This is a genomic window from Burkholderia sp. BCC1988, assembly GCF_905339895.1.
Lineage (GTDB): Bacteria > Pseudomonadota > Gammaproteobacteria > Burkholderiales > Burkholderiaceae > Burkholderia.
This window is the reverse complement of the sequence record NZ_CAJPHA010000018.1, coordinates 55,269-112,939: the sequence shown is the minus strand read 5'-3', so window position 1 is coordinate 112,939 and position 57,671 is coordinate 55,269. Positions and strand designations below refer to the sequence as shown.

The 57,671-nt window shown below is 66.4% G+C and carries 48 protein-coding genes (2 of these 48 cut by a window edge); 9 read left to right on the top strand and 39 right to left on the bottom strand.

What is annotated here, in order from left to right:
• Positions 1–1,127: the 5' portion of a pyridoxal phosphate-dependent aminotransferase gene (locus U4012_RS24700; RefSeq protein ID WP_124667288.1), read on the bottom strand. Its footprint begins 28 nt before the window's first position; only the first 1,127 of its 1,155 coding nucleotides appear in the window; the start codon lies at positions 1,125–1,127; its stop codon lies off the left edge, out of view.
• Positions 1,128–1,353: 226 nt separating this feature from the next.
• Positions 1,354–2,022: a TetR/AcrR family transcriptional regulator gene (locus tag U4012_RS24695; RefSeq protein WP_321802043.1), complete on the bottom strand. Its 669-nt coding sequence runs from the start codon at positions 2,020–2,022 to the stop codon at positions 1,354–1,356.
• 73 nt (positions 2,023–2,095) lie between these two features.
• On the opposite strand from U4012_RS24695, the gene U4012_RS24690 reads away from it, so the two are divergent.
• Together U4012_RS24690 and U4012_RS24685 are read left to right on the top strand one after the other, a co-directional pair.
• The gene (locus U4012_RS24690; RefSeq protein WP_321802042.1) at positions 2,096–3,748 is read left to right on the top strand and encodes an acyl-CoA dehydrogenase family protein; all 1,653 of its coding nucleotides are present in this window, start codon (positions 2,096–2,098) and stop codon (positions 3,746–3,748) included.
• 33 nt (positions 3,749–3,781) lie between these two features.
• Positions 3,782–5,296 carry a class I adenylate-forming enzyme family protein gene (locus tag U4012_RS24685; protein ID WP_321802082.1) on the top strand — a complete coding sequence of 505 codons (1,515 nt, stop codon included), beginning with the start codon at positions 3,782–3,784 and terminating at the stop codon, positions 5,294–5,296.
• A 105-nt stretch (positions 5,297–5,401) separates the two neighbouring features.
• Here U4012_RS24685 and U4012_RS24680 read toward each other — a convergent pair whose 3' ends face one another.
• The 4 genes from U4012_RS24680 to hemE all read right to left on the bottom strand — a co-directional run bounded on the left by U4012_RS24680 (position 5,402) and on the right by hemE (position 14,830).
• The gene (locus tag U4012_RS24680; protein WP_321802041.1) at positions 5,402–6,541 is read right to left on the bottom strand and encodes a branched-chain amino acid ABC transporter substrate-binding protein; all 1,140 of its coding nucleotides are present in this window, start codon (positions 6,539–6,541) and stop codon (positions 5,402–5,404) included.
• 84 nt (positions 6,542–6,625) lie between these two features.
• Positions 6,626–10,558, bottom strand: a complete 3,933-nt coding sequence (gene putA / locus U4012_RS24675) for a trifunctional transcriptional regulator/proline dehydrogenase/L-glutamate gamma-semialdehyde dehydrogenase (RefSeq protein WP_321802040.1) — start codon at positions 10,556–10,558, stop codon at positions 6,626–6,628.
• A 470-nt stretch (positions 10,559–11,028) separates the two neighbouring features.
• A complete protein-coding gene (locus U4012_RS24670; protein ID WP_321802039.1) occupies positions 11,029–13,290 on the bottom strand; it encodes a primosomal protein N' in 2,262 nt (753 codons plus the stop codon).
• 445 nt (positions 13,291–13,735) lie between these two features.
• Positions 13,736–14,830, bottom strand: coding sequence for a uroporphyrinogen decarboxylase (gene hemE, locus U4012_RS24665; RefSeq protein WP_311766328.1), 1,095 nt, complete (start codon positions 14,828–14,830; stop codon positions 13,736–13,738).
• Between the two features lie 149 nt (positions 14,831–14,979).
• On the opposite strand from hemE, the gene U4012_RS24660 reads away from it, so the two are divergent.
• Positions 14,980–15,792, top strand: a complete 813-nt coding sequence (locus U4012_RS24660) for a transporter substrate-binding domain-containing protein (protein WP_321802038.1) — start codon at positions 14,980–14,982, stop codon at positions 15,790–15,792.
• A 728-nt stretch (positions 15,793–16,520) separates the two neighbouring features.
• On the opposite strand, the gene U4012_RS24655 is transcribed toward U4012_RS24660, so the two are convergent.
• From U4012_RS24655 to U4012_RS24530, 26 genes are all read right to left on the bottom strand, one after another.
• Entirely contained in the window at positions 16,521–18,248 is a 1,728-nt protein-coding gene (locus tag U4012_RS24655; protein ID WP_321802037.1) for an AMP-binding protein, read from the bottom strand.
• Between the two features lie 258 nt (positions 18,249–18,506).
• Positions 18,507–18,932 (bottom strand): F0F1 ATP synthase subunit epsilon, encoded by a 426-nt coding sequence (locus tag U4012_RS24650; protein ID WP_006477288.1) that lies wholly within the window; start codon positions 18,930–18,932, stop codon positions 18,507–18,509.
• 153 nt (positions 18,933–19,085) lie between these two features.
• A complete protein-coding gene (atpD, locus tag U4012_RS24645) occupies positions 19,086–20,480 on the bottom strand; it encodes a F0F1 ATP synthase subunit beta (RefSeq protein ID WP_321802036.1) in 1,395 nt (464 codons plus the stop codon).
• A 66-nt stretch (positions 20,481–20,546) separates the two neighbouring features.
• Positions 20,547–21,422, bottom strand: a complete 876-nt coding sequence (atpG, locus tag U4012_RS24640; protein WP_034209645.1) for a F0F1 ATP synthase subunit gamma — start codon at positions 21,420–21,422, stop codon at positions 20,547–20,549.
• A gap of 69 nt (positions 21,423–21,491) precedes the next feature.
• Positions 21,492–23,033, bottom strand: a complete 1,542-nt coding sequence (gene atpA, locus U4012_RS24635; RefSeq protein ID WP_014895499.1) for a F0F1 ATP synthase subunit alpha — start codon at positions 23,031–23,033, stop codon at positions 21,492–21,494.
• 44 nt (positions 23,034–23,077) lie between these two features.
• Complete coding sequence (locus U4012_RS24630; RefSeq protein WP_014895498.1) at positions 23,078–23,617, bottom strand: F0F1 ATP synthase subunit delta; 540 nt, start codon at positions 23,615–23,617, stop codon at positions 23,078–23,080.
• A 2-nt stretch (positions 23,618–23,619) separates the two neighbouring features.
• Positions 23,620–24,090, bottom strand: a complete 471-nt coding sequence (locus U4012_RS24625) for a F0F1 ATP synthase subunit B (protein WP_006477283.1) — start codon at positions 24,088–24,090, stop codon at positions 23,620–23,622.
• Positions 24,091–24,219: 129 nt separating this feature from the next.
• Positions 24,220–24,492, bottom strand: a complete 273-nt coding sequence (gene atpE / locus U4012_RS24620) for a F0F1 ATP synthase subunit C (protein ID WP_021160442.1) — start codon at positions 24,490–24,492, stop codon at positions 24,220–24,222.
• A gap of 75 nt (positions 24,493–24,567) precedes the next feature.
• A complete protein-coding gene (gene atpB / locus U4012_RS24615) occupies positions 24,568–25,419 on the bottom strand; it encodes a F0F1 ATP synthase subunit A (RefSeq protein WP_039351439.1) in 852 nt (283 codons plus the stop codon).
• A 119-nt stretch (positions 25,420–25,538) separates the two neighbouring features.
• Positions 25,539–26,066 carry an ATP synthase subunit I gene (locus tag U4012_RS24610; protein ID WP_044845236.1) on the bottom strand — a complete coding sequence of 176 codons (528 nt, stop codon included), beginning with the start codon at positions 26,064–26,066 and terminating at the stop codon, positions 25,539–25,541.
• 324 nt (positions 26,067–26,390) lie between these two features.
• Positions 26,391–26,516 carry a hypothetical protein gene (locus tag U4012_RS24605; protein ID WP_321802035.1) on the bottom strand — a complete coding sequence of 42 codons (126 nt, stop codon included), beginning with the start codon at positions 26,514–26,516 and terminating at the stop codon, positions 26,391–26,393.
• 121 nt (positions 26,517–26,637) lie between these two features.
• On the bottom strand, positions 26,638–27,759 hold the full coding sequence (locus tag U4012_RS24600) for an SLC13 family permease (protein ID WP_321802081.1): 1,122 nt from the start codon (positions 27,757–27,759) through the stop codon (positions 26,638–26,640).
• A 22-nt stretch (positions 27,760–27,781) separates the two neighbouring features.
• A complete protein-coding gene (locus U4012_RS24595) occupies positions 27,782–28,675 on the bottom strand; it encodes a ParB/RepB/Spo0J family partition protein (RefSeq protein WP_006482728.1) in 894 nt (297 codons plus the stop codon).
• Positions 28,676–28,706: 31 nt separating this feature from the next.
• A complete protein-coding gene (locus U4012_RS24590; RefSeq protein WP_044845234.1) occupies positions 28,707–29,486 on the bottom strand; it encodes a ParA family protein in 780 nt (259 codons plus the stop codon).
• A gap of 51 nt (positions 29,487–29,537) precedes the next feature.
• On the bottom strand, positions 29,538–30,224 hold the full coding sequence (gene rsmG, locus U4012_RS24585) for a 16S rRNA (guanine(527)-N(7))-methyltransferase RsmG (protein ID WP_124486820.1): 687 nt from the start codon (positions 30,222–30,224) through the stop codon (positions 29,538–29,540).
• Positions 30,221–32,191 (bottom strand): tRNA uridine-5-carboxymethylaminomethyl(34) synthesis enzyme MnmG, encoded by a 1,971-nt coding sequence (gene mnmG / locus U4012_RS24580; RefSeq protein WP_044845232.1) that lies wholly within the window; start codon positions 32,189–32,191, stop codon positions 30,221–30,223. The genes rsmG and mnmG overlap by 4 nt, the downstream gene beginning before the upstream one ends.
• Before the next feature lie 512 nt (positions 32,192–32,703).
• On the bottom strand, positions 32,704–33,459 hold the full coding sequence (locus U4012_RS24575) for an ABC transporter ATP-binding protein (RefSeq protein WP_044845231.1): 756 nt from the start codon (positions 33,457–33,459) through the stop codon (positions 32,704–32,706).
• Positions 33,459–35,243 (bottom strand): branched-chain amino acid ABC transporter ATP-binding protein/permease, encoded by a 1,785-nt coding sequence (locus tag U4012_RS24570; protein ID WP_321802034.1) that lies wholly within the window; start codon positions 35,241–35,243, stop codon positions 33,459–33,461. Before U4012_RS24570 ends, U4012_RS24575 begins: the two co-directional genes overlap by 1 nt.
• Before the next feature lie 4 nt (positions 35,244–35,247).
• Positions 35,248–36,303, bottom strand: coding sequence for a branched-chain amino acid ABC transporter permease (locus U4012_RS24565; RefSeq protein ID WP_321802033.1), 1,056 nt, complete (start codon positions 36,301–36,303; stop codon positions 35,248–35,250).
• A 189-nt stretch (positions 36,304–36,492) separates the two neighbouring features.
• The gene (locus U4012_RS24560; RefSeq protein WP_044845229.1) at positions 36,493–37,650 is read right to left on the bottom strand and encodes an ABC transporter substrate-binding protein; all 1,158 of its coding nucleotides are present in this window, start codon (positions 37,648–37,650) and stop codon (positions 36,493–36,495) included.
• 1,142 nt (positions 37,651–38,792) lie between these two features.
• A complete protein-coding gene (locus U4012_RS24555; protein WP_321802032.1) occupies positions 38,793–39,767 on the bottom strand; it encodes a branched-chain amino acid ABC transporter permease in 975 nt (324 codons plus the stop codon).
• Positions 39,767–40,651, bottom strand: a complete 885-nt coding sequence (locus U4012_RS24550) for a branched-chain amino acid ABC transporter permease (protein ID WP_044845228.1) — start codon at positions 40,649–40,651, stop codon at positions 39,767–39,769. Before U4012_RS24550 ends, U4012_RS24555 begins: the two co-directional genes overlap by 1 nt.
• Before the next feature lie 99 nt (positions 40,652–40,750).
• Positions 40,751–41,950: an ABC transporter substrate-binding protein gene (locus tag U4012_RS24545; protein WP_044845227.1), complete on the bottom strand. Its 1,200-nt coding sequence runs from the start codon at positions 41,948–41,950 to the stop codon at positions 40,751–40,753.
• Between the two features lie 77 nt (positions 41,951–42,027).
• Positions 42,028–42,783, bottom strand: a complete 756-nt coding sequence (locus U4012_RS24540) for an ABC transporter ATP-binding protein (protein ID WP_044845226.1) — start codon at positions 42,781–42,783, stop codon at positions 42,028–42,030.
• Entirely contained in the window at positions 42,780–43,559 is a 780-nt protein-coding gene (locus U4012_RS24535) for an ABC transporter ATP-binding protein (protein WP_040142748.1), read from the bottom strand. Before U4012_RS24535 ends, U4012_RS24540 begins: the two co-directional genes overlap by 4 nt.
• A 499-nt stretch (positions 43,560–44,058) precedes the next feature.
• A complete protein-coding gene (locus U4012_RS24530; protein WP_321802031.1) occupies positions 44,059–45,744 on the bottom strand; it encodes a GMC family oxidoreductase in 1,686 nt (561 codons plus the stop codon).
• A gap of 402 nt (positions 45,745–46,146) precedes the next feature.
• Between U4012_RS24530 and U4012_RS24525 the strand changes: the two genes are divergently transcribed.
• Both U4012_RS24525 and U4012_RS24520 read left to right on the top strand, forming a co-directional pair.
• Positions 46,147–47,046 carry a LysR family transcriptional regulator gene (locus U4012_RS24525; RefSeq protein ID WP_044845224.1) on the top strand — a complete coding sequence of 300 codons (900 nt, stop codon included), beginning with the start codon at positions 46,147–46,149 and terminating at the stop codon, positions 47,044–47,046.
• Between the two features lie 494 nt (positions 47,047–47,540).
• Complete coding sequence (locus U4012_RS24520; RefSeq protein ID WP_321802030.1) at positions 47,541–48,074, top strand: class IV adenylate cyclase; 534 nt, start codon at positions 47,541–47,543, stop codon at positions 48,072–48,074.
• A 54-nt stretch (positions 48,075–48,128) separates the two neighbouring features.
• On the opposite strand, the gene U4012_RS24515 is transcribed toward U4012_RS24520, so the two are convergent.
• Positions 48,129–48,614, bottom strand: a complete 486-nt coding sequence (locus tag U4012_RS24515; RefSeq protein ID WP_006408082.1) for an Lrp/AsnC family transcriptional regulator — start codon at positions 48,612–48,614, stop codon at positions 48,129–48,131.
• A 138-nt stretch (positions 48,615–48,752) separates the two neighbouring features.
• On the opposite strand from U4012_RS24515, the gene phhA reads away from it, so the two are divergent.
• Both phhA and U4012_RS24505 read left to right on the top strand, forming a co-directional pair.
• Positions 48,753–49,646, top strand: a complete 894-nt coding sequence (gene phhA, locus U4012_RS24510) for a phenylalanine 4-monooxygenase (RefSeq protein ID WP_321802029.1) — start codon at positions 48,753–48,755, stop codon at positions 49,644–49,646.
• Positions 49,647–49,802: 156 nt separating this feature from the next.
• Complete coding sequence (locus tag U4012_RS24505; RefSeq protein WP_415750401.1) at positions 49,803–50,111, top strand: 4a-hydroxytetrahydrobiopterin dehydratase; 309 nt, start codon at positions 49,803–49,805, stop codon at positions 50,109–50,111.
• Positions 50,112–50,203: 92 nt separating this feature from the next.
• On the opposite strand, the gene U4012_RS24500 is transcribed toward U4012_RS24505, so the two are convergent.
• A complete protein-coding gene (locus tag U4012_RS24500) occupies positions 50,204–50,434 on the bottom strand; it encodes a DUF3717 domain-containing protein (protein WP_044845220.1) in 231 nt (76 codons plus the stop codon).
• A 122-nt stretch (positions 50,435–50,556) separates the two neighbouring features.
• On the opposite strand from U4012_RS24500, the gene U4012_RS24495 reads away from it, so the two are divergent.
• Together U4012_RS24495 and U4012_RS24490 are read left to right on the top strand one after the other, a co-directional pair.
• Complete coding sequence (locus tag U4012_RS24495) at positions 50,557–51,249, top strand: response regulator transcription factor (RefSeq protein WP_006401494.1); 693 nt, start codon at positions 50,557–50,559, stop codon at positions 51,247–51,249.
• A 116-nt stretch (positions 51,250–51,365) separates the two neighbouring features.
• On the top strand, positions 51,366–52,850 hold the full coding sequence (locus tag U4012_RS24490; protein WP_044845219.1) for a sensor histidine kinase: 1,485 nt from the start codon (positions 51,366–51,368) through the stop codon (positions 52,848–52,850).
• Positions 52,851–52,960: 110 nt separating this feature from the next.
• Here U4012_RS24490 and U4012_RS24485 read toward each other — a convergent pair whose 3' ends face one another.
• From U4012_RS24485 to U4012_RS24465, 5 genes are all read right to left on the bottom strand, one after another.
• Complete coding sequence (locus U4012_RS24485) at positions 52,961–53,491, bottom strand: SET domain-containing protein (protein WP_124486811.1); 531 nt, start codon at positions 53,489–53,491, stop codon at positions 52,961–52,963.
• Between the two features lie 188 nt (positions 53,492–53,679).
• A complete protein-coding gene (locus U4012_RS24480; protein ID WP_321802027.1) occupies positions 53,680–54,792 on the bottom strand; it encodes an NADH:flavin oxidoreductase/NADH oxidase in 1,113 nt (370 codons plus the stop codon).
• Between the two features lie 203 nt (positions 54,793–54,995).
• Entirely contained in the window at positions 54,996–55,706 is a 711-nt protein-coding gene (locus U4012_RS24475) for a glutamine amidotransferase (RefSeq protein ID WP_321802026.1), read from the bottom strand.
• A 28-nt stretch (positions 55,707–55,734) separates the two neighbouring features.
• Positions 55,735–56,373 carry a MarR family winged helix-turn-helix transcriptional regulator gene (locus tag U4012_RS24470; protein ID WP_175723697.1) on the bottom strand — a complete coding sequence of 213 codons (639 nt, stop codon included), beginning with the start codon at positions 56,371–56,373 and terminating at the stop codon, positions 55,735–55,737.
• A 505-nt stretch (positions 56,374–56,878) separates the two neighbouring features.
• On the bottom strand, positions 56,879–57,671 hold the 3' portion of the coding sequence (locus U4012_RS24465) for a YbdK family carboxylate-amine ligase (protein WP_006490006.1). 323 nt of this gene lie beyond the right edge of the window; 793 of the gene's 1,116 nt are visible here — the last part of the coding sequence; its start codon lies off the right edge, out of view; it ends in the stop codon at positions 56,879–56,881.

The following is a 57,671-nucleotide window of genomic DNA, read 5'->3' as shown; positions in this document are numbered from 1 at the left end:
TCGATCAGCGTCGCGTCGTCCTTCGAGAAACTGAGGCGGATCACGCCCGCGTCGGTGCCGTCGGTGTAGAACGCCGACAGCGGAATCGTCGCGACGCGCGCATCGCGGATCAGGCGCAGCACGAAGTCGCTGTCGCGCTCGTCCGAGAAGTGGCGGAACCGCGCGAGCATGAAGAACGAGCCTTCGCTCGGCAGCAGCTCGAAGCGCGACCCGGCCAGCTCGCGCGCCAGCAGGTCGCGCTTGGCCTGGTAGAACGCCGACAGGCCGAGATAGCTTTCCGGCCGCGCGAGGATCTCCGCGAACGCGACCTGCATCGGCGTATCGGCCGAAAACACCATGAACTGGTGCACCTTGCGGATCTCGTCCATCAGTTCGGCCGGCGCGACGCAATGCCCGACCCGCCAGCCCGTCACGTTGAACGACTTGCCGAACGACGACACGATCACGCTGCGCTCGGCCAGCTCGCGGTGACGCGCGACGCTCTGGTGCTGCGCACCGTCGAACACGACGTGCTCGTAGACCTCGTCCGACAGCACCACGATGCCGGTATCGCGCGTGAGCTGCGCGAGCCGTTCGAGATCGTCGGCGGAGAACACGGTCGCGGTCGGGTTGTGCGGCGTATTGACGACGATCATCCGCGTGCGCGGCGTGATCGCGGCGGCCACTTCGTCCCAGTTCACGCGGAAATGTTCGGGCGACAGCTTGATCGCGACCGGCGTCGCGCCCTGCATCCGCACGATCGGCGCATAGCTGTCGAACGACGGCTCGAAATAGATCACTTCGTCGCCCGGATGCACGAGCGCGCTGATCGCCGCGTAGAGCCCCTCGCTCGCGCTCGCGATCACCGTGATCTCGGTGCCCGGGTCGTAGCGCGTGCCGTACAGCGCCTCGGTCTTCTCCGCGAGCCGTTCGCGCAGCGACGCGAGGCCGGCCATCGGCGCGTACTGGTTGTGGCCGTCGCGCATCGCGCGCGCGACGCCGTCGACGAGCGCCGGATCCGGCGCGAAATTCGGCGCGCCCTGCGACAGGTTCAGCGCATCGTGCTGTGCGGCAAGCTGGCCGATCACCGTGAAGATCGTCGTCCCGACGTCCGGCAGTTTCGAACGGGGCCTGGTGGCGCTTCGCATGAGTTCTCCTTCTGATGTCCTTCGGGCCGGCCCGTGCGATGCGCGCGGCCGGTCTCATCGGGAATGATTTAGCCCGAGCCAATATCGGCGGACAACCGAAAGTTCGTCATGGCGGCCATGCGTTTTTCTCATGAGCGGCCATACGCTTGGTCGACGCCAAGGCCGAATGAGCAGCAATGCATGCGAATCCGGCATTTCCCCTGGACGCGCGCGGCCACGCCGCGCGTTACGCGCCCGCGGCCGCCAGATAGGCGCTCAGCACGGCGTGCAACTCGCCGCGCAACGCTTCGAGGTCCAGTGCCGGCCCGAGCGTGAGCAGCGCCTGGGACACGCCGCCGTAGCAGACCGCATGCGCCATCCGGGCGATCCCGTCGAGCCGCGCGGCCGGCGGCGGATCGGCGGCCTGCGCGAGCGCGTCGCGCCACAGCGCGACAAAGGCGTCGTAATGCCGCCGGTACGCGGCGAGCGGCGACACCTGCCGCTCCAGTGCGAAGAACGCGCTCCACAACGCGGCGTCGGCGCCGATCGCGTCGACCTGCAGGTCGGCGAGCGCGGCCGCGAGCTCGGCGCGCGGCGCGCCGCGCAGCCCATGCGCCGCATCGCGCAGCCGGTCGGCCAGCGCCAGCACGCGCCGGTGGATGCACAGCGCGGCGAGGCTCTGCTTGTCGCCGAAGTATTCGTAGAAGGTGCCGACGCTCACGCCCGCGACGGCCGCGATCTCGCGAATCGTCGCCTTCGCGTAGCCGCGCTCGAGCAAAAGCTGAACGAAGGCCTGCTGGAGCGCGTCGGACGTGGCCTGCGCGCGCGACTGGCGCGGCCGGCGACGCAGCGCGGGCGCGGGTTGCGCCGCCGGCTGGCCGGGCGGCGCCGGAACCTGAACATGTCGCGGCGGCATATTTGCTACTCTGAAATTCAGCGGAAACGCGTTTGACCGGCAGACCGCGACGCACGAGACCGGAGACAGCCCGATGACCGAATCGACCCGAGACGTCACGAACCAGTTCGACGAACTGGTCGACTATAACCTCTTCGCCACCGACGTCGCGCTGCGCGACGCACTCGCCCGCGCGGGCGCCGACTGGGCCGTGCCGCGGCTCGACGCGTACGGCGCGCGACTCGGCAGCGCCGACACCGCACAGCTCGCCGACGAAGCGAACCGCCACGCGCCGGAACTGAACGCGTTCGACCGGCGCGGCCGGCGCATCGACCGCGTCGACTTCCATCCGGCCTGGCACACGCTGCTCGGCATGTACCGCAACGAAGGCTTCGTGTCGCTCGCATTCCGCGACACGCGCCCCGGCCGCTGGGCCGCGACCGCGGCCGGCTTCTACCTGCACGGCCAGATCGAGGCCGGCACGCTGTGCCCGGCGACGATGACGCAAGCCGCGATTCCGGTGCTGCAGAAGGAGCCGGCGCTGTGGGGCCTGCTGCGCGACAGGCTGTACAGCGACGACTACGATCCGCGCGACGTGCCGGTCGCCGACAAGCGCTCGATCTGGTTCGGCATGGGGATGACCGAGAAACAGGGCGGCTCCGACGTGCGCGCGAACACGACGCTGGCGACCCCGGTCGGCGCGGGCGGGCGCGGCGGCGAATACCGGCTGCGCGGCCACAAGTGGTTCTTTTCCGCGCCGATGTGCGACGCGCACCTGGTCGTCGCGCGCACCGAAGCGGGCAGCCCGTCGTGCTTCTACGTGCCGCGCTGGCGGCCCGACGGCACGAAGAACGCGGTCGAGATCCAGCGGCTGAAGAACAAGATCGGCAACCGCAGCAATTCGAGCAGCGAAATCGAGCTGAACGACGCATGGGGGATCATGCTCGGCGACGAAGGCCGCGGCATTCCGACCATCATCGAGATGGCCACCTACACGCGGCTGAACTGCGTGCTCGGCAGCGCGGCGATGCTGCGCCAGGGCGTCGTGCAGGCGATCGCGTACACGCGGCGGCGCCACGCGTTCGGCCGCGCGCTCGCCGAGCAGCCGCTGATGCGCACCGTGCTCGCCGATCTCGCGCTCGAAAGCGAGGCCGCGCTCGTGCTCGCGATGCGCCTCGCCGACGCGTTCGAGCGCGACGACGCGCCGCGCGAACGCGCGTGGAAGCGGATCGTCACGCCCGCCGCGAAATTCTGGGTCTGCAAGCGCGCGGTCGAGCTGACCGGCGAGGTGATGGAGGTGTTCGGCGGCAACGGCTACGTCGACGACGGCCCGATCGCGCGCCTGTTCCGCGAAGCGCCGGTCAACTCGATCTGGGAAGGCTCCGGCAACGTGATGTGCCTCGACGTGCTGCGCGCGGTGTCGCGCGAGCCCGACGCGGCCGCGGCGCTGCTCGCCGAACTGGCCGACCTCGGCGCTGGCGAACCGCGCATCCGCGCGGCGCTCGATACGCTGCGCGCGATGCTCGCGGCGCCGGCCGACACGCTCGAGGCGTCGGCCCGGGTGTTCGCGCAACGGCTCGCGCTGGTCGCGCAGGCGTGCCTGCTGCGGCGCGACGCGCCTGCGTTCGTCGCCGACGCATTCGTCGCGACCCGGCTTGCCGCGCCCGACTGGGGCCGCATCGCGGGCGGCTTCGACCCGCACGCGTTCGACGTCGGCGCGCTGCTGCAGCGCGCGTACCCGGCCTGACGCGCCCGCTCGTCCTCCTCGCGTGGAGCCATGATGAACCTCGTCGCCGCCCTCGACCGCGCCGCCCGTGCGACGCCCGACAAGCCGTTCCTGATCCACGACGACACGGCGATCACGTACGCCGCCGCGCGCGAGCGCTCGCATCGCGCGGCGGCCGTGCTGAGCGCACTCGGCGTCGCGGCCGGCGACCGCGTCGCCGCGATGTGCCTGAACACGCCCGCGTTCGTCGACCTGATGTTCGGCGCGTGGCGGCTCGGCGCCGCGTTCGTGCCGATCAACCACAAGCTGCAGGCGCCGGAAGTCGACTACGTGCTCGAGCACAGCGGCAGCAAGGTGCTCCTGTTCGACGCGGCGCTCGCGCCGGTGCTGGCGCGCGTGATCCATCCGGTGCGGCGGCTCGTCACCGAAGGCGACGCCGCCGGCACGCCGAACTTCGACGCGATGTGCGCGGCGATGGACGGCGTCGCGGGCATCGAGCCGGCCGACGGCGACGTCGCGCAGATCCTCTACACGTCCGGCACGACCGGCCGCCCGAAAGGCTGCGTGCACAGCCATCGCGCCGTGACGCTCGCAGCGATGCAGGCGGCGCTCGCGACCGGCATCGGCCGTAACGAACGCACGCTGATGGCGATGCCGATCTGGCATTCGTCGCCGCTGAACAACTGGTTCGGCGGCACGCTGTACGCAGGCGGCACCGTCGTGCTGCTGCGCGAATACCATCCGCTGCGCTTCCTGCAGGCCGTCGAGCGTGAGCGCGTGACGCTGTATTTCGGCGCGCCGGTGTCGTATACGCTGCCGCTCGACACGATCGAGCGCTTCGCGGCGTTCGACCTGTCGAGCGTGCGCGCATGGCTGTACGGCGGCGGCCCGATCGGCGCCGCGAAGGCCGAACGGCTCGCGCATGCGTATCGCAGCAACGCGTTCTTCCAGGTGTACGGAATGACGGAAACGGGCCCGGCCGGCACCACGCTGTATCCGGACGAACAGATCGCGAAGGCCGGCTCGATCGGTCGCCAGGGCGGCCCCGGCGTCGACCTGCGGGTCGTGCGGAGCAACGGCGCCGACGCGCTGCCGGGCGACACCGGCGAGATCTGGCTGAAGGCCGACAGCATGATGCTCGGCTATCTCGACGACCCGGCCGCGACGCGCGCCGCGTTCGCGCCGGACGGCTGGTATCGCACCGGCGACATCGCGCGGATCGATCAGGATGGCTACCTGTTCATCGTCGACCGGCTGAAGGACATGATCGTGACGGGCGGCGAGAACGTCTATTCGAAAGAAGTGGAGGACGTGCTCGACGCGCATCCGGACATCGCGGAAGCGGCCGTCGTCGGCGTCCCGCATCCGGAATGGGGCGAGACGGTCGTCGCGCACGTCGTGCCGCGCGCGGGCGCCGCGCCCGATGCGGATGCGCTGCGCGCGTTCTGCGGCGAGCGGCTCGCCGCGTACAAGATTCCGCGCGAATTCGTGTTCGCGGAAACACTGCCGCGCACGCCGACCGGCAAGCTGCAGAAGTTCCTGCTGCGCACGCGGCGCGAGCGCGAGTAACGCCGAAGCCAAAGAAAAAGCCACCGGACCCGACGGCCCGATGGCTTTTTCGCACGCGATGCGGGACGGGGCATTGCGACGCCCCCGCCCGCGCTCACGCCATGCTTACTTGCCGCCGATGCTCTTCAGCGGCTTCCACTCGCCCTTCTCGACCTTGTACATCGTGATGCCGCCGTTCTTCAGGTCGCCCTTCGCGTCGTACGCGACGTGCGACGACGTGACGCCGGCCATGTCGGTCTTCGCGAGCACCGGCAGGTACTTCGCCGGATCGGTCGAATCGGCCTTCTTCATCGCGTTGAGCATCGCCATCGCGCCGTCGTACGCGTACGGCGAGTACGTCTGCACGTCTTCGCCGAAGCGCTTCTTGTACTTGTCGGCGTAGGTCTTGCCGCCCGGCATTTCTTCGAGCGGCAGGCCTGCCAGCGATGCGATCGTGCCGTCGGCCGCGTTGCCCGCGATCTTCAGGAACGTCGGCGTCTTCACCATTTCGCCGCTCATCAGCGGTGCGGTGATGCCGAGCGTCTTCATCTGCTTGACCATCGGCGCTGCCTGCGAATCCGCGCCGCCGTAGTAGACGAGGTCCGGCTTCGCGGCCTTCAGCTTGGTCAGGATCGCCTTGAAGTCGACCGCCTTGTCGTTCGTGAATTCACGGTCGACGATCGTCGCGCCGCCGGCCTTCGCGGCCTTCTCGAACTGGTCGGCGAGACCCTGGCCGTAGGCCGTGCGGTCGTCGACGATCGCGATCTTCTTCATGCCGAGATCCTTCGACGCGAAGGTGCCCGCCACCGAGCCCTGCTGCGTGTCGGACGTCATCATGCGGAAGGTCGTCTTGTAACCCTGCTGCGTGTATTCCGGCGCCGTCGCCATCGCGATTTCCGGAATGCCGGCGTTCGCGTAGATGCGCGAAGCGGGAATCGTCGTGCCCGAGTTGAAGTGGCCGAGCATGCCCTTGATGCCGTCGTCGACGAGCTTCTGCGCGACCGTCGTGCCGGTGCGCGGGTCAGCCTGGTCGTCCTGCGTCTCGAGCACGAACTTCACCGGCTTGCCGCCGATCTTCGGGCCGGTCGCGTTGAAGTCTTCCAGCGCGAGCGCGATCCCGTTCTGCATATCCTTGCCGTAGTGAGCCTGGGCGCCCGTCATCGGCCCTGCATAACCGATCTTCACGTCATCCGCATGGGCCGTCCCCGCCAGCGACATGACAGCGACGAACGTCGCGCCTGCCAGCTTTTTCATCGTGTGTTGCATAGCTTCTCCTTGGTACCAGGGTAAATGGAGCGGCTTCGGGATCGCCTTGCCGCTTCCTTTGATTGATCCGAACGGCAAGGATGGTCAGCCGATCGTCATCAAATTCGCATTGCCGCCCGCCGCGGCCGTGTTCACGCTCACCGAGCGCTCGGTCAGCAGGCGCTCGAGCGCGTAGTCTTCCGCGTCGCCGTTCTCGAACGCGCCCGCCGACACGCCCTGCACCGACACGATCGGGCCCGGCCGCTGCGCGACGTCCTTCACGAGCGTCTGCAGCTCGTCGCTGTCGCCTTCGAACAGCACCGCGTCGAACGGCGCGTCGGCCTGCTTGCGCACGGCCGCATGCGCCTTCAGCGCAGCCGGCAGCGCGGCCACCAGCGCCTCGCCCGCGGCACCGGCGAACAGTGCGCGGTTGCCGGTCGCCAGCACCGCCGCGAACTGCGCGCGCGCGCCGCTCGGCGTTGCCGCGACACACAGCACCGTGCCGCGCGGGCCGAGTGTATACGTGTTTCGCTCGCCGGTCGGGCCGGTCAGCACCGCGGTCGCACCGGCCGGCACCTGCGCCAGGTAGCCGTCGCAGCGGGCGGCCAGCGCCGGTTCGCGCTGCTCGATCAGCCAGTCGCGCAGCGCGGTCAGCGCGGTCGCCGGGTTGCTGCGCTGTTCGCCATCGACCGCGCCGTCCGCGATCAGCGTCTGCGCGAGCGAACGCGGCAGGCCCGACGGACGCGTCGCGAGCAGGCGCTGCAGGTACAGCGCGCCGCCGGCCTTCGGGCCCGTGCCCGACAGCCCTTCGCCGCCGAACGGCTGCACGCCGACCACCGCGCCGATCACGTTGCGGTTCACGTAGATGTTGCCGACGTGCGCGTTCGAGATCACGTGCGCGATCGTCTCGTCGATCCGCGTGTGGATGCCGAGCGTCAGGCCGTAACCCGTCGCGCGGATCTGTTCGAGCAGCTTGTCGAGCTGGCTGCGGCGATAGCGCACGACGTGCAGCACGGGGCCGAACACTTCGCGCTTCAGCTCGTCGATGCTGCCGATCTCGATCAGCGTCGGCGGCACGAACGTGCCGTGCGCGCAGGCTTCCGGCGACGGCAGCTGCGTGACCGCGTGGCCCTTGTCCTTCATCGTCGCGACGTGCGTGTCGATCGTCTGCTTCGCTTCGGCGTCGATCACCGGGCCGACGTCGGTCGACAAGCGGTCCGGGTTGCCGAGCGCCAGCTCGTGCATCGCGCCCTTGAGCATCGTCAGCGTGCGGTCCGCGACATCGTCCTGCAGACACAGAACGCGCAGCGCCGAACACCGTTGACCGGCCGAGTCGAACGACGACTGCATCACGTCCGCGACGACCTGCTCCGCGAGCGCCGACGAATCGACGATCATCGCGTTCTGGCCGCCCGTTTCCGCGATCAGCGGAATCGGCTTGCCGTCCGGGTCGAGGCGCGCGGACAGCGTCTTGTTGATCAGGCGCGCGACTTCGGTCGAGCCGGTGAACATCACCGCGCGCGTGCGCGGATCGGCGACCAGCGCCGCGCCGACGGTCTCGCCGGTGCCCGGCAGCAGCTGCACCGCGCCGGCCGGCACGCCGGCCTCGCGCAGCAGGCGCACGGCCTGGGCCGCGATCAGCGGCGTCTGTTCGGCCGGCTTCGCGAGCACCGTGTTGCCGGCCGCGAGCGCGGCGGCGACCTGCCCCATGAAGATCGCGAGCGGGAAGTTCCACGGGCTGATGCAGACCACGGGGCCGAGCGGACGGTGCGTGTCGTTCGAGAATTCGTCGCGGATCTGCGCCGCGTAGTAGCGCAGGAAGTCGACCGCTTCGCGGATTTCGGCGATCGCGTTCGGCAGCGACTTGCCGGCTTCGCGCACGATCAGGCCCATCAGCGTGTGCATCTGCGCTTCGAGCAGGTCGGCCGCGCGCACCAGGCAGTCGGCACGCGCATCGACCGGCGTCGCCTGCCAGATCGGTGCGGCGGCCACCGCGTGCGCGAGCGCCGCGCTCACGTGCTCGGCCGTCGCCTCGCTGACCGTGCCGACGATGTCGCGCTGGTCGGCCGGGTTGCGCACGTCGCGCGCGGGGGCGTCGGCGAGCGCGTCGTCGGCGAGCATCGGCGCCGCGCGCCACGGATGATGCGCGCTCGCGAGCAACGCGGACGACAGCGACGCGAGACGGTGTTCGTTCGACAGGTCGAGGCCCATCGAGTTGGGACGCTCGTCGCCGTACAGGTGGCGCGGCAGCGGAATCTTCGCGTGCGGCGCGCCGAGCGGCACGACCTTCGACGCCTCGTCGACCGGATCGGCGACCAGTTCCTTCACCGACACGGTTTTATCCGCGATGCGGTTCACGAACGACGTGTTCGCGCCGTTCTCCAGCAGGCGGCGCACCAGGTACGCGAGCAGCGTTTCATGCGTGCCGACCGGCGCATACACGCGGCACGGACGGTTCAGCTTGTCGCGGCCCGTGACTTCCTCGTACAGCGGCTCGCCCATCCCGTGCAGGCACTGGAATTCGTACTGGCCCGGGTAGTAGTTCTGGCCCGCCAGGTGATAGATCGCGGCCAGCGTGTATGCGTTGTGCGTCGCGAACTGCGGGTAGACGGCGTCGGGTGCCGCGAGCAGTTTCTTCGCGCACGCGAGATACGACACGTCCGTGTAGATCTTGCGCGTGTAGACCGGATAGCCTTCGAGGCCGTCGACCTGCGCGCGCTTGATTTCGGTGTCCCAGTACGCGCCCTTGACGAGGCGGATCATCAGGCGGTGACGGCTGCGGCGCGCGAGGTCGATCAGGTAGTCGATCACGAACGGGCAACGCTTCTGGTAACCCTGCACGACGAAGCCGATGCCGTTCCAGCCCGCGAGTTCCGGATCGAAGCACAGCGCTTCCAGCAGGTCGAGCGACAGCTCGAGACGGTCGGCTTCTTCCGCGTCGATGTTCAGGCCGATGTCGTAGCGGCGCGCGAGCAGCGCGAGCGCACGCACGCGCGGCAGCAGCTCGCTCATCGTGCGGTCCTGCTGCGAGCGCGAGTAGCGCGCGTGCAGCGCCGACAGCTTGATCGAGATGCCCGGGCCTTCGTAGATGCCGCGGCCGCCGGCCGCCTTGCCGATCGCGTGGATCGCCTGTTCGTACGACGCGTAGTAGCGCTGCGCGTCCTCTTCGGTCGTCGCCGCTTCGCCGAGCATGTCATACGAGTAGCGGAAGCCGCGCGCTTCGTACTTGCGGCTGTTGGCCAGGGCCTCGGAAATCGTCTCGCCGGTGACGAACTGCTCGCCCATCAGGCGCATCGCCATGTCCACGCCCTTGCGGATCAGCGGCTCGCCGCCGCGGCCGATCAGGCGCGTGAGCGCCGACGACAGGCCCGCTTCGCTGTTGGTCGTCACGAGCTTGCCGGTGATCATCAGCCCCCAGGTCGCCGCGTTCACGAAGAGCGACGGCGCGTGGCCGACGTGCGAACGCCAGTCGCCCTTGCTGATCTTGTCGCGAATCAGCGCATCGCGGGTCGCGCGGTCGGGGATCCGCAACAGCGCTTCGGCCAGACACATCAGCGCGACGCCTTCCTGGCTCGACAGCGAGAACTCGTGGATCAGCCCTTCGACGCCGCCGCCCGAGCTCTTCTCGCGCAGCGCCTCGACGAGCTGCGTCGCGAGCGTCTGCACGTCGGCCTGCAGGTTCGCCGGCAGGCGCGCCTGGCCGAGCAGGAACGGCACGCATTCCGGTTCGGGGCGGCGATACGCGGCCGTGATCGCCGCGCGCAGCACCGATTGCGGCTGCACGTTCTGGGCGAACTCGAGGAACGGATGCGGCGAGTTGTCGTCGTCACCGTCCGGCGTCTGGCCGTCGGCGAGCTCCGTCACGCCGCTGCTGCCCGACAGTTCGGGCGGCAGCTGGCCGTGCTCGATCCGCTCGAGGTACGCGAAGATCGCCTGCTTGATCAGCCAGTGGGGAGTGCGCTCGAGACGCGCTGCCGCGTCTTTCAGGCGCGAGCGGAGAAGGTCGTCGACTTTGACGCCAAGAGTCGTGCTTGCCATGGTGGGTTCGTGCGCCGGTGCGAGCCCGGCAATGTGGTGTGAGAGGATGCGCGAAATCCTACGGCACGCAATAAAAAGGTGCAACCGAATTAAGAGATTGGTTGCACCTCGAAGTTACTCAATATAATCAGCCACTTATAAGGTTGCAACCTAGGGGTTGCCCGTGGTCGGTGGATCGGTGTTTTCCCTGATCGAGGGCGAGTTGGCGCGCGTGGGCAACCTTCGGTGTGCGCGGCGGAGGGGAAAGACGGGTTGCACTGGGCGGGTCGGCGGGTACCGCGGGCAGGTTTGGAACGCGCCCTGCGGAGATCGCATGCCGCTCGGCGCGGGCGGCGGGCGGCGGGCGGCAGCTCGGCAGCTCGGCAGCTCGGCAGCTCGGCAGCTCGGCAGCTCGGCAGCTCGGCAGCTCGGCGGGTCGACGGCTCGGTACCGGGGAAGCGGCGCGCGGCGCACGACCGCTGCCGCGCCGCTCAGATACCCAGTGGATCGACCTCGACGCTCCACCGCAGCACGCCCTTCAGCGCGCGCAGTTCCGGCTGCCATGCGCGCAGCGCGTGCTGCAGCGCGGCCCGCGACGCGCTTTCGAGCAGCAGCTGCGCGCGGTGGACGTTCGCGACCTTCACGATCGTCATCGGCACCGCGTCGTACACGGTCACGCGATCGGCACCCGGCAGCCCCGGCAACGCAGCCGCGGCCTGCAGCAGGAACGCGAGCGCCGCGTCGAGCGTGCGCCCCTCGGCGCGCAGCAGCGCCTGGTAGACGAACGGCGGCAGGTGCGCGTCGCGGCGCTCGCCGAGCGTCGAATTCGCGAAGCCGACGTAATCCTGCCGGCCGAGCGCGTGATACAGCGCGTGACGCGGATAACGCGTCTGCACCAGCACCTCGCCCGGCAGCCCCGCGCGCCCCGCGCGGCCGCTCACCTGCATCAGCTGCGCGAACAGCCGCTCGCTCGCGCGGAAGTCGTGCGAGAACAGCGCGGTGTCGGCATTGAGCACGCCAACGAGCGATACGCGCTGGAAATCGTGCCCCTTCGCGATCATCTGCGTGCCGACCAGGATGTCGACTTCACCGGCGTGCACATCCGAGAACAGCGCCTGCGCACTGCCCTTGCGCCGCGTGCTGTCCGCGTCGATCCGCAGGATCCGTGCGCCCGGCACGGCCTCGGCGAGCGCCTCCTCGATGCGCTGCGTGCCGCGCCCGAGCGGCGCGATGTCGACGTTCCCGCATTCCGGGCACGAACGCGGAATGCGCGCTTCCCAGCCGCAGTGATGGCAGCGCAACGCGTGCTCGGGTTTGTGCAGCACGACATAGGCGCTGCAGCGCGGGCAACCGGCGACCCAGCCGCACGCGTCGCACGCAAGCTGCGGTGCGTAGCCGCGCCGGTTCAGGAACACGAGGCTCTGCTCGCCGCGCTCGAGCCGCGCCTTCAGCGCCGCGACGAGCGGCCCCGACAGCCCGCCCATCGACGCGCGCCCGCGCCGCCGCTCCTCTTCGAGATCGATCAGCCGCACGGTCGGCAGCGTCGCGTCGGCCACCGCGCGGCGCGACAGCGTGAGTCGCGTGTAGCGCCCCTGCTCGGCCTGCCACCAGGTCTCGAGCGACGGCGTCGCCGAACCGAGCACGACCGGAATGCCGAGATGCTTCGCGCGCCACACCGCGAGATCGCGCGCCGAATAGCGCAGCCCTTCCTGCTGCTTGTACGCGGGCTCGTGCTCCTCGTCGACGACGATCAGCGCGAGCGTCGGCAGCGACGCGAGCACCGCGAGCCGCGTGCCGAGCACGATCCGCGCGCGGCCCGTATGTGCGGCGAGCCAGTTGCGCGCCCGTTCGCCTTCGGCGAGCCCGCTGTGCAGCGTGACGATCGCGTCGTCGGCGAGCGTGCCTGCGAAGCGCGCGCGAAACGCGGCCTCGAACTGCGGCGTCAGGTTGATTTCGGGCACGAGCACGAGCGCCTGCGCGTCGGGCCGCGCATCGAGCAACGCGGCGAGCGCATGCAGATACACCTCGGTCTTGCCGCTGCCGGTCACGCCATGCAACAGGAACGGCGCGAAGCCCTGCGCGGCGCGGATCGCGTCGAGCGCCTCGGCCTGCTGGTCAGTGAGCGCCGGCGGCACAGCTCGTCCACCGGTTGTCGACAGGTTATCCACAGCTTTGGGCACAGGCGCGTCGGCCCAGCCGATTTCCTCGATCGCGACCCAGCCGCGCGCCGCCCAGTCGTCGAGCGTGGTCGCCGCCTTCGGATGCAATGCGCGCGCATCGGGCAGCGTCAGCGAATCGGTGTCGGCGAGTGCCTGCGCGAGCCGCCGCAGCGCGGCCCCGCGCGCGGGCAGTGCGTCGGGCAGCGCCGCGCGGCCGGCTTCGGTCAGCCGGTGACGCACCTCGGGCGCCAGCAGCCGCCCCCAGCGCTCCGCGTCGCGCAGCGCCTGCGGCAACGCAGGCAGCGCGACTTCACCGCGACCGCGCTGGTAGTAGTCGGCCGCGAAGGAGACGAGCGCAAGCCAGTCCGGCGCCAGCGGCGGCAGCTCGGTGCAGATCGCGTCGATTGCCCGCAAGCGGGACGGCGGCACGTCGGTGTGAGTCGTCACTTCGCAGACGAGGCCGACGACCTGCCGCTTGCCGAACGGCACCTGCACCAGGGTGCCTGGCTCGGGCGCCGGCTGGACGTCGCAGCGGTAGTCGAACAGGGTGGCGAGCGGATGGTCGAGGGCGACCCGCAGGTAGGTGCCGTCCATCACCGCGCTCCGGCGGCGCACAGCGCACGGACGACTTGCATCCGAGTCCGCATCACGGTGACGGACTTAAAGTAAAACTTCAGATTCGGCGCTAAGTTTTGGATTCGCATTAGGAATCGCCGTATACCCTGACCAGCCTGTGGATAACTTTGTTGAGAACTCCCCGTCCAATCGCCGCAAAGCGCGCGGGGCCGTGCTTTCCGCTGTTTCCGGCCGCCGTGTGCCGCGCCCCGCGGAGCCTTATTCCATAAGGCTGCTATTCAAATTACCCAACCATAGCGAGACAATTCGACCGATGCAGGGCTCTACCGCGCTGCAACGTGGAAAATGTGCATAAGTCAAGTCTTGACAAGCGATGGATCGGCAACCGGGGCGGGGTTGCGCCCTGTTTAGCGCCGACAGCGAAACGCCGTCATCCCGCAGTGCAGCATGACAACGCTTGCGCTCAGCCCGCCGCTCCGCTACGAATCTTGCGGCTGTGCGTGTGTACTTCGTCGACGAGTTCGGCGACGTGGTCGGGCGACGTGAACTGCGAGATGCCGTGGCCGAGGTTGAATACGTGGCCGGGATGATTACCGTAGCTGTCGAGTACCGCGCGCGCCTGCTCGCGCACGGCGGCCGGCGGCGCAAACAGGATCGTCGGGTCGAGGTTGCCCTGCAGCGCAACGCGCCCCGCGACACGTTCGCGTGCGGCGCCGAGGTTGACCGTCCAGTCGAGCCCGACCGCGTCGACGCCGGTCGCCGCGATTTCCTCGAGCCACAGCCCGCCGCCCTTCGTGAACGTGATCACCGGCACGCGCTCGCCGTCGTGCTCGCGCTTCAGTTGCGCGACCACGCGACGGATGTAGTCGAGCGAGAAGCGCTGGTATGCGCCGTCCGCCAGCGCGCCGCCCCACGTATCGAAGATCATCACGGCCTGCGCGCCGGCTTCGATCTGCGCGTTCAGGTACGCGGCCACGGCCTGCGCGTTCACGTCGAGGATGCGGTGCATCAGGTCGGGGCGCGAATACGCCATCGACTTCACCGTGCGGAAGTCGTCCGACCCACCGCCTTCGACCATGTAGCACGCGAGCGTCCACGGGCTGCCCGAGAAGCCGATCAGCGGCACGCGCTGGCGGCCCTGGCCGTCGGTCAGCGCGCGGCGAATCTCGCGCACGGCGCCCGTCACGTAGCCGAGCGTTTCCTCGATGTCGGGCACCGCGAGCTTCGCGACATCGGCCTCGGTGCGCACCGGATGCGCGAACTTCGGCCCTTCGCCGACCTGGAAGTCGAGGCCGAGGCCCATCGCGTCGGGAATCGTCAGGATGTCCGAGAACAGGATCGCGGCGTCGAGCGGGAAGCGCTCGAGCGGCTGCAGCGTCACTTCGGTCGCGTAATCGGGATTCTTCGCAAGGCCGAGGAAGCTGCCGGCGCGCGCGCGCGTCGCGTTGTACTCGGGCAGGTAGCGGCCAGCCTGGCGCATCAGCCAGATCGGCGTGTAGTCGGTCGGCTCGCGCAGAAGCGCACGCAGGAAGGTGTCGTTGAGCAGGGTATGGGCCACGGTAGGAGCGACGATGCGAAGGCAAAGCGGCATTTTACCGGAGCGGGGCCGCACGGCTGCGTATGTCGATGCGATGGCGGCCATATGACGCGCGCGATGGCTCCGTTATGATCGGACGCTGATATCGAACCGATCCACGGAGGAGACCGATGAAGACATTTGCCACGCGCGCCGCGCTCGCCGCCGCCACCCTGCTTTGCTGCGCCGCCGCGCACGCGCAGGGTACGACCGCGACCGCACCGTCGTCCGCGGCCGCGGCCGGCTCGCGGCTCGACGACGTGCTCGCACGCGGCACGCTGCGCGTGTGCACGACGGGCGACTACAAGCCGTATTCGTACTACCGGAGCGACAGCCGCTTCGAGGGCATCGACATCGACATGGCCGAGTCGCTCGCGAAATCGCTCGGCGTGAAGGCCGACTTCGTGAAGACGAGCTGGTCGAACCTCACCAACGACTTCGTTGCGAAGTGCGATATCGCGGTCGGCGGCGTATCGACGACGCTCGAGCGCCAGAAGCGCGTGTTCTTCACGCAGCCGTACGTGGTCGACGGCAAGACGCCGATCGTGCGTTGCGCGGACGCCGACAAGTACCAGACCGTCGCGCAGATCGACCGGCCCGAGACCCGCGTGATCGTGAACCCGGGCGGCACCAACGAGCGCTTCGCGAAGCAGTTCTTCACGCACGCGAACCTGACCGTCTACCCTGACAACGTGACGATCTTCAAGCAGATCCTCGCGGGCAAGGCGGACGTCATGGTGACGGACGCATCCGAGACGCTGCTGCAGCAAAAGCTGAATCCGGGCCTGTGCTCGGTGCATCCGGACAAGCCGTTCCAGTTCGGTGAAAAGGCGTACATGGTGCCGCGCGGCGACGTCGTGTTCCAGCAGTACGTCGACCAGTGGCTGCACCTCGCGCTGTCGACCGGCGAATACCAGGCGATCGCCGACAAGTGGCTGAAGTAAGCGCGATCGCGGGCGGCAACGGCGGCCGATAGCAGACAACGCCGCCGCTATCGCAGCAGGCGAACGGGGCGCGGGCGGCGGTATGGCCGTCCGCCGCCCCCCCGTTACACACGGCGCGGGGGGCTGAAGACGTAAAACCGCGAAAATTGGCCGAATAGCCGACTACCGCGCGCCGATCACGTTTCAAAATCTTTCTGACGAATGAATCGTCATATGCGATATGTGCCGCGCGATGCACATTCGGGCGTGTAAATCGGCCATTCACCGATGCCGATACGCATGAAAAACGCATTATGTGCAACCGCTGAAAACTCTGCGGAAAAGATGGGTAAATATGACCTTTTTCAGGACCCCGAAAACAGCAAAAAATCCCGGAAAGCCTTATCTGGCGGGCGTTACAACCTGAAACACTTTGTTACCGCGAGGGGTGAGCAATTCGCCCACAATGGCCTCAACGGTTTCAACACGGATGCGGTCTCGTGTGCCAAGTGTGAGCGGACGCGAAGCGCTGCGAGCCAGTCGGTCACGTACCGAAGCCCTTCCGAGGGGCATCCCTGTTGGAGTCGTTTCCGGCCCCCCGCCGGATCCGGTTTCATCTTTGGTCTCCTCGCGCTAACCCCGTAGCGTGTGGTTTTTAGCGGGCTAATAAGCCCGCTTTTTTTCGTCCATCGAAAACGCAACGGCCCGCAGGCCGCCGCGTTTTTTCCTGCCGCCGGCCAACCGGCCTCTCACGCGGTCTTCTGCACGTCCAGCTTCAGTTCCTCGATCATCCGGTCGCGCATCACGAACTTCTGCACCTTGCCCGTCACCGTCATCGGCAGCTCGTCGACGAAGCGGATGTAGCGCGGAATCTTGTAGTGTGCGATCTGGCCGTTGCAGAACGCGCGCACGTCGTCCTCGGTCATCTGCTCGTCCGCGCGCAGCACGATCCACGCGCACAGCTCCTCGCCGTATTTCGGATCCGGCACGCCGAACACCTGCGCGCTCTGAATCTTCGGATGCCTGAACAGAAATTCCTCGATCTCGCGCGGATACACGTTCTCGCCACCGCGGATCACCATGTCCTTCAGCCGACCGACGATATTGCAATAGCCGTCCGCGTCGAGCGTCGCCAGGTCGCCCGTATGCATCCAGCCGTCGACCAGCACCTCGCGCGTCTTCGCGTCGTCGTCCCAATAGCCGAGCATCACCGAATAGCCCTTCGTGCACAGCTCGCCCGTCGCGCCGACCGGCACGATCTCGCCGTTCGGATCGACGATCTTCACCTCCAGGTGCGGCTGGATGCGCCCGACCGTCGTCGTGCGCTTCTCGAGCGGATCGTCGGTCGAGCTCTGGAACGACACGGGGCTCGTCTCCGTCATCCCGTACGCGATCGTGATCTCGCGCAAATGCATCTGCGACACGACGCGCTTCATCGTCTCGATCGGGCACGGCGAGCCGGCCATGATGCCGGTGCGCAGCGTCGACAGGTCGAACTTCGCGAAGTCCGGATGATCGAGTTCCGCGATGAACATCGTCGGCACGCCGTGCAGCGCGGTACAGCGTTCGTCGGCCACGGCCGCGAGCGTCGCGACCGGATCGAACGCCTCGCCGGGGAATACCATCGCCGCGCCCTTCGACACGCACGCGAGCACGGCCAGCACCATCCCGAAGCAGTGATACAGCGGCACCGGGATGCACAGCGAGTCCTGCTCGGTGAAACGCATCGCCGCCGCGATCGAGCGTGCGTTGTTGACGACGTTGCGGTGCGTGAGCGTCGCGCCCTTCGGGCTGCCGGTCGTGCCGCTCGTGAACTGGATGTTGATCGGCTCGGTGGCCACGAGCGTCGCGCCGATCGCGTCGAGCCGCGCGACATCGAGCGTGTCGCGGCCGCGCGCCATCACGTCCGCGAAGCGGAACATGCCGGCCGGCGCCGCCTCGCCCATCGAAACGATCGTTCGCAGGCTCGGCACGCGCGCCGCATGCAGGTCGCCCGGCGTCGCGCTCGCGAGCTCCGGCGCGATGGTCTGCAGCATCTCGACGTACGCGGACGTCTTGAAGCGCTCGGCCGCGATCACGGCCTTGCAGCCCACCTTGTTCAGCGCGTATTCGAGTTCCGCGAGCCGGTAGGCCGGATTGATGTTGACGAGCACCGCGCCGATGCGCGCGGTCGCGAACTGCGTGAGCAGCCATTCGCTGCGGTTCGGCGACCAGATGCCGACGCAGTCGCCCTTCACGATCCCGAGCGCGGCGAGGCCCGCCGCGAGCACGTCGACCTCGTGTGCGAATTCGCGCCAGGTCCAGCGCACCTGCTGTTCGCGGAACACGACGGCCGGACGATCGGGAAAGCGGCCGGCCGTGTCGAGCAGGAACCGGCTGATCGTCGCTTCGGATAGCGGCACGTCGGTCGCGCCGCGCACGTACGACAGTCCGTTTTCGGGCGCGATCAGCGCCCCCTTGCCAAGGTCTGCTGCCATCGATGTCTCCGTCCGTTTTTGTCTGATCGGCCCGGCGCGCGGCTCGCGCGCCTGCCTGCTCCGCCACGATCGCGGCGGACTGCCTCTGCCGGATGATGCCGCGCTCTGCTGACGACACTCTGACATCAAATCGCGGTGGCCGGATGAAATAGCACGACCGGACGATACGATCCGGCCCGCAAAAAAACAGACGAAAACGACGGGCGAAAAAAAAGCAGCCCGAAGGCTGCTTTCTTTCGCGGGATACGCGCGCGCGGCTCAGTGCCGGCTGCGGATCTTCGCCAGACGCTGGATCGCTTCGAGCTGCGCCATCGCGGTCGCGAGCTCGGATTGCGCCTTTGCGAGGTCGAGGTCCGACTTCGCGTTCTGCAGCGTTTCCTCGGCACGCTTGCGCGCTTCCTCGGCTTTCGCCGCGTCGAGGTCCTTGCCGCGGATCGCGGTATCGGCGAGCACCGTCACGGCGCCCGGCTGCACTTCGAGAATGCCGCCTGCGACGAACACGAATTCGTCGTTGCCGCCCTCGACTTCGATGCGCACCGCACCCGGACGAATCCGGGTGATGAGCGGCGTGTGGCCCGGCAGAATGCCCAGCTCACCCGTTTCGCCCGGCAGCGCGACGAATTTCGCCTCGCCCGAGAAGATCTGCTCTTCCGCGCTGACGACGTCTACTTTGATGGTTGCCATATCGACTCCTGTCGATCGAAGCGAGCACTCGAGCGCTTACTCCGATCCCATGCACGGCGGGTTGAGCGTATTGCGTGGGCGCCTGTCCGCGAACGGATACCATCACGGTATCCCTCACGAACGTACCGGCGCCCGCTGCGTTACGCCTGGCCCTTACGAGATCTTCTTGGCCTTTTCGAAGGCTTCGTCGATCGTGCCGACCATGTAGAACGCCTGTTCCGGCAGGTGGTCGCACTCGCCGTCGACGATCATCTTGAAGCCACGGATCGTTTCCTTCAGCGGCACGTACTTGCCCGGCGAGCCCGTGAACACTTCAGCGACGTGGAACGGCTGCGACAGGAAACGCTGGATCTTACGCGCACGTGCGACCGACAGCTTGTCTTCCGGCGACAGTTCGTCCATGCCCAGAATCGCGATGATGTCGCGCAGTTCCTTGTAGCGCTGCAGCGTCTGCTGAACGCGACGGGTGATCGAGTAGTGCTCTTCACCGATCACGTTCGGGTCGATCTGGCGCGACGTCGAGTCGAGCGGGTCGACCGCCGGGTAGATACCCAGCGAAGCGATGTCACGCGACAGAACGACGGTTGCGTCCAGGTGGCCGAAGGTGGTTGCCGGCGACGGGTCGGTCAAGTCGTCCGCAGGGACGTACACGGCCTGGACCGACGTAATCGAGCCCTTCTTGGTCGACGTGATGCGCTCTTGCAGCTTGCCCATTTCTTCAGCCAGCGTCGGCTGATAGCCCACTGCCGACGGCATACGGCCGAGCAGTGCCGACACTTCGGTACCGGCCAGCGTGAAACGGTAGATGTTGTCGACGAAGAACAGCACGTCGAGGCCTTCGTCACGGAAGTGCTCGGCCATCGTCAGGCCGGTCAGCGCGACGCGCAGACGGTTGCCCGGCGGCTCGTTCATCTGGCCGTACACCAGCGCGACCTTGTCGAGAACGTTCGAGTCCTTCATTTCGTGGTAGAAGTCGTTCCCTTCACGGGTACGCTCGCCCACGCCCGCGAACACGGAGTAACCGCCGTGTTCCTTCGCGATGTTGTTGATGAGCTCCATCATGTTGACGGTCTTGCCCACGCCAGCACCACCGAACAGGCCAACCTTGCCGCCCTTTGCGAACGGGCAGATCAGGTCGATGACCTTGATACCCGTTTCGAGCAGTTCGGTCGACGGCGACAGTTCGTCGAACGCCGGAGCCTTCTGGTGGATCGAACGCGTCGTTTCGCTTTCGATCGGGCCGGCTTCGTCAATCGGACGGCCGAGCACGTCCATGATACGACCGAGGGTCGGCTTGCCGACCGGAACCGAAATCGGCTTGCTCGTGTTCTTCACGGTCAGGCCGCGGCGCAGGCCGTCGGATGCACCCAGACAGATGGTACGGACCACGCCGTCGCCCAGCTGCTGCTGGACTTCGAGCGTCAGTTCCGAGCCATCGAGAATGAGCGCGTCGTAGATCTTCGGCATGCTGTCGCGCGGGAATTCCACGTCGATAACGGCGCCGATGCACTGTACGATCTTGCCTTCTACCAAAGCAGCAGTACTCATCGCTTTTCCTTTAAATACCTGATTCTTTACTCGCGCAAAGGCGCAGTTGTCGTCCGTGGCGCGCGCTTAAACAGCGGCTGCGCCGCCGACGATCTCCGACAGTTCTTTCGTAATCGCGGCCTGGCGGCTCTTGTTGTACACGAGCTGCAGTTCGCTGATCACCGTCTTCGCGTTGTCGGACGCGGCCTTCATCGCGACCATCCGCGCCGATTGCTCGGACGCCATGTTCTCCGCGACGGCCTGGTACACCAGCGCCTCGACGTAACGCACGAGCAGTTCGTCGACGACTGCCTGCGCGTCCGGCTCGTAGATGTAGTCCCACGACGTGGCCGGCGTACCGTCATCGGCTTCGAAGTGTTCCGACGACAGCGGCAACAGCTGCTCGATCACGGCTTCCTGCTTCATCGTGTTGACGAAGCGCGTGTAAGCGATATAGACCGCCGACAGCTTGCCTTCCGAGTACAGATCGAGCTGCGTCTTCACGGCGCCGATCAGCTTGTCCAGATGCGGGGTGTCGCCGAGGTGCACGACCTGCGACATCACCTTCGCGCCGAAGCGGTTCAGGAACCCGAGGCCCTTGCCGCCGATCGCGGTGGCTTCGACCTTCTGGCCCTTCTCTTCCAGCTCCTTGAACTTCTGCACCGTCGCACGCAGCACGTTGGTGTTCAGACCGCCGCAAAGACCCTTGTCCGTCGTGACGAGGATGATGCCGGCCGTCTGCGCGCCGTCGTTTGCCACCATGAACGGGTGGCGGTACTCCGGGTTCGCACGGCTCATGTGCGCGGCGATGGCACGGACCTTGTCTGCATACGGACGAGCGGCGCGCATGCGTTCCTGCGCGCGACGCATCTTCGATGCAGCCACCATCTCCATCGCCTTCGTGATCTTGCGCGTGTTCTGCACGCTCTTGATCTTGCCGCGAATTTCCTTCATTCCAGCCATAGCTTGCTCCTTGACCGAAGCGGCGCGGGCGCATCAGCACCCGCGCGGCCTCAGTGTGTCACTCGCGGATCAATAGGCACCGGACTTCTTGAAGGATTCGATCGCCGAGCGCAGTGCGCCTTCGTCGTCCTTCGAGAGATCCTTGGTGTCTTCGATGCGCTTGATGAGGTCAGCGTGGCTGGTCTTCAGGTTGTCGCGCAGGCCCTTCTCGAACGACAGCACTTGCTTGACGTCGAGATCGTCGAGGTAGCCGTTGTTCGCGGCGTACAGCGACACGGCCAGTTCCCAGACCTGCAGCGGCTGGTACTGCGGCTGCTTCAGCAGTTCCGTCACGCGGCGGCCGCGCTCGAGCTGCTTGCGGGTCGCTTCGTCGAGGTCCGATGCGAACTGCGCGAATGCGGCCAGTTCACGGTACTGCGCGAGGTCGGTACGGATACCGCCCGACAGCTTCTTCACGACCTTCGTCTGAGCGGCGCCACCGACGCGCGACACCGACACGCCGGCGTTGATTGCCGGGCGGATGCCTGCGTTGAACAGGTCGGTTTCCAGGAAGATCTGGCCGTCGGTAATCGAGATCACGTTCGTCGGAACGAACGCGGTCACGTCGCCAGCCTGCGTTTCGATGACCGGCAGTGCCGTCAGCGAACCGCTCTTGCCCTTCACTTCACCGTTCGTGAACTTCTCGACGTACTCTTCCGACACGCGAGCAGCACGCTCGAGCAGACGCGAGTGCAGATAGAACACGTCGCCCGGGTATGCTTCACGGCCCGGCGGGCGGCGCAGCAGCAGCGAGATCTGACGGTATGCCCAAGCCTGCTTGGTCAAGTCGTCATAGATGATCAGCGCGTCTTGGCCGCGGTCGCGGAAGTATTCGCCCATCGTGCAGCCGGCGTACGGCGCGAGGTACTGCATCGCTGCCGAATCCGAAGCCGAAGCGGCGACGACGATCGTGTATTCCATCGCGCCCGTTTCTTCGAGCTTGCGAACCACGTTCATGATCGACGAAGCCTTCTGGCCGATCGCGACGTAGATACAGATCAGGTCCTTGCCCTTCTGGTTGATGATCGCGTCGAGCGCCACCGCGGTCTTGCCGCACTGACGGTCGCCGATGATCAGCTCACGCTGGCCACGGCCGATCGGCACCATCGCGTCGATCGACTTGATGCCCGTCTGCACCGGCTGCGACACCGACTTACGCCAGATCACGCCCGGGGCGATCTTTTCGATCGCGTCGGTCAGCTTCGCGTTGACCGGGCCCTTGCCGTCGATCGGGTTGCCGAGCGCATCGACCACGCGGCCGACGAGTTCCGGACCAACCGGGACTTCGAGAATGCGGCCCGTCGTCTTGACGATGTCGCCTTCCGAGATGTGTTCGTATTCGCCGAGAATCACCGCGCCGACCGAGTCGCGCTCGAGGTTCAGCGCGAGGCCGAACGTGTTGCCCGGAAACTCGAGCATTTCGCCCTGCATCACGTCCGACAGGCCGTGGATACGCACGATACCGTCGGTCACGGAGATCACGGTGCCCTGGTTGCGAACGTCTGCGCTCGCTTCAAGGCCCTGGATCCGGCTCTTGATCAGCTCGCTGATCTCAGAGGGATTGAGTTGCATTATTCGCTCCTGATAGTCAATTCTGTTGCGTGCCGGCGTGGCGCTCAGGCGGTCAAGGCAGCCTGCATCGATGCGAGGCGCGCGCGAACCGAGGTGTCGAGCACTTCGTCGCCGACCGTCACGCGCACGCCGCCGATCAGCGACGAATCGACTTCGACCGTCGGCTTCAGCTTGCGCTTGAACTTGCGTTCGAGGCCAGAGACGAGGCTTTCGAGATCCGCGCCGTTCAGCGGGAACGCGCTCACGATCTCGGCGTCGGCTGCACCTTCACGTTCGTTCTTGAGCGCCTCGAACTGCTCGGCGATTTCCGGCAGCAGCGCGATGCGATGATTGTCGACCAGCATCTGCACGAAGTTCTTCGCTTCGGCGCCGGCCGCGACCGGCGACTTCACCGCAGCAAGCAGCAACTCGGCTACTTGCGTGCGCGTCACCTTCGGGCTCGACGCGACCGACAGCACTTCCGGCAGACGCGCAACCTGGGCCAGCTCTTGCACGAGCGTGGACCAGGCGGCGATGTCACCTCCCTCGGCCACGCGGAACAGCGCTTCTGCGTAAGGGCGGGCGATGGTTGCAAGTTCGGCCATGATCAGAGCTCGGCTTTCAGTTGATTCAGCAGTTGGGCGTGGGCCGTTTGATCGACTTCGCGCTTCAGGATCTGCTCGGCGCCCTTCACGGCCAGCGCGGCGACTTCGCCACGCAGCGCTTCGCGCGCCTTCACGATTTGCTGTTCTGCTTCCGCTTTCGCCTGGGCGACGATGCGGGCGGCTTCAGCCTGGGCGTTGGCCTTGATTTCCTCGGCGACCGCCTGCGCACGCTTTTCAGCGTCGGCGATGCGCTGCTGGCCGTCGTTGCGGGCCTGCGCGAGTTCCTGGTCCACGCGCTTGTGCGCTGCGTCGAGTTCCGCCTTGCCCTTCTCCGCGGCTGCGAGGCCGTCGGCGATCTTCTTCGAACGTTCGTCGAGGGCGTTGATCAACGGCGGCCACACGAATTTCATCGTGAACCACGCGAGGACCAGGAACACGACCATTTGCGCAAACAGAGTTGCGTTGAGATTCACGGTGTTTCCTTATCTGCTATTCCGGAAAAATGAAACGGTAAGGCGCTCATCGAGTTGCATTCGATCAGCGCCCCAAGTCTCCGTTCCGCCCTGCGCCGGCTCACGCCGGTCGCATATTTCCGAGGAACCTTAGCCTGCGACGAGCTTCGACAGGAGCGGGTTCGCGAACGCGAACAGCATTGCGACACCAACGCCGATCAGGAATGCAGCGTCGATCAGGCCGGCCAGCAGGAACATCTTCGTTTGCAGCGGGTTGATGAGTTCCGGCTGACGTGCGCAGGCTTCGATGTACTTGCCACCCATCAGCGCGATACCGATACAGGCGCCGATTGCACCCAGGCCGATGATGATGCCGATACCGATGGCGGTCAGACCCTGGATGTTGGCGATGTAAGCTTGCATGATCACTCCTTTGTGAAAAGACTTGGAACTGAGATTTAAAAAACTAAAACGGAAACTCTTTTTTGCACGCCGCGCTTAGTGCTTGTCGTGCGCTTGGCCGAGATACACCAGCGTCAGCATCATGAAGATGAATGCCTGCAACAGAACAATCAGGATGTGGAAGATTGCCCAGACGCTACCCGCGATCACGTGACCAACGAAGCCGAGGAACGTTGCGTCGCCACCGAAGCTCCACATGCTGCCGAGCAGGGCGATCAACAGGAACAACAGCTCACCCGCGTACATGTTGCCGAACAGCCGCATGCCGAGGGAGACGGTCTTCGCGAGATATTCGACGATGTTGAGCGCGAGGTTAGGGATCCACAGCAGCGGGTGGGCACCGAACGGGGCCGACAGCAGCTCATGCACAAAGCCGCCCGCGCCCTTGATCTTGATGCTGTAGTAGATCATCAGGACGAACACGCCGAGCGCGATGCCGAGCGTGCCGTTCAGGTCGGCCGTCGGGACGATGCGATGGTGGGAAATCACGTCCGACAGACCGAGCAGGCCGATCACGCGGCCCGGCAGGTCGACGGGGAGGAAGTCGAGGGAGTTCATCAGCGCGACCCACACGAACACCGTGAGGGCGAGCGGAGCGATGAAGGTGCGGTTGCCGTGGACGATGGCCTTCGATTGATCCTCGACCATTTCGACGAGCATCTCGATTGCGCACTGGAAACGGCCCGGCACGCCCGACGTCGCCTTGCGGGCGGCCAGACGCAGCAGGAGGATCGTCACGATGCCGCACACGATCGACCAGAACAGCGTGTCGAGGTTCCAGACGTGGATGTCGAAAATCGACGTCTGATGCGAGGTGGAGAAATTCTGCAAGTGGTGCGCAATGTACTCGGACGGATCCGGACCGCGCGTGCCTTCGCTAGCTGCCATATCGTTAATGCCACCCAAATTGTCGAAAATCGTTTTGCCCCGTTCCGCAATACGCTATTGCCGCGATTGCGGGAACGGGCCGGTGCGGTTCGTTGTCGAAACCGCACGCTGCTTGTTGCTTACCGCCAGGCCAGCGCGATCCAGTACGTCTTCAGCACGACGAGGTAGGTGACGAGGAGTGCCGGCCAGTGCACGCCGGCGTAGCCGTATGCCACTGCGGCGAACATCCCGATCGTCACGCCGAGCTTCAGGGCTTCGCCCATCACCCAGCTCATCACGGTGGCCGAGCCACCTGCCTTCAGTCGTGCCACGAACAACGCGCTTGGCACCCAGCCGATCGCCCCGCCCAGAAACGCGGATTGCGCAGCGGCGCCCGGCGACTTTGAAAACAGCCACCACGCCAGCGTTGCAACCAGGGACAAGACCACCTGCGCGATCACCACCTTGTAGGGGGTCACGCGCGACGGCTTGCTCACGTCCGGACCGAACAACCTCTCGGCTTCCGTCCGCGTGAGCGGAACGATGTTGTTATCTTGCTGCTCGGCATCCCAGTCGTCGTCATCGGACTCGCGCCGCTCGCCGGCCGCTGAAGCGGTGCGTTGCGCTCGGTGATCATCGTGCCTGTCGTTCGGCGCCTGACCCGCCATCGCAATCTTCCGCAAAATCCTTGAACCCGGCCCCTGCTTTCCGAAAGCTTTCAGGGGTGCCTAGCTAACAAATCCGGGCGATTGTAAGCGATAGTTGCAAGTGATTCAAGGCTTTAGACGCGACAAAAACCTGCGTAAAACGACGCCTCATCATGTGAAAAACGCGCGAATCCACGACGTACGATGACAGTTGTAAGGTCGCTTTTTTGCACCGGTATTTCTTGCCCGAAAAAGTCCGGCGACGAGGCAATGACGTGGCATCGACGCCTGGTGCGGGCGACACCGGCGCGACGCGTTTGCAGCAGGAATTCCGCTGTGACGCGATCACGGAAAATGATCGGGCGCAGCGATGCGAAGGAGAGGAAATACTGTGACCACCGCGACGAGCGCGATGCGCGAAATACGCTCGCACGCGAGCGCGTCGATGCCTGCAATCAGTTGTTGTGCCACCACAGTCGATCGACTGTGGATCGCCGCACTTATCAACAGCCCCGGCTTCTCACCCACTGCGAATGCTGTGCCCCACCCCGCCAAGCTTGCAGCACGCCTGCACCGCAGGCGGCCGCATCGCTTAACCGCGCACGAGCAACCACGCACCCAAGGCCGCGCTCACGAGCGCGAACGGGATCGACACGAGGTGAAACGGCAGCCACATGCGCGGCTCCTTCGCGAGACGCACCGCGATCAGGTTCGCGAGCGAACCGATCGCGAAACCGAAGCCGCCGACCGATACGCCGAACGCGAGCGCCCGCCAGTCGTGCGTGAATTCCGACAGCAGGATCGCTGCCGGCACGTTGCTGATGCCCTGTGACAGCACCGCGCCTGCCGCGAACACGCGCAGCGGCGAATCGAGGTGAGTCCGCGCGATCGCGTCGTGGACGACGGGCAGCGCGGCCGCGCTGCGCAGCACGACGAACATCAGCACGAAGATCAGCAGCAGCAGCCAGTCGATCTTCAGGACTGCATCACGTCTCGCCACCAGCAGCGCGATCACGACGGCAATCAGGCCCGGCACGGGATGGTGAGCATCGGCGAGCAGCACGAACGCACCGAACAGCACCGCCGCGAGCAACGCATGCAGGCGCTGGACGGGGACGGCCTGGACGTCTCCCGACAGATCGAGCGGCTTCGCGCGAAACGCACACGCCGTCAGCACGAGCAGCAGCCCCATCAGCGCCAGCGCGAGCGGCCCGAGCGTGACGACGAAGCGGCCGAACGACACGCCGCTCAATTGCCACAGGAACAGGTTCTGGGGATTGCCGAGCGGTGTCGCGACGGACCCCGCATTGACGGCCAGCGCGACCACGATCACGAGCCGCCGGAAAGGCAGCGGCGTCAGCATGCGCAGCGACACCATCAGCGGCACGACGACGAACAGCGCGACATCGTTGGTGAGCCACATCGCGAGCGCCGCCGCGAACACGACGAGCAGCATCGCCAGCCCGCGCTCGGAATGCACGTGATGCACGATGCGATGCGCGAGCCACATCAGGCACCCGGACAGCTCGAGCGCCTTGGTCAGCATCAGCAGACCCGCGAGCGTCGCGACGGTCTGCCAGTCGACGAGACCGGCCAATGCGGCAATTGGTTGCGGACGCAACCATTGAAGAATAATCAGTGCAAGCGCCAGTACCGCCAGCACCGGCTCCTGCATCAGCCATCCGAGCCATCGGCGCGGCGCTGCCGCGCCCATGTTCTCCGTCAATCGCACCTCGTTACTCTTCCGTCGCGACGTTGCCGCGAAGGCGCGCGAGAATGCCCTCGAGCGCGTCGAGGTTGCCGAAGTCGATCAGCACCTGCCCTCGCCCGCGGCGGCCGAGCTTGATCTTCACCGTCGACGCGAGCAGGTCGGACAACTCTTCCTCGAGACGGCGCGTGTCGCGGCCGCCGTCATCCTTCGCGCGCGCCTTCACCGCCGGCGCTTCCTTCGTCGTGTGCGCGACCAGCTTCTCGGTCTCGCGCACCGACATGCGCTTGTTGACGACCTGATGCGCGAGCGTGATCTGCGTCGCGGCGTCGACCGCGAGCAGCGCGCGCGCGTGCCCCATGTCGAGATCGCCGGCCAGCAGCATCGTCTGCACCGGCGAAGCGAGGTTCAGCAGGCGCAGCAGGTTCGATACCGCGCTGCGCGAACGGCCGACCGATTCGGCCGCCTGTTCGTGCGTGAAACCGAACTCGTCGAGCAGACGCTGGATACCGTGCGCCTCTTCCAGCGGGTTCAGGTCCTCGCGCTGGATGTTCTCGATCAGCGCCATCGCCGCGGCGGCCTGATCGGACACGTCCTTCACGAGCACCGGCACTTCGTCGAGGCCAGCCAGGCGTGCCGCGCGGAAACGCCGCTCGCCTGCGATGATCTCGTATTTGTCAGACGAAATGGGCCGTACCAGGATCGGCTGCATCACGCCTTGCGCGCGAATGCTGGCCGCCAGCTCCTGCAGGCTGCCTTCGTCCATCCGCGTCCGCGGCTGGTACTTGCCGGCCTGCAGCTTGCCGAGCGCGAGCGTGTTCGGTGCCCCCTCGATCTTCACCGCTTCGGTGATGTCCGCACTGCCGCCGAGCAGCGCTTCGAGGCCACGTCCCAAGCCCTTCTTCTTTGGTACCGCGTTCATGTCTTTCTTCCTCGCTTCGCTCATGTCCGGATCACGACACCTCGAACGCGCGCACGCGATCGATCATCTCGGCACCGAACTGGAGATACGCCTGCGCACCGCGCGAATTGCGGTCGAACACGACGCCCGGCAACCCGTAACTCGGCGCTTCCGCGAGGCGCACGTTGCGCGGAATCACCGCGTCGAACACCTTGTCGCCGAAGTGCGCTTTCAGTTGATCGGAGACTTGCTGCTGCAGCGTGATGCGCGGATCGAACATCACGCGCAACAAGCCGATGATCTTCAGGTCGCGGTTCATGTTCGCGTGGACCTGCTTGATCGTGTTGACGAGATCCGACAACCCTTCCAGCGCGAAGTACTCGCACTGCATCGGGATCACGACGCCATGCGCCGCGCACAGCCCGTTCAGCGTCAGCAGCGACAGCGTCGGCGGGCAATCGATCAGCACGAAGTCGTAGTCGTCGGCCACATGCTCGAGCGCGGCCTTCAACCGACGCTCGCGGTTGTCGATGCTGATCAGTTCGATCTCGGCACCCGACAGCTCGCGGTTGGCCGGCAGCACGTCGTACGTGACGCCCTCCGGACGCACGCGCGCGTCCGTCACCGAGACGCCGTCAACCAGCACTTCGTACACGGTCGACTCGCAGGCGGCCTTGTCGATCCCGCTGCCCATCGTCGCGTTGCCCTGCGGGTCGAGATCGATCAGCAGGACTCGTTGCTCCTGCGCTGCAAGGCTTGCGGCGAGATTGACCGATGTCGTCGTCTTGCCGACGCCCCCCTTCTGGTTCGCAACGCAGAAGATCTTTGCCATCGTTGGTGTGTTCCCTTTACCTTCAAACAAACAGCGCGCTACCGCGCGCCTTCAATTCGCCTCGTCGACGGTGACCTCGATCAGATGCCGTTCGGCATCGAGCATCGGTACCGCCAGCCGCATCGTCTGCTTTACGCGACTGCCTTCCGGCAGCCGTGCAATTTCGTCGTCCGGGTGGACACCCTTCATTGCCCAGATCGATCCGCCGGGCGCGACGAGATGTCGAGCAAGTTTAACGAAGTCGGATAGATCCGCGAAGGCGCGGGATACGATCATGTCGAATTTTTCCGGCACTTCGACACCCGGCTGCAGCGATTCGACCCGCCCGGTGACGACCGACAGGTTCGCGAGCTTCAGCTCCGCACGCATCTGCGTCTGGAATGCAGACTTCTTCTGCACGATATCGTTCAGCGTCACTTGCCAGTCCGGCCGGACGATCGCCAGCACGATACCGGGCAACCCGCCGCCCGAACCCACGTCGAGCACGCGCGCCGATGCACGGTCGCGCAGATGCGGAACGATGGAGAGTGAATCAAGAATGTGCTGGATCAGCATCTGCTTCGGGTCGCGGATCGCGGTCAGGTTGTAGACCGCGTTCCACTTGCCGAGCAGCGCAACGTAATCGAGCAGCTGGTTGCGTTGTGTATCCGTCAATGCGATGTCGAGCGCAGCCGTGCCGTCGACGAGCATTTGTTCAAGTACGTCCCGATTAACCGCCGGCGCGCGACGCGCCGTCATTGTTGCGTCGGGACGGTGCCGTCCCCCTGCTCGGTCGCCTCTGCGGCAGTGCCATTACGACGGCCGAGGCCACGGCGCTTCAGGTGCACCATCAGCAGCGAGATCGCAGCCGGCGTGACGCCCGAGATCCGCGATGCCTGGCCGATCGTTTCCGGCCGGAACTCGTTGAGCTTCTGGCTCACTTCGAACGACAGGCCGCGCACCTCGCGATAGTCGATACCGTCCGGCAGGCGCGTGTTCTCGTTCGCATCATTGCGCTCGATCTCGCTCGCCTGGCGTTCGATATAGCCCTGATATTTGATACCGATCTCGACCTGCTCCTTGATCTGCTCGAGCAGCACCGGATCGTCGGCCAACGGCTCCGCCGGACCGCATTCGCCGCCCTTCAGGCCGCACACGCCGTCGTAGCTGATACCCGGGCGACGCAGCAGTTCGGCGAGGCTGTACTCGTGATCGATCGCCTTGCCGAGCAGCGCGGTCGCCTCTTCCGGCGGCAGCGTCTTGGGCGTGACCCATGTCGACTTCAGTCGTTCGGTTTCACGTGAAACAGCGTCGCGCTTCCGGCTGAACGCATCCCAGCGCACGTCGTCGACCAGGCCCAGCTCGCGGCCGATCTCGGTCAGGCGCATGTCCGCATTGTCTTCACGCAGGCTCAAACGATACTCGGCACGGCTCGTGAACATCCGGTACGGCTCCGCCACGCCACGCGTGACGAGGTCATCGACCAGCACGCCAAGGTACGCCTGGTCGCGACGCGGGCACCATGCGTCCTTCTCCTGCACGTAACGGCCTGCGTTCAGACCGGCCAGCAGGCCTTGAGCGGCCGCCTCTTCATAGCCCGTCGTGCCGTTGATCTGGCCCGCAAAGAACAGCCCGTTGATCGCCTTCGTCTCGAGCGATGCCTTCAGCGCGCGCGGGTCGAAGTAGTCGTATTCGATCGCATAGCCGGGGCGCAGGATGTGCGCATTCTCGAGGCCGCGCATCGAGTGCACGAGTTCGAGCTGCACGTCGAACGGCAGGCTCGTCGAAATCCCGTTCGGATAGAACTCGTTGGTCGTCAGCCCTTCCGGCTCGAGGAAGATCTGGTGCGATTCCTTCGACGCGAACCGGTGGATCTTGTCCTCGATCGACGGGCAGTAACGCGGGCCGACACCTTCGATCACGCCTGTATACATGGGCGACCGGTCGAGGCCGCCGCGAATGATGTCGTGCGTGCGCTCGTTCGTATGCGTGACCCAGCACGGCAGCTGCTGCGGATGTTGCTCCGCACGGCCCAGGAACGAGAACACCGGGATCGGATCGAGGTCGCCCGGCTGCTCGTCCAGCTTCGAAAAATCGATCGAGCGGCCGTCGATACGCGGCGGCGTACCGGTCTTCAGGCGGCCCTGCGGCAGCTTCAGCTCCTTCAGACGCGCCGACAGCGACACGGCCGCCGGATCGCCCGCGCGACCGCCCGTGTAATTGTTCAGGCCGACGTGGATCTTGCCGTCGAGGAAGGTACCCGCGGTCAGCACCACCGCGCGTGCGCGGAAGCGAATGCCGATCTGCGTGACGGCGCCCACCACGCGGTCGCCTTCGACCATCAGATCGTCGACGGCCTGCTGGAACAGCCACAGGTTCGGCTGGTTCTCGAGCCGATGGCGGATCGCAGCCTTGTACAGGATACGGTCGGCCTGCGCACGCGTCGCGCGCACGGCCGGGCCTTTCGACGAATTCAGGATCCGGAACTGAATACCGCTCTCGTCCGTCGCAGCGGCCATCGCGCCGCCGAGCGCATCGACTTCCTTGACCAGATGGCCCTTGCCAATACCGCCGATCGACGGATTGCAGCTCATCTGCCCGAGCGTTTCGATGTTATGGGTCAGCAGCAGCGTCTTCGCACCCATACGGGCCGATGCCAACGCGGCCTCCGTGCCGGCGTGCCCGCCGCCGACGACGATGACGTCAAATTCTGTGGGAAAAAGCATGGTGGATTCCGCGCGCAGGACTGCGCACGAACCTATCTGAGAAATGTATGGGCCGAATTATAGCGGGTTCGCTTTTCACCCGAAGGCCGTCCGAATGGTAGGGGCTGTTCATTTAGCCGGTTTTTTCATCCGATCGGCCGAGCTGTGCCGCCCGGCCAGCCTTGGCGGCGCTGGCGCGACCTCAACGCACATCGTCAAGCTGTGCAAAACCGGTGGTCGGGCAGCGGCTCGTGAACCGACATCACCGTGGCATCACAGTATTTCCAGTCAATCGCCCGACACTTGTCCCCTGTGCCGCCCGCCCCTCTGGCGGCCGACCACTGTCGCGCATGCAACGCTCATTCCCCTGTGCACCTAACGCGATGAGCCCGGACTCTCGTCACAGTGCTTCCGCTGGTTGCTCCGGCACTTATCCCCATACTCGATTCACCGTCAGTCGCCCTCCTCCGAAAACAAAAACGGCGTGTTTCACGTGAAACACGCCGCCCGTTTCCCGCCAACCGCCTCACCCATCAAGCCGTTTTCTTCGCCAGCCCCAGGTACGTTTCGATTACCTGCGGATTCTGTGCCAGCTCGGCGGCCGGCCCTTCCAGCGCAAACTCGCCGGTCTCCAGCACATAGCCGTAGTCCGAGATCTGTAGCGCGGCCCGCGCGTTCTGCTCGATCAGCAGCGTCGCGACGCCCGTGCCACGCAACGCGCTGATGATATGAAAAATCTCTTTCACGATCAGCGGCGCCAGCCCGAGGCTCGGCTCGTCCAGCATCAGCAGGTCGGGCTTACCCATCAGCGCGCGGCCCACCGCAAGCATCTGCCGTTCGCCGCCCGACAGCGTGCCGGCCGCCTGCTTGCGCCGCTCCTTGAGCCGCGGAAACAGCGCGAACACATGATCGAGCTGGTCGAGGAAGTTCGACTCACCCGCAACCTTGCGGCGATACGCGCCCAGCACGAGGTTGTCCTCGACGGTCATCGTGCTGAACAGCTCGCGCTTTTCCGGCACAAGGCACATCCCGCGCGCGACGCGCTGCTCGACGGGCAATGCGCCTACGTCGTTACCGCGGTAAACGATCGCGCCCGACGCGTGCCCGGTCACCGGCAACGCGCCCATGATCGCGTTCAGCAGCGTCGACTTGCCGGCTCCGTTCGGGCCGATCACGCTGACGATCTGCCCTGCGCCGACCTTGATCGCCGCACCGTGCAGCGCCTCGACCTTTCCGTACCGCACCGCCAGCCCGCGTACCTCGAGAATCGGCATCGTCGTGTCCGTCATCACTCCACCCCGCCCAGATACGCTTCGAGCACCGCCGGATCCTGCTGCACGTCCTGCGGCAGCCCTTCCGCGATCCGCGTGCCGAATTCCATCACCACCAGCCGGTCGGTGAGGTTCATCACGAAATCCATGTCATGTTCCACGAGCAACACGCTCATCCCTTCGGCCTTCAGGCGCCGCAGCAGGTCCGCGAGCTGCTGCTTCTCCCGGTAGCGCAGCCCGGCCGCCGGCTCGTCGAGCAGCAGCAGCGTCGGATCGCAGCACAGCGCGCGCGCGATTTCGAGAATCCGCTGCTGGCCAAGCGCGAGGCTGCCCGCTTCGTCGTACATGTGCTTCTCCAGTCCGACGCGGCGGATCTGTCGTGCCGCTTCAGCCAGCAGCTGCGCTTCCTCACGTGCATTGAGCCGCGCGATGCTGCGCCAGACGCCCGTATGGCCGCGCAAATGCGCGCCGATCGCGACGTTCTCGAGCACCGTCATCGTCGGCAGCAGCTTCACGTGCTGGAACGTCCGGCCAATCCCGCGGCGGACGATCTGGCGCGACGTGAGCCCATCGATCCGCTCGCCGCGGAACGTGATCGTGCCGCCGGTCGGCTGCAGCACGCCGGTCACGAGGTTGAACGTGGTCGACTTGCCCGCGCCGTTCGGGCCGATCAGGCCGACGATCTGCCCCGCTTTCACGTCGAAACTGACGTCGTTGACGGCCACCAGCCCGCCGAACTGCTTGCGCGCGTTGTCGACCACGAGCAGCGGCTCGCCCGCCACCGGCTTCGCGCGCTGCGGCAGCGGGTCGGCATGGTCGGGCACATGTGCGCGCGGCCCGCGTGGAAACAGCTTCGCGACGAACGGCCATACGCCCTGGCGCGCGTACTGCAGCAACAGCACCATCAGCACGCCGAACACGATGATCTCGAAGTTGCCTTCCGAGCCGAGCAGCTTCGGCAACAGCGTCTGCAGGTAGTCCTGCAGCACGGTGAGGATCGCCGCACCGAGCACCGCGCCCCATACGTGCGACACGCCCCCGACCACGGCCATGAACAGGAATTCGATCCCGTGGTTCAGGCCGAACGGGGTCGGGTTCACCGCGCGCTGCAGGTGCGCGTACAGGAAGCCCGATACCGCGGCGAGCACGGCCGCGTAGGTGAAGATCACGACGCGCATCCACGCGGTGTTCACGCCCATCGCTTCGGCCATCACGCCGCCGCCGCGCAGCGCGCGGATCGCGCGGCCGGGCCGGCTGTTGAGCAGGTTCTGCACCGACACGATCGCGGCCAGCACGACGGCCCAGATCAGGAAGTACAGGCTGCGGCCGCTGCCGAGCTCGATGCCGAACAGGTTCAGTGCCGGAATCCCGTTGATCCCGTCGTACTTGCCGAGCAGCTCGAGGTTGCCGAACAGATAGAACAGCGCGAGCCCCCACGCGATCGTGCCGAGCGGCAGGAAATGCCCGGACAGGCGCATCGTGACCGCGCCCAGTACCAGCGCGACGAGCGCCGTCAGCACGACGCCTACGATCAGCGCGAGCCACGGCGACACGCCGTATCGCGTGGTCAGGAATGCGGTCGCATACGCGCCGATGCCGACGAACGCGGCCTGCCCGAAGCTCGTCATCCCGCCGACGCCCGTCAGCAGCACGAGCCCGATCGCGACGATCGCGTACAGGCCGATGTAGTTCAGCAGCGTGATCCAGTATTCGGGCACCTGCAGCGCGCCGGGCAGCACCGGCAGCGCGAACAGCACCACGAGAAACACCCAGAAGGTCTTGTTGCGTACCATCGTCTTCATCGCGTCACTCCTCTTCCTCTTCCGCATGCGGCGCCGCGAAACTGCGCCACAGCAGCACCGGGATGATCAGCGTGAACACGATCACTTCCTTGTACGCACTCGCCCAGAACGACGAATACGATTCGAGCACGCCGACCAGCAGCGAGCCGGCGGCCGCGAGCGGATAACTGACCAGCCCGCCGATGATCGCGCCGACGAAACCCTTCAGGCCGATCAGGAAGCCGGAGTCGTAATAGATCGTCGTCAACGGACCGACGAGGATGCCGGACAGCACACCGAGCCCGGCCGCCAGCGTGAATGCGAGCCGCCCTGCTTCGGTCGTGCCGATGCCGACCAGCCGCGCGCCGAGCCGGTTCACCGACGTCGCGCGCAGCGCCTTGCCGGCGATCGTGCGGCCGAAGTACACGTAGAGCGCGCCGATCAGCACCAGCGCGGTCACGACCACGAGGATGCTCTGCACCGACACCGTCATGCTGCCGACCGACAGCGACGCATCCGCGAAGCCGCTGGTGCGCGAGCCTTCAGCGCCGAACATCACGAGCCCGAGGCCGACCATCGCGAAATGGACGGCGACCGACACGATCAGCAACAGCAGCGTCGTGCCTTCGGCGATCGGCTGGTAGACGAGCCGGTAGACGAACGGCCCCATCGGCACGACGATCGCGAGCGTCAACGCGATCTGCGCAAGCATCGGCAGCGGCTGCGCGGCAAAGCTGCGCGTGATCGCGAACACCGCGAGCGGCAGCAGCACGTAACGGCTGCCGAGCGTCGCGAGCGTGCGGCCGAGCTGATGGCGGCGTTCGCGATGGCGGACCAGGCCGCCGACTTCCAGCAGGAAGCACGCGATGCCCATCACGAACAGCAGCCAGCAGGTGGCGGGAAATTTCTGCGCCTGCAACGCCGCAAGCGTGAGCGCACCGTAGGCGACGAATTCGCCCTGGGGAATGAAGATCACCCGCGTGACGGAAAACACCAGCACGAGCGCCAGCGACAGCAATGCATAAATGGCGCCGGTCGTGATGCCGTCTTGCGCGAGGATCGCCGCAATCGAGAGATCCATACGTTTCGTGTATCGAGAATGCTGCGGAGAAACGGCGACGGGAACGGCCCGCGCGCGGACGGCAAGACCGGGGGTCAGGCGTCGCGTTGCGGGCTTCCCGGCATTCCATGCGGCACGAGCACGGACCGCCGCGCCGCCGACGGCGCGCCCGGCGCCGTTCGCGCCGCGCCCGCCGGTTTCACGTGATGCTTACTCGGCCTGCAGCTTCCACTTGCCGTCGACGATCTGCACCATCACGCGCGCCCGCGTGTCGAAGCCGTTGTGATCGGTCGCCGTCGTGTTGATCACGCCGTGCGACACGGGCAGGTCCTTCACGCTCTCGAGCGATGCGCGCAGCGCCTCGCGGAACGCCTCGGTGCCCGGCTGGCCCTTCTTCAACGCATCGGGAATCGCACGCTGCAGCAGCAGGCCCGCGTCCCACGCATGGCCGCCGAAGGTCGCCAGCGAACCGGCCCCGTACGCCTTTTCGTACGCGGCCTTGTAGCCGAGCGCCGGCTTCTTCACCGGATTCGAATCGGGCAGCTGGTCGGTCACGAGCACCGGGCCGGCCGGCAGGATCTCGCCTTCGCAATCCTTGCCGCACACGCGCAGGAAGTCGTTGTTCGCGACGCCGTGCGTCTGGTACACCTTGCCCTTGTAGCCGCGCTCCTTCAGCGTCTTGGCCGGCAGCGCGGCCGGCGTGCCCGATCCGGCGATCAGCACCGCGTCGGGATTCGAGCCCAACAGCTTCAGCACCTGCCCCATCACCGACGCGTCGGTGCGGTTGAAGCGCTCGTTCGACACGAGCTTCAGGCCGTTCTTCTCGGCCGCCGCGCTGAACGTCTTGTACCAGCTGTCGCCGTACGCATCGGCGAAGCCGATGAAGCCGACCGTCTTCACGCCATGCTTCGCCATGTAGCCGGCGATCGCGTCGGCCATCAGCTGGTCGTTCTGCGGCACCTTGAACATCCATGCGCGCTTCGCGTCCATCGGCGAGATGATCTGCGCGCTCGCCGCGAGCGAGATCGTCGGCGTCTTGCCCTGCGACACCGGATCGAGCATCGCGAGCGAGTTCGGCGTGACGGACGAGCCGATGATCGCGTCGACGTGATCCTCGTCGATCAGCTTGCGCACGTTCTGCACCGCGCGGCTCGTGTCGGACGCATCGTCGAGCACGATGTACTGGACGCTCTTGCCCGCGATTTCCTTCGGCAGCAGCGCGATCGTGTTCTTTTCCGGAATCCCGAGCGAGGCGGCCGGCCCGGTGGCCGACAGCGTCACGCCGATCTTCACCTGCGCCGACGCCGTGGCCGCCGCACCCACGAGGCCCGCGGCAAGCAGAACCTCCATCCATCGATTCATCTTCATTTACGTTGTCTCCAAACGCTGCTCGAAAAATCCGTGGGTCGCTCGGGCGGCTCCCGGTCCTCAAACAAGTTAATAAATTAACTATTTCGCCGTACCGCGTCTACGCTCGTTTTCCCGTGAAACGCCGGCGTCGCAATCGAGCCCCGGCGATCGCACGCACGCCCGCGCCGCGGCGCGTTCCGAAACGGTCGTTCGACCGCCACGATGCGCGGCAGCAATGTCGCCAGGATGAAGGGAACGGAGAAACGCAGCGTTGCGCGAGACGCGATCGATGCGAATGCAACGATCGCGGGAAGGTCGGCCGGCCGAGCCTGGTTCGGCTCGGCAAGCGCGCGGCACACGATCGGAAAACCGGCGGTTCATGCGCATCCGAACGACGCGTCGGATGCGAACGCAACGACCGGAGAAGCCGCCGTGCCGGGCAGTCGCGCCAGAACGTGCATACCGGCCGCAGGACGGCTCGTGAAGGCCCGGGCATACCGATGCACCGCCGCCCCCGAACGAGCGGCGCCAGCCGCCCCTCGCACCCCGATCCATCGTCCCGCGCTTCTCATCCAACCGCACTCCCTCTTCTGCATTTTGCTTGTAGGAGAACTGCCGACTATTTTCCCGACCGCACGGTCGGCGAAAGCTGAGTGTAACGGACGCTTTTTGCGCACGCCAACCGGGTAAGCCCGGACGGCATGCGCGTGGCTGCGCGCCAGCGGCGATCGACCGGCAGGATTCGACGAAAACGGGGGGACGGGATGAAACGCGAGCGATGCGAGATGAGGTGAGGCGGAAACGGGCGCGGGAAACGCGGCGCCACTCGCCTGCACCATCAATGGAAATTCGCGCACACAAATGAAAAAGCGCTGTTGGATTCCGTCCAACAGCGCTTTGGGGTCCGGGCACTTTGTGCCTCGATTGTCTCCTCGTTCTCCACCTGCAAATTCGTTTCGCGGTGCATCAGAACTGAAACGAAGATTAAAGGACCTTTCACCCTGCGACAACTTAGCATTTACCCCTATGGTGCATCGCCGCACGAAAATGGGGCACCAGCCTTGCCGCGCGGCACCGTCCCGAGGCCGCCGCGACGCCCTTCCCGGCCGCGCCGGATGGTGCTTCGCATCAACGCGTCGCCACGCCGCGGCGCGCTGCAATCAGGACGGCCTGAGCGTCTTGACCCGTGCGACCATCTCGCCGACGATCCCGCGCCGGAACGCAAGCACGCATGCGATGAAGATCAGCCCGGTGACGATCGTCGCCGATTCGCCGAGCGAGTGGAACCAGCCGATGCCCGTCATCGACGCGAGCCATTCGCCGATGTCGCCGAGCCGGTCCTCCAGCGCGACGATCAGCGCCGCGCCGAGCAGCGGCCCGAACAGCGTGCCCATCCCGCCGACGAGCGTCATCAGCACGACGAGGCCCGACATCGTCCAGTACGCGTCGGACAGCGTCTCGAAGCCGAGCACCAGCACCTTCAGCGAACCGGCCAGCCCCGCGAGCCCGGCCGACAGGATGAACGCGAGCAGCTTGAAGCGGTCGGTGTCGTAGCCGAGCGAGATCGCGCGCGCCTCGTTCTCCTTGATCGCGACGAGCACCTGGCCGAACGGCGAGTGCACGATGCGCACGATGAACGCGCACGCCGCGACGATCACCGCGAGCACGACGTAGTACAGCGCGACGTCGTTCGACAGGTCGACGACCCCGAACAGATGCCCGCGCGGCACGCCCTGCAGGCCGTCCTCTCCGTGCGTGAACGGCGCCTGCAGGTAGATGAAGTAGACCATCTGCGCGAACGCGAGCGTGATCATCGCGAAGTAGATGCCCTGCCGGCGGATCGCGAACAGGCCGACGACGAGCCCGAGCAACGTCGCGGCGGAGGTGCCGACGAGCACGCCGAGCTCCGGCGTGAAGCCGAGCGTCTGGATCGTATAGCCGGTCGCGTAGCCGGCGGTCGCGAGGAACATCGCATGGCCGAACGACAGCAGCCCCGTATAGCCGATCAGCAGGTTGAACGCGGCCGCGAACAGCGCGAACGTGAGCACCTTCATCACGAACACCGGATACGCGCCGATGAAGGGGGCGGCGAGCAGTGCGGCGAGCAGCGCGCCGTAGAGCACTTTTCTCTGCATCATTTTTCCTTGCCGAACAGGCCAGCCGGGCGGATCAGCAGCACGATCGCCATGATCACGAACACCACCGTGGCCGACGCTTCCGGATAGAACACGCGCGTGAAGCCCTCGATCACGCCGAGCATCAGCCCGGTGATGATCGAGCCGAGAATCGAGCCCATCCCGCCGATCACGACCACCGCGAACACGGTGATGATCATCGGCTGGCCCATCAGCGGCGACACCTGGATCACCGGCGCCGCGAGCACGCCCGCGAATGCCGCGAGCGCGACGCCGAAGCCGTAGGTGAGCGTGATCATCATCGGCACGTTCACGCCGAACGCCTCGACGAGCTTCGGGTTCTCGGTGCCCGCGCGCAGATAGGCGCCCAGGCGCGTCTTCTCGATCACGAACCAGGTCGCGAGACACACCGCGAGCGACGCGACGACCACCCACGCGCGGTAGTTCGGCAGGAACATGAAGCCGAGATTGGTCGCGCCGGACAGCTGCGAAGGCACGTCGTACGGCTGGCCGGACGACCCGTAGACCGAGCGGAACACGCCTTCGACGACGAGCGTGAGGCCGAACGTGAGCAGCAGCCCGTACAGGTGATCGAGCTTGTACAGCCAGCGCAGCATCGAGCGCTCGACCAGGATCCCGAACGCGCCGACGATCAGCGGCGCGAGCGCGAGCATCGCCCAGTACGGCAACCCGAAATACGACAGCCCCATCCACGCGAGCATCGCGCCCAGCATGAACAGCGCGCCGTGCGCGAAGTTGATCACGTTGAGCAGCCCGAAGATCACCGCCAGCCCGAGGCTCAGGATCGCGTAGAACGAGCCGTTGACGAGCCCGAGCAGCAACTGGCTCAGCATCGCCGGCAACGGAATGCCAAAGATTTCCATCGACTTAGCCGTCCGAATGAGTTTCGTTGCGTGCGCAACCGTCTTGCCGTCGCGCACGCGGGCGGTGCAGCGGCCACATCGCTGCGGCCGCGCCCGCGCTTACTTCCATGCCGCGCAACGCGTCTCCTGCTTGGTCGTGAACGCCTGCTCGCCCGGAATCGTCGCGAGCACCTTGTAGTAGTCCCACGGCTCCTTCGATTCCGACGGCTTCTTCACTTCCATCAGGTACATGTCGTGAATCATGCTGCCGTCCTGGCGGATGTAGCCCTTCGCGTAGAAGTCGTTGATCTTCGCCTTCTTCAGCTCGGCCATCACCTTGTCGGAGTCGGTCGTGCCGGCCGCCTGGACCGCCTTCAGGTAGGTCGTCACCGACGAGTAGTCGGCCGCCTGCAGGCTCGACGGCATCTTCTTCATCTTGCCGAAGTAGCGCTGCGCCCACTGGCGCGCCGTCGCGTCGCGGTTCCAGTACCAGCTGTCGGTCAGCACGAGGCCCTGCGTCGTCTCGAGGCCGAGGCTGTGCACGTCGTTGATGAACATCAGCAGCGCGGCGATCTTCATCGTCTTCGTGATGCCGAACTCCTTCGCGGCCTTGATCGAGTTGATCGTGTCGCCGCCCGCGTTCGCGAGGCCGAGGATCTGTGCCTTGGACGACTGCGCCTGCAGCAGGAACGACGAGAAGTCCGACGCTGACAGCGGGTGCCGCACCGTGCCGAGCACCTGGCCGCCGCTCGCCTTCACGACGTCCGACGTGTTCTTCTCTAGCGCCTTGCCGAATGCGTAGTCGGCGGTCAGGAAGAACCAGCTCTTGCCGCCCTGCTTCACCACCGCCGAGCCGGTGCCCTTCGCGAGCGCCATCGTGTCGTATGCGTAGTGGACCGTGTACGGCGTGCACTGCTCGTTGGTCAGCGTGTCGGCGCCCGCGCCGATGTTGATGTAGACCTTCTTCTTCTCGGCCGCGACCTGGTTCATCGACAGCGCGGTCGCGGAGTTCGTGCCGCCGACCAGCAGGTCGAGCCCGCCGCGGTCCATCCATTCGCGCGCCTTCGACGCGGCGATGTCCGCCTTGTTCTGGTGATCGGCATAGACGACCTCGATCGGCTTGCCGAGCACCTTGCCGCCGAAGTCGGCGACCGCCATCCGGATCGCCTCGAGGCCGCCCTGCCCGTCGATGTCCGCGTACAGCCCCGACATGTCGGTGATGAAGCCGATCTTCACGCTATCCGCGGCGTGTGCGGCGCCGGCGGTGAACGCTGCGGTCGCGACCGCCAGACACGCGTGTGCGAGGGTCTTCATTTTCATTGACGTCTCCTGTTGTTCTGATGCGTTGTGGTTGTTCGTAGGCCGCCACGGCTAGCGGCAAGGGAAACGGGGCGGCGTCACACCCCGAGCAGGTCGTGAAGGATCGGCATCTTGCCTTCCAGTTCGGATGAGCGGAAATGCTCGACGATGCGGCCATGTTCCATCACGTAGAAGCGGTCGGCGAGCGGCGCGGCGAAGCGGAAATTCTGTTCGACCATCACGACCGTGTAGCCGCGCGCCTTCAGCGCGACGATCATGCGCGCGAGCGCCTGCACGATCACCGGCGCGAGGCCTTCGGAAATTTCATCGAGCAGCAGCAGGTTCGCGCCGGTGCGCAGGATCCGCGCCACCGCGAGCATCTGCTGCTCGCCGCCGGACAGCCGCGTGCCCTGGCTCTGCCGGCGCGACGCGAGGTTCGGGAACATCGCGTAGATCTCGTCGAGCGACATCGCGTGCTCGCGCGGGCCGATCGGCGGCGGCAGCATCAGGTTCTCCTCGCACGACAGGCTCGAGAAGATTCCGCGCTCCTCCGGGCAATAGCCGACGCCGAAATGCGCGATGCGGTGCGTCGCGAGGCCGATCGTCTCGTTGCCCGAAACTTTGATCGACCCGCTGCGCCGGCCGGTGAGGCCCATGATCGCGCGCAGCGTCGTGGTGCGGCCCGCGCCGTTGCGGCCGAGCAGCGTGACGACCTCGCCGCGATGAACGCTCAGGTCGACACCGTGCAATATGTGGGATTCCCCGTACCAGGCCTCGAGGCCCGTGATCTCCAGCGCGGGCGTGCCGCTCTCGACGCCGCTCAATTCGCGTTCCTCCCGTTCGCTGTGCTTCATGCGTGCGCCCCCGCAAGCGCCGCATCGGCGCTGCCCATGTAGGCCTCGATCACCAGCGGATTCTTCGACACTTCCGCATACGAGCCCTCGGCCAGCACTTCGCCGCGTTGCAGGACAGTGATCGTGTCGGAGATGCCCGCGATCACGTTCATGTTGTGCTCGACCATCAGGATCGTGCGGCCGCTCGCCACCTTCTTGATCAGCGCGGTCACGCGATCGACGTCCTCGTGGCCCATCCCTTGCGTGGGCTCGTCGAGCAGCATCAGTTCGGGTTCCATCGCGAGCGTCGTCGCGATCTCGAGCGCGCGCTTGCGGCCGTATGCGAGTTCGACCGTCGGCACGTGCGCGAAATCGGTGAGGCCGACCTGCGTGAGGAGATCCATCGCGCGATCGTCGAGGCGCCGCAACGTGCGCTCGCTGCGCCAGAAATGGAATTCGGTCCCGAGCGCGCGCTGCAGGCCGATGCGCACGTTCTGCAATGCGGTCAGGTGCGGGAATACCGCCGAGATCTGGAAGGAACGGATGATGCCGCGCCGCGCGACCTGCGCGGGCCGCTCGTCGGTGATGTCGATGCCGTTGAAGACGATCTGGCCGGCCGTCGGTGTCAGGAACTTGGTCAGCAGGTTGAAGCAGGTGGTCTTGCCCGCGCCGTTCGGTCCGATCAACGCATGGATCGCGCCGCGCCGCACACGCAGGTTGACACCGTTCACGGCGGTGAAGCCCCTGAATTCCTTCGTCAGTCCGCGTGTTTCGAGAATCGTGTCGCCGAGAATCATGTTCCCTTCCGTACGAAGTCAGGCGAAGCACCGGGAAGATTCGCGCAAGCGACCGCGAACAAGTCCGCGGATCAGCGGGCTGCCCCCGGGGCGCCGTATTACGCCTCGAGGGTGGTCTCCCGCGCCGACGCGTATGCACACTGCGCAACATTGTCGCGCCGTTGGTGCAGTGCAATCATCGGGATTTGCACTTATAGGGCTGGCGGCCATATCGGGCGCGGCTGAGCGCAAATTTTCGACGCGCTTTTTTGACGCGCGCATCATCGAGGTGCGCATGCTCGCATCGGACGTGCCTGATTGAACGCATGCATGTGACGCTGCGCGTCATGTCGTCGCGCAAAAAAAGCCGCGTGACATAAGCGATAAGCGGGTGCGCGAAGCAATTGCCGTGCGCATCGCCGGCCCGTGTCATTGTGATGCTCGCGCGTCACCTTTGCTTCGCATAGCGAAACAGCGGGCGCTCGGATGACAGCCCGCTGTCGCGCGTGTCAGCGTGGCGTCACGCAGCCGTCATCGCCGCGTCCGTTCGCACCTGCGTCGCGTCGTGCGCCGCGCGTCGATCGGCGCGAATCATGTCGCTTGCGCGCTCGGCGATCATCAGCGTCGGCGAATTCGTGTTGCCCGACGTGATGAACGGCATCACCGATGCGTCGACGATCCGCAGCCCGGCGATGCCGCGCACGCGCAGCCGGCTGTCGACGACGGCACGCGCGTCGTCCGCGCGCCCCATCCGGCACGTACCGACCGGATGGAAGATCGTCGTGCCGACCGCGCCCGCCGCTTCGATCAGTTCGGCTTCGGTCCGGTATCGCTCGCCCGGCAGGATCTCCTCCGGACGGTAGCGCGCGAGCGCCGGCGCGGATGCGATCCGGCGTGTGAGGCGCAGCGCATTCGCGGCGACCTGACGATCGTGGTCGGTCGACAGATAGTTCGGTGCGATCGACGGCGCCACGCCGGCATCGGGGCTCGCGATATGCACGCTGCCGCGCGAACTCGGCCGCAGATGGCAGACGGACGCCGTAAAGGCGTTGAAGCTGTGCAGCGGCTCGCCGAAGCGCTCGAGCGACAGCGGCTGCACGTGATATTCGAGATCGGGACGCGTGAGCGCGGGATCGTCGGGATCGGATTTTGCGAACGCGCCGAGCTGCGACGGCGCCATCGACATCGGCCCGCGCTGCAGCAGCGCGTATTCCGCGCCGATCATCAACTTGCCCCACCAGTGCGCGGACAGCGTGTTCAACGTGCGCACGCCTTCGACGCGAAACGCCATCCGCAGTTGCAGGTGATCCTGCAGGTTCTCGCCGACGCCCGGCAGATCCTGCACGACGTCGATGCCGAGCGCCTGCAGCCGTGCGCCCGCACCGATGCCCGACAGTTCGAGCAGCTGCGGCGAATTCACCGCGCCGGCGGTCAGCAGCACTTCGGCGCGTGCGTGCGCGACGTAGTCGGTGCCGCCGCCGCGATACTCGACGCCGACCGCGCGCCGCCCGTCGAAGATCACGCGCTGCGCATGCGCGCCGGTTATCACGGTCAGGTTCGGGCGCGTCATCGCGGGGCGCAGGAACGCCTTCGACGTATTCCAGCGCACGCCGCGCTTCTGGTTCACCTCGAAATAGCCGACCCCGCTGTTGTCGCCGCGGTTGAAATCGTCGGTCGCCGGGATGCCCGTCTGCTGCGCGGCCTGCGCGAACGATTCGAGGATCTCCCAGCGCAGCCGCTGCTTCTCGACGCGCCAGTAGCCACCTGCGCCGTGTGCGTCGCTCGCACCCGCGTGGTGGTCCTCGCTGCGCTTGAAGATCGGCAGCACGCTGTCCCACGACCAGCCCGCGTCGCCGGTTTCCTGCGCCCAGCTGTCGTAATCCTCGCGCTGGCCGCGCATGTAGATCATCCCGTTGATCGACGAGCAGCCGCCGAGCACGCGACCGCGCGGATACGACAGTGCGCGGCCGTTGAGCGCCGCCTCCGGCTGTGTCTTGTACAGCCAGTCCGTGCGTGGATTGCCGATGCAGTACAGATAGCCGACCGGGATGTGGATCCAGTGATAGTCGTCCTTGCCGCCCGCTTCGAGCAGCAGCACGCGGATCTCGGGATCCTCGGTCAGGCGGTTCGCGAGCACGCAGCCTGCGGTGCCCGCGCCGACGATCACGTAATCGAATTCGCCCTCGAGCGTGCGTTGAGTCGTCACGACGTGTCTCCTGTCGACCCGAGTTAGCGCTTTAGCGCTTACTCGGGTCCCATGGCGTGGTTGGATGGAGTTGGCGCTTCAGCGCTTACTCCATCCCCACGGCGGTCGACCCGAGTTAGCGCTTCAGCGGTTACTCGGGTCCCATGCTTTGCGGTCGACCCGAGTTGGCGCTTTAGCGCTTACTCGTGCCCCGTGCTTTGCGGTCGACCCGAGTTAGCACTTCATCGCTTACTCGTGCCCCATGCAAAGCGCATTGTTGTGTCCCGCGCGGCGCAATCCCGCGCGTCGTTTTCAGCATAGTGCGTCGCGGGCGACGCGATCGATGAAGCGTACTCCGCCTGCCGTCCACCGATCCAATGAGTTATGCTGAACTGCGTTATAAGCTGCGCTCATATCACGACGATGGATCTCACCCTGCTCCGTGCGTTCGCGACGGTCGCCCGCGAAGGCAACCTGACGCGCGCCGCCGTGCAGTTGCACCTGACGCAGCCGGCCGTCAGCCTGCAGATCAAGCATCTGCAGGAAACGCTCGGCGTCACGCTGTTCACGCGCACGTCGCGCGGGCTCGCGCTCACACGCGACGGCCAGACGCTGCTGCCGCACGCGGAGCGCGCGCTGGCCGCAGCCGCCGACGTGCAGCGCGCCGCTGCCGCGCTGCGGCACGAGGTGCGCGGCCGGTTGCGGATCGGCACGATTCTCGACCCCGGTTTCCTGCGGCTCGGCGGCTTCCTGCGCGCGCTGGTCGAAACCCATCCGCAGATAGAAACCGCGCTGCGGCACGGGATGTCCGGCTGGGTGCTCGAGCAGGTGCGCGCGCGGGCGCTCGACGTCGGCTACTACATCGGCCGGCCCGGCGAGGACGAGCCGCGCGACGACACGCTGTTCCACACGGTCACGCTCACGCGTTTCCAGTACCGCGTGCTCGCGCCGGCCGGCTGGAAGGAGCGCGTGCAGCGCGCGCACGACTGGCGCGCGCTCGCCGCGCTGCCGTGGATCTGGACGCCACCGGCGTCCGCCCATCACCGGCTGCTGTCGCGGCTGTTCGCGGCGGCCGGCGCGCAGCCGGTGAAGGTCGCCGAGGTCGACCAGGAGCAGTCGATGCTCGATCTCGTGAAATCGGGGATCGGGTTGACGCTCGCGCGTGACTCGACCGCGCTGGCCGAAGCGCACGCGCACGCGCTGACGATCGTCGAACGCGTGACGGTGCCGACCGAGCTGACCTTTGTGGCGCTCGTCGAGCGGCGCGACGAACCGGCGATCGCGGCCGCGCTGCGGCTGATCGAGACGCAGTGGGCGATATGAGCGTGGCTGATGTCGGTGTGACGGGTCGTGCAGTGGACTTTTGCGGCTGACGCTTCCTGCTATTCCTGTTCCTCGGCGCTCCTGCGCTCCTGCGCTCCTGCGTTCCTGCGTTCCTGCGTTCCTGAGTTCCCTACGTTCCTGCGTCTAGTGCGTCTCTGCGTCTCCTGAGTCTCCTGAGTCTCCTGAGTCTCCTGAGTCTCCTGAGTCTCCTGAGTCTCCTGAGTCTCCTGAGTCTCCTGAGTCTCCTGAGTCTCCTGAGTCTCCTGCGTCTCCTGAGTCTCCTGCGTCTCCTGCGTCTCCTGCGGATCTTGCGGATCTTGCGAATCGCAAATCGCCAACTCGCCCGCGCATGACCGACGAAATCACATACGAGCCCCAATCGCCCGCTCCGCGTCGCGTCGCCGCGCGCCGGTCGCTCGTCACGCCACCATCGCAGGCTTTTTGCTAGATTGTCCGTTCGCACACCGCGAGACCCCTGATTGAAGGAGACCCGCATGGCCCGCAACATCGAGATCAAAGCCCGCGCCCGCGAATTCGACCAGCTGCGCGAACGCGCCGCGACGCTCGCAACCGAAGCACCGCTCTTCTACCGCCAGCAGGATTTCTTCTACGACGTGCCGCGCGGCCGGCTGAAGCTGCGCCGCTTCGAAGACGGCACGCCGGCCGAACTGATCTTCTACCAGCGCGACGATCGCGACGGTCCGAAAGCGTCGTACTACACGCGCAGCCCGGTGACGAACCCGGAAGCGATGCACTCGCTGCTTGCGACCGCGCTGACCACGCGCGGCATCGTGACGAAGGAACGGCACGTGTACCTTGTCGGCCGCACGCGGATCCACCTCGACCGCGTCGACGGCCTCGGCGACTTCATCGAACTGGAAGTGGTGCTCGGCCCCGACGACGACGAAGCCGGCGGCGAAGCCGAGGCGCATGACGTGTTCGCGAAGCTCGGCGTGGCGCACGAGGATCTCGTCGCGGTCGCGTACGTCGACCTGCTGAACGCCGACGCGCAATCCGAAGCGGCCTGATCGAGCCCTATCCGCGGCGGCGCCTTGCGCCCCGCTGCCAGCCCCGCCGCCGCGTCACGCGGCGCCGGGCGCCAGGTGCGCGAGCGGCAGCGCGCCATTGCGCTTGAACGTCGTCAGCACGATGTTCGAGCGCACGCTGTCGACGCCCGGCACGCGCATCAGCTTCTTCATCACGAACTGCGACAGCGCGTTGAGATCCGGCGCGACGATCCGCAGCAGATAATCGGCATCGCCGACCACTGCATGGCATTCGAGCACCTCGGGCAGCACGTCGATCTGCTGCTGGAACTGCTCGATGATCGAATCGCCGTGGTGCTTGAGCTTCAGGCTCGTGAACGCGGTGACGCCGAGCCCGAGCTTTTCGGGGCGCAACATTACGCGATAGCCTTCGATCACGCCGGCCGCCTCGAGCCGCTGCAGCCGCCGGCCGATCTGCGACGGCGACAGCGGCACCTCCTCGCCGAGCTGCTGGTGCGTCGCGCGGCCGAAGCGCTGCAGCACGTCGAGAAGCGCGAGATCGAAGTGATCGAGTTCCAGCATGAGCATGCTCCGCATTGATTCCGATTTTGATGCGCGATTATCGCATCATCAAGCGAATCAACGCCATCTTTGCGCCCATTCCGCATGTCCCCCGCTCTACACTTGCATGGTTCCCATCACAGCGTGCAGAGCCTCACCATGTCCACCGTCGTCACCGCGAAACTGCAGGAGCAGTTCGATGCGGGCCTCGAAACCCGCGCCGATTTCACCATCGACCAGCCGCTCGAACGCTACGGCCAGGTCGACCACGCGGTGTGGCAGCAGCTCTATGCGCGCCAGTCGGCGCTGCTGCGCGGTCGCGCGTGCGACGCGTTCGTCGCCGGGCTCGGGAAGATCGACCTGCCGGCCGATCGCGTGCCGTCGTTCGCCGACGTGAACCGCCAGCTGAAGCCGGCCACCGGCTGGGAAATCGTCGCGGTGCCGGGCCTCGTGCCCGATCGCGTGTTCTTCGAGCACCTCGCGAACCGGCGGTTTCCGGTCACCTGGTGGATGCGCCGCCCGGACCAGCTCGACTACCTGCAGGAACCCGACTGCTTCCACGACCTGTTCGGCCACGTGCCGTTGCTGATCGAGCCGGTGTTCGCCGACTACATGCAGGCCTACGGCCGCACCGCGCTCGCGGTCGCGGACGACGAAGCGGCGCTCGCGCGGCTGGCGCGCCTCTACTGGTATACGGTGGAATTCGGCCTGATCCGCGACCCGCAGGGCACGAACGGGCTGTCGATCTACGGCGCCGGGATCGTGTCGAGCAAGGGCGAGAGCCTCTACAGTCTCGAAAGCGCGGCGCCGAACCGGCTCGGTTTCGACCTCGAGCGCGTGATGCGCACGCGGTACCGGATCGACACGTTCCAGAAAACCTACTTCGTAATCGACGATTTCGCGCAGCTGTTCGCGCTGGCCGACGTCGACGGCCGCGCGCTGGCCGACCGGCTGGCCGCGCTGCCCGAATTCGCGGCCGGCACGGTACTCGACGGCGATCTCGTGCTGCATCGCGGCACGGGAGAAGGCTGGCCGGACGACGCGGACGCGTAAGGCCGCGGGCCACGCCAGCGTGATTCGTGCGCCGGCGCTCGCCATCTGATGGCCGTCACCGAATGCCCGTCGCCCAACTATGAAACAATGACCGGTACCGGCTTTGCCGCGTGGCCTTTGCCCGCGTGCGGGCGCCGTTACCGAACGAGGTGCAACATGATCCACAAGCTCACATCAGAAGAACGCAAGACCCGGCTCGAAGGCCTGCCGCACTGGACGGCCGTGCCGGGCCGCGACGCGATCCAGCGCAGCCTGCGCTTCGCCGATTTCAACGAGGCCTTCGGCTTCATGACGCGCGTCGCGATCAAGGCGCAGGAAATGAACCACCATCCGGAATGGTTCAACGTATACAACCGGGTCGACGTGACGCTGTCGACCCACGATGTGGACGGCCTGACCGAGCGCGACATCGCGCTCGCGACGTTCATCGACCAGGTGTACACACATACCCAACCGGCCGCCTGAGGTCGTCCTCTACCGTCGCGCGTCGAAAGACGCGCGGCGCGTCAACTTTTCATTTCGATGAACGTTTTCTAGGATGTACTCAGCGAAAGCCTTCAACTTTCCAAGCCATCCTTAAGGCGCACGTAAGTCTCGTACGCTTTCCGCGCCCTGGGGTCCAAACCTTCCAGTTGCAGCGCGCTTGCGCGCTGTACAATCAGCAGCGCATACGGCTTGGAGAGCGCGCTGGCCTCTTCGCAGAGTTTGAGTTCGTCGCCGCTCGACGGCGAGCGGGCGCGCCAGAAATTGATCGCGGCTTCGAGGTCGTGGATCGAAATATCGGACATGATTGGATTTAATCGTTCGCTGGCCGCCATGCTTGATGTCAGGCGATGCGGCGCCCCTGTGGAAACGGCGTCGTGCTGTCCGCGTGCCTGAACCGCCAACCCATTGTACTTGAGCGAACTTCATGCGACTCCTTCTGATCGAAGACGACCGCCCCATCGCACGCGGTATCCAGAGCAGCCTCGAGCAGGCTGGCTTCACCGTCGACATGGTGCATGACGGCATCTTTGCCGAACAGGCGCTGGCACAGAACCGCCACGAACTCGTGATCCTCGACCTCGGCCTGCCGGGCATCGACGGGATGACGCTGCTCACGCGTTTCCGCCAGACCAACCGCCACACGCCGGTCATCGTGCTGACCGCGCGCGACGAACTGAACGACCGGATCCAGGGCCTGAACTCCGGCGCCGACGACTACATGCTCAAGCCGTTCGAGCCGGCCGAGCTCGAAGCGCGCATCCGCGCGGTGATGCGCCGCAGCGGCCCGCACAGCGACATGCCGCGTCCGGAAGTGTCGCTCGGCGGCGTCCGCCTGTCGGGCGTCGATCGCCGCATCTTCAACGACGACAAGCCGCTCGAACTGTCGCCGCGCGAATTCGCGGTGCTGGAAATGCTGCTGCTGCGCCACGGCCGCGTCGTCAGCAAGGCCCAGCTGCAGGATCACCTCACGCACTTCGGCGGCGATCTCGGCGACACCGCAATCGAAGTCTACGTGCATCGCGTGCGCAAGAAACTCGAGCAGTGCCGCGTCGAAATCGTCACGGTGCGCGGCTTCGGCTATCTGCTGCAGGAAATCCGCCAGACCGCGAGCGTCTGAGCGGCGCCGCACGCCGGCCGGCCGCGTGCCGCCGGCGAGCCGCCCTGCCCGCGTCGCCGTCCGGCGCACGTCCGCGCCGCTCCCCGTGAGCGGCGCTTATCCATTTTCCCGTCGAAATGTCTTCTGATCCGGCTGTGACCACCAGCCTGCGCCGCTCGCTGCTCCGGCGCCTCGCCGCGCCGCTGTCGATGCTCGCGCTGATGAGCGGCCTGATCGCCTACTGGCTCGCGTGGCAATACACGCAACACGTGATCGACCGCTCGCTCGCCGACCTCGCGACCGCCATCTCCAAACAGATCCAGATCGCCGGCCCCGACGCGCCGTTCACGGTGCCGCCGCTCGCGCAGGCGATGTTCTCCGATCCGGCCGAGGCGCTGATCTACCGGATCAGCGACGGCGAGCAGGAACTCGCCGGCGATCCGAAACTGCCGCTGCGGGGCATCAACGTGCGCCGCATGCATCACGCGTACGTGTTCGAGGCCGAGTACGACAACCGCGCGGTGCGGGTCGCGCAGGTGCGCGTCGAGGAAGTCGACGGCGGCCGGCCGATGGTGGTCGAGGTCGCGCAGCCGGTGCGGCACCGCTACCGGATCGCGGCCGAATTCCTCGTCGCGATCATGATGCCGCTGCTGCTGCTGCTGCTCGCGGGCTGGGGCATCGTGTGGCGCGTCGTGAACCAGCAGCTCGGCCCGCTCACGCATCTCGCCGATTCGCTGAACCGGCAGACCCACACGTCGCTGGAGCCGGTCGACGAAACCGACGTGCCGCTCGAGATCCGGCCGCTGACGAGCGCGATGAACGCGCTGCTCGGCCGCCTGAAGACCGCGCTCGACGCGCAGCGCAAGTTCATCGCCGATGCCGCGCACCAGCTGCGCACGCCGCTCACGGCCGTGAAGCTGCATGCCGAGCAGGCCGCCGTCGCGCGCGACCCGCAGCAGACCTATGCCGCGGTGCGCGAACTGCGCGCGGCCGCCGACCGCGCGGTGCGGCTGTCGAACCAGCTGCTGTCGCTCGCGCGCGCGGAGCCGGGCGAACAGGCCGCGCGTTTCGTCGACGTCGACCTGGCCGCGATGGCGTTCGAGACGGGTGCCGAATGGGTGCCGCGCGCGCTCGCGTCGCATGTCGACCTCGGCTTCCAGCGCAGCGACGATCCCGGCGAGGACGAAACGCTGAACGTGCGCGGCAACCCCGTGCTGCTGCGCGAGGTGATCGCGAACCTGCTCGACAATGCGTTGAAATACGTGCCGCTCGCCCGGCCGCACGGGGCGCGGATCACGGTGAACGTCGCGCGCGGCGCGCTCGAGACCGGCGAGCCGGCCGCCGAGATCGTCGTCGAGGACAACGGCCCGGGCGTGCCGGCCAATCAGCAGGCCGACCTGTTCAAGCGCTTCTTCCGTGGCGACGCGCAAAGCGGCAACGGCGTCGAGACGGGCGCCGGGCTCGGGCTCGCGATCGTGCACGACATCATCGCGATGCACGGCGGCACGGTGTCGTACGAGGATGCATCGGAAGGCGGTTCGCGCTTCGTGGTGCGGGTGCCGCTCGCCAAGCGCACCGGGAAGCCGGCGAGCGAGACGCCGGCCGCCGCGCCGACGCACTGAGGCACTGAGGCACTGAGGCACGTGCGGCGAACCCTCATCAGGCTGGATGGACGGCCGCGCGGCGGCCATCCGGCGGTGACGCAGCCGCGCGCGATGCGCGGCCTCACCGGTCACTTCTTCTTTTTCTTGTCCTTCGCGCCGGACTCGGACTTGCCGTCCTTCCTGTCCTTCTTCTTTTTCTTCTTGCCGTCGTCGTCCGGCGTGGCGAGCAGCGTGCCGCGGCATGCGGTCGCGCCGCAATGGCACGCGTATTCCCGCTTGAGTTTCTTCGTCAGCTTCTCGTCGATCACGAGGCCGTAGTCGTAGAACAGCTCTTCTTCCGGCCCGATGTCGCGCAGTGCGTGGATGAACACGCGGCCCTTGATCTCCTCGGCCTCGCAGTTCGGCGCGCACGAATGGTTGATCCAGCGCGCGCTGTTGCCGTCGATCTTGCCGTCGATCACCCCGCCCTCTTCCAGTGCGAAGTAGAACGTATGGTTCGGCTCGTTCGGGTCGTGCGGATGGCGGCGCAGCGCTTCCTTCCACGAAATTCGCTCGCCCTTGTATTCCACTACGCGTTCGCCGGCCTTGATCGGCTCCACCGCGAACACGCCCTTGCCGTGAACTCCCGAGCGGCGTACCGCGATCCTGCGTGAACTCATCGAACGAATCCTTTGAAGACGACTTGAATGGAAGACGGCCGCGCTGTCGTTTTGCGCGGCCGTGCGTCGCGCAAAACGAAAACGCGGCACCGGTCGGTGCCGCGTCGGGACATGCGGCGAATCACCCGCATCCTACACGTTCAAGATTGCTTCGCTCAACATCGCGCGCAATATTGCGCGCATGACGCTCAGCGCTGGCCGAACGCGATGTCGCCGAACAACGCCTTGTGCTCGCGCGGCTGCGAACGCCAGTACTGCGGCGGCGCCGACACCTGCGCACCGAGCTCGGCAGCCGCATGCCACGGCCAGCGCGGGTCGTACAGCATCGCGCGCGCCATCGCGACGAAATCGGCATCGCCCGACTCGATCAGCCGGTTCGCATGCGCGGGATCGTTGATGAGGCCGACCGCGATCGTCGGCATCCCGACCGCGCGCTTCACCGCCTGCGCGAACGGCACCTGGTAACCGGGCGACAGCGGAATCTTCTGCAGCGGCGACACGCCGCCGGACGACACGTCGATCCAGTCGCAGCCGCGCTGCTTCAGCTCGTGCGCAAACGCGATCGTGTCCTCGAGTTCCCAGCCGCCCTCGACCCAGTCGGTCGCCGACACGCGCACGCCGACCGGCCGGTCCGCCGGAAACGCCGCGCGCACGATCTCGAAGATCTCGAGCGGAAAGCGCATCCGGTTTTCGCGCGAGCCGCCGTATTCGTCGGTACGCCGGTTCGCAAGCGGCGACAGGAACTGATGCAGCAGGTAGCCGTGCGCCGCATGCACCTCGATCGCATCGATGCCGAGGCGCGCGGCACGCTTCGCGCTCGCCGCGAACGCGTCGCGGATCCGGTTCAGGCCGGCCGCGTCGAGCGCGAGCGGCGGCGTCTCGCCGTCCTTGTGCGGCAGGGCCGACGGCGCATGCGGCAACCAGCCGCCATCGGCGACGGACACGAGCTGGCCGCCCTTCCACGGCACCTCGCTCGACGCCTTGCGCCCCGCGTGCGACAGCTGCATCGCGACGCGGACCGGCGAATGCTTGCGGATCGCCGCCAGCACGGGCTTGAGCGCTGCTTCGGTCGCGTCGTCCCACAAACCGAGGTCGCCGGCCGTGATGCGCCCGTCGGGTTCGACCGCGGTCGCTTCGATGCAGAGCAGGCCCGCGCCGGACAGCGCGAGATGGCCGAGGTGAATCATGTGCCAGTCGGTCGCCTCGCCGCGCTCGGCCGAGTACTGGCACATCGGGGAGATCACGATCCGGTTCGGAAGGGTCACGCCGCGCAGCGTGAACGGGGAAAACAGCGCTGTCATGGAGGCCGCTCGCCAGGAAAGGGAAACAGCGGACGAGCGTAGCATGCGGGCTCGAAGCCTGCTGGCGGCCGGTTCGGCAGTAAGCGGATGGTCAGGTAGCGCCGGCGTACCGCTGGCAGCGATGCCGCGCGCACACGGCATGCAGCGGTGCGCCGGCCGGCAAGGCCTGCGGGCCGGTCACGCGCGGTGCCGCTCGCTCGGGATCAAAGCCCGACGCTGTCGAGCCACTCCGCGAACATGCGTCGCGCGGCCGTCTCCAGCGCGGGACCGTGCTGCACGGTGTCGGCGCGCAGCTGGCGGGCGTCGATGCCGGGCGTCGACGCGATTTCGCCGGCGTTGCCGATCAGCCAGGGTTCGAAGCGGTCAGCACGGATTTCGGGATGGCATTGCAGCGCCAGCACGTGCTGCCCCCATGCGAACGCCTGGTGGCGGCAGGCCGGTGTCGAGGCGAGATGGATCGCGCCGCCCGGCAGGTCGAACGTATCGCCGTGCCAGTGCAGCATCGAGGTCGCCGCGCCGTCGAGATGGCGCAGCGGCGACGCGCGGCCCGCGTCGGTGAGCGTCAGCGGCGCCCAGCCGAGTTCCTTCTGCGCGGCCGGATAGACGCGCGCACCGAGCGCGCGGGCGATGAACTGCGCGCCAAGGCAGATGCCGAGGATCGGCAGCCCGGCGTCGATGCGCTGGCGCACGAGCGCCGTGAGCGGCGCGATCGACGGATACTGCGCGTCTTCGTACACGCTGAGCGGCCCGCCGAGCATCACGAGCAGCGCCGGCTTGAGCGCGTCGAGCACCTCGACGCGCGACGCGCCGACGTCGACGTAGCGCACCCGCCGCCCGCGCTCCCCGAGCACCTGCTCGAAGCTGCCGAGGTCCTCGAAATGCACGTGGCGGATCGCCACCACTTCAGCGTTCATCATCGGCCTCCCGGTCGATCGACGGACGTCAGCCGGCGAACACCTTCCAGGTCTTCTTTTGCGTTGCCGCGTCGGCTTCTTCGTGCACCGAACAGTCGAGACGCAGATCGCTGTCGGCCATCGACAGGTCGAGCGCCGCGCAGTAATGCACGGTCTTCTTCGACTGCTTGCCCGGCTGGAAATGCGCGCACGTCAGGCACATGCGCTGCGGCGGCGTCGCACCGGCCACCTGCAGTTCGCGCAGCGTCTTCAGCAGCGCGCGGTACAGCGCGCCCTGCTCGTCCGCGCCGAGCTTGCCGACCGCCTTCGTCAGGAATTCCGGCCATTGCAGCGCCTTCTTCGCCGCGGTACGGCCGCGGGCCGACAGGCGCACGGCAAGCGCGCGGCCGTCGTCCAGCGCGCGGCGCTTCTCGACGAGCCCCTTCGTCTCGAGCGTGCTGACCGCATCGCTGGTGGTCGCAGCCGTGAGCTGCGTCTCGCGCGCGATCTCGCCGAGCCGCATCGGGCCCTTGCGTTGCAGCAGCAGCACGAGGATCTCGCCCTGCGTCGGCGTGAGGCCCGCGCCTTCCGCCCAATCCCATGCCTGGCTTCGCATGGCCGTACTCAACCGCAGCAAGCTGTGGGTCACACGTCCCGAAGCCTGATTCCCGTAAACGCCTTCGCTCATAGTCTTTTCGCTTTGCCGCCGCCCGGATTGCCGAGCAGCCGTAGTGTGGAGATCGAATGTCTATCTCAAAACAGACGCTCATCGAGGAGCGTCGACACGGCCGTCGCGAGGCACACGCGGCGGTCGCGTTCGCGGCGACCGGTGAGACACAGGTCATTCCGGTGTCCGCAAAGCCGACATTCTAAGCGAGAGCGGAAAATCGCACAGCTAAGTTATCCCCTTCATTCTGTGGAAAATCGCTGGATAACCGGATTTTTTCGTTGTGCCGGCAATCCCTGCCGGCCTCACGGCGCAACGCGCAAACATTTTCCTGTTCGAATCGGCCATCGTGCGGCTGGCGGCGATCCACCGGGTTATCCATACCGCAGTGCGTTGACTTTGCAGCGGAATATCCAGTTATCCACAGATTTTCAGGAGGACTGGCGACGCGGAACGCCCGAATCGGCGTCGACCGGCATTCAGCGAATCGCCGCGCGGTCGAGCCTGTAATCTGCAAAACATTTTTTCATTCACGCCAGCGCAGGCACTGCTGGCGGACCGTCTCGTTCAGCGATTTTTCCTGTTTGAAAACGGTTCTCAACCACGATGCGTCATTCACGCGCGCCTTCGCGAGCGCACCGATCTCGTCGAGTGCCGCGCGCGAGCCGAGCGCGGCCGCATGCGGCGCGATCCTATCGAGCGTGTCGAGGATGTCTTCCGCGATCGTGCGACGCTCACCTGTCTGAGGATTGACGCAGGTGCCCTCGAGCCCGAAGCGGCAGGCTTCGAAACGGTTGAATGTGTAGACGAGATAGTCGTCCTCCGACAGCTTCAGCGGCCGGTCGGTCAGCAGGTAGCGCGCGAGCGTCTGGATGTAGCACGCGATCGCGGCCGCGCGGTCGACCGACAGCGGCGTGTCCATCACGCGCACCTCGATCGTGCCGTAGCCGGGCTTCGGCCGGATGTCCCAGTAAAAGTCCTTCATCGAGTTGACGACGCCCGTGTTGACCATCTTCGTGAAGTACTCCTCGAAGCTGTCCCAGGTCAGCACGAACGGCGCGCGGCCCGACAGCGGGAACGCGAACACCGAATTCAGGCGCGCCGAATGGAAGCCGGTGTCGACGTTCTGCACGAACGGCGACGACGCGGACAGCGCGATGAAGTGCGGAATGAAGCGCGACATCGAGTGCAGCAGGAACAGCGCGCTGTCCGGATCGGGACAGCCGATGTGCACGTGCTGGCCGAACACGGTGAACTGCTTCGCGAGATAGCCGTACAGCTCGGAGATGTACTGGAAGCGCGGCGCGTCGTAGATCTGC

What these genes read in the sequence shown, in the direction of transcription:
- U4012_RS24695 (WP_321802043.1), bottom strand. Translation starts at nt 2,022, where the DNA reads ATGCCGCCGCGACATGTTCAGGTTCCGGCGCCGCCCGGCCAGCCGGCG.
- U4012_RS24690 (WP_321802042.1), top strand. Translation starts at nt 2,096, where the DNA reads ATGACCGAATCGACCCGAGACGTCACGAACCAGTTCGACGAACTGGTC.
- U4012_RS24685 (WP_321802082.1), top strand. Translation starts at nt 3,782, where the DNA reads ATGAACCTCGTCGCCGCCCTCGACCGCGCCGCCCGTGCGACGCCCGAC.
- U4012_RS24680 (WP_321802041.1), bottom strand. Translation starts at nt 6,541, where the DNA reads ATGCAACACACGATGAAAAAGCTGGCAGGCGCGACGTTCGTCGCTGTC.
- putA (WP_321802040.1), bottom strand. Translation starts at nt 10,558, where the DNA reads ATGGCAAGCACGACTCTTGGCGTCAAAGTCGACGACCTTCTCCGCTCG.
- U4012_RS24670 (WP_321802039.1), bottom strand. Translation starts at nt 13,290, where the DNA reads ATGGACGGCACCTACCTGCGGGTCGCCCTCGACCATCCGCTCGCCACC.
- U4012_RS24660 (WP_321802038.1), top strand. Translation starts at nt 14,980, where the DNA reads ATGAAGACATTTGCCACGCGCGCCGCGCTCGCCGCCGCCACCCTGCTT.
- U4012_RS24655 (WP_321802037.1), bottom strand. Translation starts at nt 18,248, where the DNA reads ATGGCAGCAGACCTTGGCAAGGGGGCGCTGATCGCGCCCGAAAACGGA.
- U4012_RS24650 (WP_006477288.1), bottom strand. Translation starts at nt 18,932, where the DNA reads ATGGCAACCATCAAAGTAGACGTCGTCAGCGCGGAAGAGCAGATCTTC.
- atpD (WP_321802036.1), bottom strand. Translation starts at nt 20,480, where the DNA reads ATGAGTACTGCTGCTTTGGTAGAAGGCAAGATCGTACAGTGCATCGGC.
- atpG (WP_034209645.1), bottom strand. Translation starts at nt 21,422, where the DNA reads ATGGCTGGAATGAAGGAAATTCGCGGCAAGATCAAGAGCGTGCAGAAC.
- atpA (WP_014895499.1), bottom strand. Translation starts at nt 23,033, where the DNA reads ATGCAACTCAATCCCTCTGAGATCAGCGAGCTGATCAAGAGCCGGATC.
- U4012_RS24630 (WP_014895498.1), bottom strand. Translation starts at nt 23,617, where the DNA reads ATGGCCGAACTTGCAACCATCGCCCGCCCTTACGCAGAAGCGCTGTTC.
- atpE (WP_021160442.1), bottom strand. Translation starts at nt 24,492, where the DNA reads ATGCAAGCTTACATCGCCAACATCCAGGGTCTGACCGCCATCGGTATC.
- atpB (WP_039351439.1), bottom strand. Translation starts at nt 25,419, where the DNA reads ATGGCAGCTAGCGAAGGCACGCGCGGTCCGGATCCGTCCGAGTACATT.
- U4012_RS24610 (WP_044845236.1), bottom strand. Translation starts at nt 26,066, where the DNA reads ATGGCGGGTCAGGCGCCGAACGACAGGCACGATGATCACCGAGCGCAA.
- U4012_RS24600 (WP_321802081.1), bottom strand. Translation starts at nt 27,759, where the DNA reads ATGGGCGCGGCAGCGCCGCGCCGATGGCTCGGATGGCTGATGCAGGAG.
- U4012_RS24595 (WP_006482728.1), bottom strand. Translation starts at nt 28,675, where the DNA reads ATGAACGCGGTACCAAAGAAGAAGGGCTTGGGACGTGGCCTCGAAGCG.
- U4012_RS24590 (WP_044845234.1), bottom strand. Translation starts at nt 29,486, where the DNA reads ATGGCAAAGATCTTCTGCGTTGCGAACCAGAAGGGGGGCGTCGGCAAG.
- rsmG (WP_124486820.1), bottom strand. Translation starts at nt 30,224, where the DNA reads ATGACGGCGCGTCGCGCGCCGGCGGTTAATCGGGACGTACTTGAACAA.
- mnmG (WP_044845232.1), bottom strand. Translation starts at nt 32,191, where the DNA reads ATGCTTTTTCCCACAGAATTTGACGTCATCGTCGTCGGCGGCGGGCAC.
- U4012_RS24575 (WP_044845231.1), bottom strand. Translation starts at nt 33,459, where the DNA reads ATGACGGACACGACGATGCCGATTCTCGAGGTACGCGGGCTGGCGGTG.
- U4012_RS24570 (WP_321802034.1), bottom strand. Translation starts at nt 35,243, where the DNA reads ATGAAGACGATGGTACGCAACAAGACCTTCTGGGTGTTTCTCGTGGTG.
- U4012_RS24565 (WP_321802033.1), bottom strand. Translation starts at nt 36,303, where the DNA reads ATGGATCTCTCGATTGCGGCGATCCTCGCGCAAGACGGCATCACGACC.
- U4012_RS24560 (WP_044845229.1), bottom strand. Translation starts at nt 37,650, where the DNA reads ATGAAGATGAATCGATGGATGGAGGTTCTGCTTGCCGCGGGCCTCGTG.
- U4012_RS24555 (WP_321802032.1), bottom strand. Translation starts at nt 39,767, where the DNA reads ATGCAGAGAAAAGTGCTCTACGGCGCGCTGCTCGCCGCACTGCTCGCC.
- U4012_RS24550 (WP_044845228.1), bottom strand. Translation starts at nt 40,651, where the DNA reads ATGGAAATCTTTGGCATTCCGTTGCCGGCGATGCTGAGCCAGTTGCTG.
- U4012_RS24545 (WP_044845227.1), bottom strand. Translation starts at nt 41,950, where the DNA reads ATGAAAATGAAGACCCTCGCACACGCGTGTCTGGCGGTCGCGACCGCA.
- U4012_RS24540 (WP_044845226.1), bottom strand. Translation starts at nt 42,783, where the DNA reads ATGAAGCACAGCGAACGGGAGGAACGCGAATTGAGCGGCGTCGAGAGC.
- U4012_RS24535 (WP_040142748.1), bottom strand. Translation starts at nt 43,559, where the DNA reads ATGATTCTCGGCGACACGATTCTCGAAACACGCGGACTGACGAAGGAA.
- U4012_RS24525 (WP_044845224.1), top strand. Translation starts at nt 46,147, where the DNA reads ATGGATCTCACCCTGCTCCGTGCGTTCGCGACGGTCGCCCGCGAAGGC.
- U4012_RS24520 (WP_321802030.1), top strand. Translation starts at nt 47,541, where the DNA reads ATGGCCCGCAACATCGAGATCAAAGCCCGCGCCCGCGAATTCGACCAG.
- U4012_RS24515 (WP_006408082.1), bottom strand. Translation starts at nt 48,614, where the DNA reads ATGCTGGAACTCGATCACTTCGATCTCGCGCTTCTCGACGTGCTGCAG.
- phhA (WP_321802029.1), top strand. Translation starts at nt 48,753, where the DNA reads ATGTCCACCGTCGTCACCGCGAAACTGCAGGAGCAGTTCGATGCGGGC.
- U4012_RS24505 (WP_415750401.1), top strand. Translation starts at nt 49,803, where the DNA reads ATGATCCACAAGCTCACATCAGAAGAACGCAAGACCCGGCTCGAAGGC.
- U4012_RS24500 (WP_044845220.1), bottom strand. Translation starts at nt 50,434, where the DNA reads ATGTCCGATATTTCGATCCACGACCTCGAAGCCGCGATCAATTTCTGG.
- U4012_RS24495 (WP_006401494.1), top strand. Translation starts at nt 50,557, where the DNA reads ATGCGACTCCTTCTGATCGAAGACGACCGCCCCATCGCACGCGGTATC.
- U4012_RS24490 (WP_044845219.1), top strand. Translation starts at nt 51,366, where the DNA reads ATGTCTTCTGATCCGGCTGTGACCACCAGCCTGCGCCGCTCGCTGCTC.
- U4012_RS24485 (WP_124486811.1), bottom strand. Translation starts at nt 53,491, where the DNA reads ATGAGTTCACGCAGGATCGCGGTACGCCGCTCGGGAGTTCACGGCAAG.
- U4012_RS24480 (WP_321802027.1), bottom strand. Translation starts at nt 54,792, where the DNA reads ATGACAGCGCTGTTTTCCCCGTTCACGCTGCGCGGCGTGACCCTTCCG.
- U4012_RS24475 (WP_321802026.1), bottom strand. Translation starts at nt 55,706, where the DNA reads ATGAACGCTGAAGTGGTGGCGATCCGCCACGTGCATTTCGAGGACCTC.
- U4012_RS24470 (WP_175723697.1), bottom strand. Translation starts at nt 56,373, where the DNA reads ATGAGCGAAGGCGTTTACGGGAATCAGGCTTCGGGACGTGTGACCCAC.